54 protein-coding genes and 3 pseudogenes (2 of these 57 cut by a window edge) are annotated in these 56842 nt (G+C 57.6%); 26 read left to right on the top strand and 31 right to left on the bottom strand.

The window, feature by feature from the left end:
* Positions 1-720, top strand: the 3' portion of a protein-coding gene (locus DFS21_RS22750) for a GNAT family N-acetyltransferase (RefSeq protein WP_111533193.1). It extends 174 nt beyond the left edge of the window; only the last 720 of its 894 coding nucleotides appear in the window; its start codon lies beyond the left edge, outside the window; its stop codon occupies positions 718-720.
* A 53-nt stretch (positions 721-773) separates the two neighbouring features.
* Here DFS21_RS22750 and DFS21_RS22745 read toward each other — a convergent pair whose 3' ends face one another.
* From DFS21_RS22745 to DFS21_RS22730, 4 genes are all read right to left on the bottom strand, one after another.
* Positions 774-1784 (bottom strand): NAD(P)-dependent alcohol dehydrogenase, encoded by a 1011-nt coding sequence (locus DFS21_RS22745; RefSeq protein WP_111533192.1) that lies wholly within the window; start codon positions 1782-1784, stop codon positions 774-776.
* A gap of 122 nt (positions 1785-1906) precedes the next feature.
* On the bottom strand, positions 1907-2497 hold the full coding sequence (locus DFS21_RS22740; RefSeq protein ID WP_110703144.1) for an HAD family hydrolase: 591 nt from the start codon (positions 2495-2497) through the stop codon (positions 1907-1909).
* Positions 2494-3363, bottom strand: coding sequence for an acyl-CoA thioesterase II (gene tesB, locus DFS21_RS22735; protein ID WP_111533191.1), 870 nt, complete (start codon positions 3361-3363; stop codon positions 2494-2496). Before tesB ends, DFS21_RS22740 begins: the two co-directional genes overlap by 4 nt.
* A 91-nt stretch (positions 3364-3454) precedes the next feature.
* The gene (locus DFS21_RS22730; RefSeq protein ID WP_111533190.1) at positions 3455-4024 is read right to left on the bottom strand and encodes a GNAT family N-acetyltransferase; all 570 of its coding nucleotides are present in this window, start codon (positions 4022-4024) and stop codon (positions 3455-3457) included.
* 138 nt (positions 4025-4162) lie between these two features.
* Here DFS21_RS22730 and DFS21_RS22725 point away from each other — a divergent pair, with 138 nt between their 5' ends.
* The gene (locus DFS21_RS22725; RefSeq protein ID WP_111533189.1) at positions 4163-5080 is read left to right on the top strand and encodes a histone deacetylase; all 918 of its coding nucleotides are present in this window, start codon (positions 4163-4165) and stop codon (positions 5078-5080) included.
* A gap of 148 nt (positions 5081-5228) precedes the next feature.
* Positions 5229-6470, top strand: coding sequence for a TIGR03862 family flavoprotein (locus DFS21_RS22720; RefSeq protein ID WP_111533188.1), 1242 nt, complete (start codon positions 5229-5231; stop codon positions 6468-6470).
* 34 nt (positions 6471-6504) lie between these two features.
* Here DFS21_RS22720 and DFS21_RS22715 read toward each other — a convergent pair whose 3' ends face one another.
* Together DFS21_RS22715 and yedA are read right to left on the bottom strand one after the other, a co-directional pair.
* Positions 6505-7836: a DEAD/DEAH box helicase gene (locus DFS21_RS22715; RefSeq protein WP_102684159.1), complete on the bottom strand. Its 1332-nt coding sequence runs from the start codon at positions 7834-7836 to the stop codon at positions 6505-6507.
* 55 nt (positions 7837-7891) lie between these two features.
* Positions 7892-8812 (bottom strand): drug/metabolite exporter YedA, encoded by a 921-nt coding sequence (gene yedA, locus DFS21_RS22710; protein ID WP_102684160.1) that lies wholly within the window; start codon positions 8810-8812, stop codon positions 7892-7894.
* Positions 8813-8964: 152 nt separating this feature from the next.
* Here yedA and DFS21_RS22705 point away from each other — a divergent pair, with 152 nt between their 5' ends.
* Positions 8965-9423, top strand: coding sequence for an Lrp/AsnC family transcriptional regulator (locus DFS21_RS22705; protein WP_023631363.1), 459 nt, complete (start codon positions 8965-8967; stop codon positions 9421-9423).
* An 8-nt stretch (positions 9424-9431) separates the two neighbouring features.
* Here DFS21_RS22705 and DFS21_RS22700 read toward each other — a convergent pair whose 3' ends face one another.
* Positions 9432-9911 carry an NYN domain-containing protein gene (locus DFS21_RS22700; RefSeq protein WP_023631362.1) on the bottom strand — a complete coding sequence of 160 codons (480 nt, stop codon included), beginning with the start codon at positions 9909-9911 and terminating at the stop codon, positions 9432-9434.
* Between the two features lie 108 nt (positions 9912-10019).
* Positions 10020-10754, bottom strand: a complete 735-nt coding sequence (locus DFS21_RS22695; RefSeq protein ID WP_110703162.1) for a DUF2076 domain-containing protein — start codon at positions 10752-10754, stop codon at positions 10020-10022.
* Positions 10755-10911: 157 nt separating this feature from the next.
* Here DFS21_RS22695 and DFS21_RS22690 point away from each other — a divergent pair, with 157 nt between their 5' ends.
* Positions 10912-11574 carry a YciC family protein gene (locus DFS21_RS22690; protein WP_110703165.1) on the top strand — a complete coding sequence of 221 codons (663 nt, stop codon included), beginning with the start codon at positions 10912-10914 and terminating at the stop codon, positions 11572-11574.
* Between the two features lie 8 nt (positions 11575-11582).
* Here DFS21_RS22690 and hrpB (DFS21_RS22685) read toward each other — a convergent pair.
* Positions 11583-13730, bottom strand: a pseudogene (gene hrpB, locus DFS21_RS22685) (ATP-dependent helicase HrpB); the annotation flags it as partial.
* A gap of 89 nt (positions 13731-13819) precedes the next feature.
* On the opposite strand from hrpB (DFS21_RS22685), the gene DFS21_RS22680 reads away from it, so the two are divergent.
* From DFS21_RS22680 to DFS21_RS22660, 5 genes are all read left to right on the top strand, one after another.
* Entirely contained in the window at positions 13820-16093 is a 2274-nt protein-coding gene (locus tag DFS21_RS22680; protein WP_111533187.1) for a hypothetical protein, read from the top strand.
* Complete coding sequence (locus DFS21_RS22675) at positions 16080-18176, top strand: site-specific recombinase (protein ID WP_111533186.1); 2097 nt, start codon at positions 16080-16082, stop codon at positions 18174-18176. Before DFS21_RS22680 ends, DFS21_RS22675 begins: the two co-directional genes overlap by 14 nt.
* Positions 18163-18774, top strand: a complete 612-nt coding sequence (locus tag DFS21_RS22670; protein WP_111533185.1) for a hypothetical protein — start codon at positions 18163-18165, stop codon at positions 18772-18774. The genes DFS21_RS22675 and DFS21_RS22670 overlap by 14 nt, the downstream gene beginning before the upstream one ends.
* Positions 18767-20173, top strand: coding sequence for a tyrosine-type recombinase/integrase (locus DFS21_RS22665; RefSeq protein ID WP_111533184.1), 1407 nt, complete (start codon positions 18767-18769; stop codon positions 20171-20173). Before DFS21_RS22670 ends, DFS21_RS22665 begins: the two co-directional genes overlap by 8 nt.
* A 458-nt stretch (positions 20174-20631) precedes the next feature.
* The gene (locus DFS21_RS22660) at positions 20632-21999 is read left to right on the top strand and encodes a hypothetical protein (RefSeq protein WP_178082051.1); all 1368 of its coding nucleotides are present in this window, start codon (positions 20632-20634) and stop codon (positions 21997-21999) included.
* Positions 22000-22375: 376 nt separating this feature from the next.
* Here the strand turns inward: DFS21_RS22660 and DFS21_RS26680 are convergent, their stop codons facing one another.
* From DFS21_RS26680 to DFS21_RS22635, 3 genes are all read right to left on the bottom strand, one after another.
* Positions 22376-23224 (bottom strand): hypothetical protein, encoded by an 849-nt coding sequence (locus DFS21_RS26680; protein ID WP_158539576.1) that lies wholly within the window; start codon positions 23222-23224, stop codon positions 22376-22378.
* A 616-nt stretch (positions 23225-23840) separates the two neighbouring features.
* Positions 23841-24050 (bottom strand): hypothetical protein, encoded by a 210-nt coding sequence (locus DFS21_RS22640; protein ID WP_111533180.1) that lies wholly within the window; start codon positions 24048-24050, stop codon positions 23841-23843.
* Positions 24047-24349 carry a hypothetical protein gene (locus DFS21_RS22635; protein ID WP_256591521.1) on the bottom strand — a complete coding sequence of 101 codons (303 nt, stop codon included), beginning with the start codon at positions 24347-24349 and terminating at the stop codon, positions 24047-24049. The genes DFS21_RS22640 and DFS21_RS22635 overlap by 4 nt, the downstream gene beginning before the upstream one ends.
* Before the next feature lie 508 nt (positions 24350-24857).
* Between DFS21_RS22635 and DFS21_RS22625 the strand changes: the two genes are divergently transcribed.
* Entirely contained in the window at positions 24858-25307 is a 450-nt protein-coding gene (locus DFS21_RS22625; protein ID WP_111533199.1) for a 3'-5' exoribonuclease, read from the top strand.
* On the opposite strand, the gene DFS21_RS22620 is transcribed toward DFS21_RS22625, so the two are convergent.
* Complete coding sequence (locus DFS21_RS22620; RefSeq protein WP_111533177.1) at positions 25297-25599, bottom strand: nucleotidyltransferase family protein; 303 nt, start codon at positions 25597-25599, stop codon at positions 25297-25299. The genes DFS21_RS22625 and DFS21_RS22620 overlap by 11 nt on opposite strands.
* Before the next feature lie 274 nt (positions 25600-25873).
* Between DFS21_RS22620 and DFS21_RS22615 the strand changes: the two genes are divergently transcribed.
* On the top strand, positions 25874-26179 hold the full coding sequence (locus DFS21_RS22615) for a GNAT family N-acetyltransferase (RefSeq protein ID WP_146603170.1): 306 nt from the start codon (positions 25874-25876) through the stop codon (positions 26177-26179).
* Positions 26180-26205: 26 nt separating this feature from the next.
* Here the strand turns inward: DFS21_RS22615 and DFS21_RS22610 are convergent, their stop codons facing one another.
* The 3 genes and pseudogenes from DFS21_RS22610 to DFS21_RS22600 all read right to left on the bottom strand — a co-directional run.
* Entirely contained in the window at positions 26206-26415 is a 210-nt protein-coding gene (locus tag DFS21_RS22610; protein ID WP_111533175.1) for a hypothetical protein, read from the bottom strand.
* 283 nt (positions 26416-26698) lie between these two features.
* Positions 26699-28651 (bottom strand): hypothetical protein, encoded by a 1953-nt coding sequence (locus DFS21_RS22605; RefSeq protein ID WP_256591516.1) that lies wholly within the window; start codon positions 28649-28651, stop codon positions 26699-26701.
* A 395-nt stretch (positions 28652-29046) separates the two neighbouring features.
* A pseudogene (locus tag DFS21_RS22600) lies at positions 29047-29457 on the bottom strand (DUF4113 domain-containing protein); the annotation flags it as partial.
* Between the two features lie 1100 nt (positions 29458-30557).
* On the opposite strand from DFS21_RS22600, the gene DFS21_RS22595 reads away from it, so the two are divergent.
* Positions 30558-31370: a DUF5677 domain-containing protein gene (locus DFS21_RS22595; protein WP_111533174.1), complete on the top strand. Its 813-nt coding sequence runs from the start codon at positions 30558-30560 to the stop codon at positions 31368-31370.
* Positions 31371-31378: 8 nt separating this feature from the next.
* On the opposite strand, the gene DFS21_RS22590 is transcribed toward DFS21_RS22595, so the two are convergent.
* A complete protein-coding gene (locus DFS21_RS22590) occupies positions 31379-32137 on the bottom strand; it encodes a hypothetical protein (RefSeq protein WP_111533173.1) in 759 nt (252 codons plus the stop codon).
* A gap of 381 nt (positions 32138-32518) precedes the next feature.
* On the opposite strand from DFS21_RS22590, the gene DFS21_RS22585 reads away from it, so the two are divergent.
* On the top strand, positions 32519-34315 hold the full coding sequence (locus tag DFS21_RS22585) for a retron Ec67 family RNA-directed DNA polymerase/endonuclease (protein ID WP_111533172.1): 1797 nt from the start codon (positions 32519-32521) through the stop codon (positions 34313-34315).
* Between the two features lie 294 nt (positions 34316-34609).
* On the opposite strand, the gene DFS21_RS22580 is transcribed toward DFS21_RS22585, so the two are convergent.
* From DFS21_RS22580 to DFS21_RS22560, 5 genes are all read right to left on the bottom strand, one after another.
* A complete protein-coding gene (locus DFS21_RS22580; RefSeq protein ID WP_021782232.1) occupies positions 34610-34975 on the bottom strand; it encodes a histone-like nucleoid-structuring protein, MvaT/MvaU family in 366 nt (121 codons plus the stop codon).
* A 345-nt stretch (positions 34976-35320) separates the two neighbouring features.
* Positions 35321-35887 carry a hypothetical protein gene (locus tag DFS21_RS22575; protein WP_256591514.1) on the bottom strand — a complete coding sequence of 189 codons (567 nt, stop codon included), beginning with the start codon at positions 35885-35887 and terminating at the stop codon, positions 35321-35323.
* Positions 35888-35968: 81 nt separating this feature from the next.
* A complete protein-coding gene (locus DFS21_RS22570) occupies positions 35969-36352 on the bottom strand; it encodes a hypothetical protein (protein WP_111533170.1) in 384 nt (127 codons plus the stop codon).
* 2 nt (positions 36353-36354) lie between these two features.
* Entirely contained in the window at positions 36355-36822 is a 468-nt protein-coding gene (locus DFS21_RS22565) for a hypothetical protein (RefSeq protein WP_111533169.1), read from the bottom strand.
* Between the two features lie 42 nt (positions 36823-36864).
* On the bottom strand, positions 36865-37263 hold the full coding sequence (locus DFS21_RS22560; protein ID WP_111533168.1) for a hypothetical protein: 399 nt from the start codon (positions 37261-37263) through the stop codon (positions 36865-36867).
* Between the two features lie 143 nt (positions 37264-37406).
* Between DFS21_RS22560 and DFS21_RS22555 the strand changes: the two genes are divergently transcribed.
* A complete protein-coding gene (locus tag DFS21_RS22555; RefSeq protein ID WP_023089457.1) occupies positions 37407-37868 on the top strand; it encodes a helix-turn-helix domain-containing protein in 462 nt (153 codons plus the stop codon).
* Between the two features lie 60 nt (positions 37869-37928).
* Here DFS21_RS22555 and DFS21_RS22550 read toward each other — a convergent pair whose 3' ends face one another.
* Entirely contained in the window at positions 37929-38153 is a 225-nt protein-coding gene (locus tag DFS21_RS22550) for a hypothetical protein (RefSeq protein ID WP_111533167.1), read from the bottom strand.
* Between the two features lie 432 nt (positions 38154-38585).
* On the opposite strand from DFS21_RS22550, the gene DFS21_RS22545 reads away from it, so the two are divergent.
* From DFS21_RS22545 to DFS21_RS22530, 4 genes are all read left to right on the top strand, one after another.
* Complete coding sequence (locus DFS21_RS22545; protein WP_256591511.1) at positions 38586-39320, top strand: ABC-three component system protein; 735 nt, start codon at positions 38586-38588, stop codon at positions 39318-39320.
* On the top strand, positions 39307-39528 hold the full coding sequence (locus DFS21_RS27410; protein WP_111533165.1) for an ABC-three component system middle component 7: 222 nt from the start codon (positions 39307-39309) through the stop codon (positions 39526-39528). The genes DFS21_RS22545 and DFS21_RS27410 overlap by 14 nt, the downstream gene beginning before the upstream one ends.
* Positions 39521-41149: a DUF2326 domain-containing protein gene (locus tag DFS21_RS22535; RefSeq protein ID WP_111533164.1), complete on the top strand. Its 1629-nt coding sequence runs from the start codon at positions 39521-39523 to the stop codon at positions 41147-41149. The genes DFS21_RS27410 and DFS21_RS22535 overlap by 8 nt, the downstream gene beginning before the upstream one ends.
* A gap of 88 nt (positions 41150-41237) precedes the next feature.
* Positions 41238-41930 (top strand): helix-turn-helix domain-containing protein, encoded by a 693-nt coding sequence (locus DFS21_RS22530; protein ID WP_111533163.1) that lies wholly within the window; start codon positions 41238-41240, stop codon positions 41928-41930.
* Between the two features lie 51 nt (positions 41931-41981).
* Here DFS21_RS22530 and hrpB (DFS21_RS22525) read toward each other — a convergent pair whose 3' ends face one another.
* Positions 41982-44504, bottom strand: a complete 2523-nt coding sequence (gene hrpB, locus DFS21_RS22525; protein WP_111533162.1) for an ATP-dependent helicase HrpB — start codon at positions 44502-44504, stop codon at positions 41982-41984.
* A gap of 219 nt (positions 44505-44723) precedes the next feature.
* A pseudogene (locus tag DFS21_RS22520) lies at positions 44724-45137 on the bottom strand (DEAD/DEAH box helicase); the annotation flags it as partial.
* Positions 45138-45256: 119 nt separating this feature from the next.
* Here DFS21_RS22520 and DFS21_RS22515 point away from each other — a divergent pair.
* On the top strand, positions 45257-45676 hold the full coding sequence (locus tag DFS21_RS22515) for a polyribonucleotide nucleotidyltransferase (RefSeq protein WP_102684164.1): 420 nt from the start codon (positions 45257-45259) through the stop codon (positions 45674-45676).
* 25 nt (positions 45677-45701) lie between these two features.
* Positions 45702-46571, top strand: coding sequence for a cation diffusion facilitator family transporter (locus DFS21_RS22510; RefSeq protein ID WP_102684165.1), 870 nt, complete (start codon positions 45702-45704; stop codon positions 46569-46571).
* Positions 46572-46592: 21 nt separating this feature from the next.
* On the opposite strand, the gene DFS21_RS22505 is transcribed toward DFS21_RS22510, so the two are convergent.
* Both DFS21_RS22505 and DFS21_RS22500 read right to left on the bottom strand, forming a co-directional pair.
* Positions 46593-47426: a DUF6515 family protein gene (locus tag DFS21_RS22505; RefSeq protein WP_110703171.1), complete on the bottom strand. Its 834-nt coding sequence runs from the start codon at positions 47424-47426 to the stop codon at positions 46593-46595.
* Positions 47427-47511: 85 nt separating this feature from the next.
* The gene (locus tag DFS21_RS22500) at positions 47512-48096 is read right to left on the bottom strand and encodes a TetR/AcrR family transcriptional regulator (protein ID WP_111533160.1); all 585 of its coding nucleotides are present in this window, start codon (positions 48094-48096) and stop codon (positions 47512-47514) included.
* A 133-nt stretch (positions 48097-48229) separates the two neighbouring features.
* Between DFS21_RS22500 and DFS21_RS22495 the strand changes: the two genes are divergently transcribed.
* From DFS21_RS22495 to DFS21_RS22485, 3 genes are all read left to right on the top strand, one after another.
* Positions 48230-49435 (top strand): MFS transporter, encoded by a 1206-nt coding sequence (locus DFS21_RS22495; protein WP_110703177.1) that lies wholly within the window; start codon positions 48230-48232, stop codon positions 49433-49435.
* Positions 49436-49747: 312 nt separating this feature from the next.
* The gene (locus tag DFS21_RS22490; protein ID WP_011535815.1) at positions 49748-50224 is read left to right on the top strand and encodes an Lrp/AsnC family transcriptional regulator; all 477 of its coding nucleotides are present in this window, start codon (positions 49748-49750) and stop codon (positions 50222-50224) included.
* Between the two features lie 53 nt (positions 50225-50277).
* The gene (locus DFS21_RS22485) at positions 50278-50481 is read left to right on the top strand and encodes a DUF2788 domain-containing protein (protein ID WP_023631482.1); all 204 of its coding nucleotides are present in this window, start codon (positions 50278-50280) and stop codon (positions 50479-50481) included.
* Positions 50482-50502: 21 nt separating this feature from the next.
* On the opposite strand, the gene DFS21_RS22480 is transcribed toward DFS21_RS22485, so the two are convergent.
* From DFS21_RS22480 to ycaC, 4 genes are all read right to left on the bottom strand, one after another.
* A complete protein-coding gene (locus DFS21_RS22480) occupies positions 50503-51132 on the bottom strand; it encodes a pseudouridine synthase (protein WP_111533159.1) in 630 nt (209 codons plus the stop codon).
* 6 nt (positions 51133-51138) lie between these two features.
* Positions 51139-52602 carry an AMP nucleosidase gene (amn, locus tag DFS21_RS22475; protein WP_023632409.1) on the bottom strand — a complete coding sequence of 488 codons (1464 nt, stop codon included), beginning with the start codon at positions 52600-52602 and terminating at the stop codon, positions 51139-51141.
* A 77-nt stretch (positions 52603-52679) separates the two neighbouring features.
* A complete protein-coding gene (locus DFS21_RS22470) occupies positions 52680-54332 on the bottom strand; it encodes an acyl-CoA dehydrogenase family protein (RefSeq protein WP_111533158.1) in 1653 nt (550 codons plus the stop codon).
* A 267-nt stretch (positions 54333-54599) separates the two neighbouring features.
* Complete coding sequence (gene ycaC, locus DFS21_RS22465) at positions 54600-55229, bottom strand: isochorismate family cysteine hydrolase YcaC (RefSeq protein ID WP_111533157.1); 630 nt, start codon at positions 55227-55229, stop codon at positions 54600-54602.
* A gap of 290 nt (positions 55230-55519) precedes the next feature.
* Between ycaC and DFS21_RS22460 the strand changes: the two genes are divergently transcribed.
* Both DFS21_RS22460 and DFS21_RS27070 read left to right on the top strand, forming a co-directional pair.
* Positions 55520-56470: a PAAR domain-containing protein gene (locus tag DFS21_RS22460; protein ID WP_256591506.1), complete on the top strand. Its 951-nt coding sequence runs from the start codon at positions 55520-55522 to the stop codon at positions 56468-56470.
* A protein-coding gene (locus DFS21_RS27070; protein WP_256591504.1) for a hypothetical protein crosses the window boundary here: on the top strand, positions 56400-56842 show its 5' portion. It continues 85 nt past the right edge of the window; the window shows 443 of its 528 coding nt (coding positions 1-443); its start codon is at positions 56400-56402; the stop codon falls past the right edge of the window. Before DFS21_RS22460 ends, DFS21_RS27070 begins: the two co-directional genes overlap by 71 nt.

Below are 56842 nucleotides of genomic sequence, written 5' to 3'. Positions count from 1 at the left end.
GACGGAAAGATGCTGGCCAACGCCTCGGCCAACCTGCTCGACTTCACCCTCGGTGGCCAACATCTGCACTGCGTTCAGATCGGCACGGTGATAACTGCGCCCGAAGCACGAGGCCGTGGCTACAGCCGGTATCTGATGGAAGTGCTGGTGGAGCGCTGGGCAGGCCAATGCGACCTGCTGTACCTGTTCGCCAACAGCACCGTACTCGATCTCTATCCCAGGTTCGGTTTTCGCCGAGTGGTCGAACACGAGTACTACCAGCCCTGGTCGGCGCAGCCACGAGCCACTACCTTCCACCCGGTGAATCTGGATGATGGCGAACAACGTCAACGCTTCATCGATGCGCTGGAAAAGAGTTGTCCACAGGCGCGACTGAACCTGGTGCCGAATGTGCCGCTGACGATGTTCTATTGCGATGGACCATACCGGGAGGCGGTGTTCCATTCCGCAGAGCACGAGGCCTATGTGGTGATCGAACATGATGGCGAGCGGATGGTGCTGGTGGACGTGTTCTGCGAACGCGAACTGGTGCTGGCCGATGTGCTGGCTGAACTGGTCACGGCAACGACCCGGGAGGTGGTGCTGGGGTTTGCGCCGCTACATGGCGATGGCTTCGCGACCCGAGTTGTGGATAGCGATGATGCGCTGTTCGTCTGGGGCGCGACATCCACCAGTGTCGATGGGCAGACGCTGATGTTTCCATTGCTGTCCCATACCTGACTGGGTCCCCCGCCAAACAGCGCACCGTCTCCTCACAGGGCTTGCACAGACCTTCACCAGGTCAGGCAGATCTTGCCGAAATGCCGGTTGCTCTCCTGGTACCGGAACGCCTCGACCATCTGCTCCAGTTCGAAATGCTTGTCCACCACCGGCCGCAGGCCGTTGGCGTCGATGGCGCGGACCATCGCCTGCTGCTGGGCGCGGCTGCCCACCAGCACGCCCTGCAGGCGGATCTGCCGCACCAGCGCCTGCACCAACGGCAACTGCCCGGCCACGCCGGTGAGGATGCCAATCAACGACACGTGGCCACCGATGCGCGCAGCGATCATCGACTGCTCCAGGGTGGCCGGGCCGCCGACTTCGATCACATGGTCCACGCCACGGCCGCCGGTGAGTTCACGGACCTTTTCGCCCCATGCTGGCGTGGCCTTGTAGTTGATCAGGTGATCCGCGCCCAGTGCCTTGAGGCGTTCGAGCTTGGCGTCGCTGGACGAGGTGGCGATCACCGTGGCGCCGGCCAGCTTGGCGAACTGCAGGGCAAAGATCGACACGCCACCGGTGCCCTGCACCAGCACGCTGTCACCGGGCTTGAGGTGGTCGTCGCTCATCAACGCGCGCCAGGCGGTGAGGCCGGCAGTGGTCAGCGTCGCCGACTCGGCATGACTGTAGCCTTTGGGCGCAAGGGTGAAGGAGGTGGCCCGGGCGGTCACCTGTTCGCGGGCGTAGCCGTCGATGCCATCCCCCGGCACGCTGGCGAAGCCCTCGACCTGGGCTTGGCCGTCGAGCCAGTCGGGGAAGAACGTACTGACCACGGCATCGCCAACCTGGAACTCACTGACCCCGGCCCCAACTGCGATCACGTCACCGGCGCCGTCGGCCATCGGGATGCGCCGCTCGCTCGGCCCCCACATGCCACTGACCACGGCGAAGTCGTGGTAGTTGAGGGAGCTGGCGTGCAGGCGCACGGTGATCTCACCGGCCTTGGGCGCGGCGGTTTCGCAGGTGCCGACCTGGACCTTGTCGTAGCCGCCGCCGGACAGGACGTAGAGGGCCTTGGTGCTCATGGGATGGTTCTCCATCGTGGGAAAAGGTGCAGTGCAGCTTAGACAGGTCTGGATGATCGCGGGGCAAGCCCGCTCCCACGATGGTAGGCACGTGGGAGCGGGCTTGCCCCGCGACAGGGCCGTCAGCGGAGCAACGCCCTCAACGCCCGGCAATCGGCCGCGTGCCAGTCAGCCAGCTGCGGCCAGGGATTGTCCGGCAAGTTGACCAGCACGGTGCGGGTGCCCGCGGCCCGGCCGCAGTCGAGGTCGAAGCGGTAGTCACCGACCATCACCATTGCACCGGGGCTCACACCCCAGGCCCGGGCGATCTGCAACAACCCGTCCGGGCTGGGCTTGGGGGCCGCCTCGTCGCGACCGAGGATATGTTCGACCGGGAAGCAGTCAGCCAGGCCGATGGCCTCGAGGGTCACGTGGGCAAGCTCGCGGGCATTGCGCGTGAGAATGGCCAGCCGGCAATCGCGTCGGGCCAGTTCGCGCACCAGCTCCACGGCGCCGTCGGCGGCCTTGGAGGCGATTGCCAGGTCGCGCTCATGCTCCAGCAGCCAGGCATGCTTGGCTGCCGCCTCCGCTGCCGGCAAGGCTGCCAGGTGGGTGAGTATGTCGTGCTCGGACGGGATTTCGAGCGCTTCGCGGATGGCCGCGAAGTCATGCACGGCAACCGTCAAGGTGCCGTCCATGTCGAACACCCAGTGGCGAATGTCGCCCAGGCTCATGCCCAGTCCTTGCGATGGCGGATCAGGCCTTCCTGGGTCGACGAGGCCACCAGTTGCCCGGCGCGGTTGAAGATGCTGCCCCGGCAGAAGCCACGGGCATTGCCGGCCCAGGGGCTGTCGGTGGCGTATAGCAGCCAGTCGTCGGCGCGCAGGTCACGGTGGAACCATAGCGAGTGGTCGAGGCTGGCGATCTGCATGTCCTTCTGCCACACCGACTTGCCATGGGGCAGCAAGGATGTGGTGAGCAGGCCGAAGTCCGAGGCGTACGCCAGCAGGTACTTGTGCAGCGCCGGAATATCCGGGAGGTTGCCATCGGCACGGAACCAGGCGTACTTGACCGGGTCGCCGGGCTTGGGATTGAACGGGTCGCGCTCGGTGACCGGACGGATCTCGATGGGCTTGGCGCACAGCACCTTCTCGCGGATGCGCTCGGGAAGCTTGTCAGCCATGGCGCTGGCCAGCTCGACCTCGCTGGGCAGGTTCTCCGGGCCGACCACATCGGGCATCGATGCCTGGTGCGCGAAGCCTTCTTCGTCGTACTGGAACGAGGCGCTGCAGGTGAAGATCGGCTGGCCCTTCTGGATCGCCGTGACCCGCCGGGTGCTGAAACTGCCGCCGTCACGGACACGATCCACTGAGTAGACCACCGGCATGCTGGCATCACCCGGGCGCAGGAAGTAGCCATGCAGCGAATGCACATGGCGCGCATCCTCGACCGTCTGGCTGGCCGCCGACAACGACTGACCGAGCACCTGGCCACCGTACAGCTGGCGGAAGCCCAGGTCCTGGCTGCGTCCGCGGAACAGGTTCTCCTCGATGGACTCGAGGCTCAGCAAGTCGACCAGATCGTCGAGTACGTGGCTCATGGGGTTCTCCTGGCAAGACAATACGGCGCGTTTATGCCGGCGAATGATACAGGGTTTTGCCGTTGGTCCCGTCGTACGAATGGCGAGCTATTCAGCCGCGCAGGTTCTGTTGCCAGCGGGCGCGGTCGATGCGGTACAGCACATGAGGCCGCAGCGGATCGCCCGGTGGCAGGCGCGGGTGCTCGAAGCTGCCCTCGAGGTCCTGGACCATGCCGATGGCCTGCATCACCTTCTGCGACGGCAAATTGCCCTCGGTGGTGAACGACACCACCTCGTCCAGATGCAGTTGGGCGAAGGCACAGCGCAGGCAGGCCCAGGCCGCCTCGCTGGCGAAGCCCAGCCCCCAATGCCGGTGGGCCAGGCGCCAGCCGATTTCCACCGCCGGGCCGAAGGGCGCGTCGAAATTGACGTTGAGCAGGCCGGTCATGCCGATGAAGGCGCCGCTGTCCTTGCGCTCCAGGGCCCAGAGGCCGAAACCGTATTCATTGAAATGACCGCGCACGCGGCCGATCAGCGCGGCCGCCTCGACCCGGGTCATCGGTGCGGGGAAGTAACGCATCACCTGTGGGTCGGCGCACAAGGCGGCGAACTCGCGCAGGTCGTCGTCCTGCCATTGGCGCAGCACCAGGCGCGGGCTTTCCAGTTCGAGGATGGGGGTCATCGGCGCGGCTCCGAAATCACGGTCTGGCAGTGTACAGCGTAGGACTTGTTGCCAGCGTCCAGAAGCCCCTTTTCAATGGGCGAGCATGATCACCGCAAAACAGGCAAGATCGACACTTGCCCTCAACCTGAAACTGACATGCCTCTTCTGCCGCTGATCTACCACGACGACTACAGCCCCGAGTTCCCGCCGGACCATCGCTTCCCGATGGACAAGTTCCGCCTGCTGCGCGATCACCTGGTAGACAGCGGCCTGACTACCGACGCCGCCCTGCTGCGCCCTGAAATCTGCCCTACCGACATCCTCGCCCTGGCCCATGACCGTGCCTATATCGAGCGCTACATGAACGGCGAACTGTCCCGCGAGGACCAGCGCCGCCTGGGCCTGCCCTGGAGCGAAGCCTTGGCCAGGCGCACCGTGCGCGCCGTGGGCGGTTCGCTGTTGGCCGCCGAGCAAGCGCTGCAACATGGCATCGCCTGCCACTTGGCCGGCGGCACCCATCACGCCCACTACGACCACCCGGCCGGCTTCTGCATCTTCAACGACCTGGCGGTGATCAGCCGCTACCTGCTGGAGGCCGGACGCGTACACCGGGTGCTGATATTCGACTGCGATGTGCACCAGGGCGACGGCACCGCGCGCATTCTCCACGACACGCCGGAGGCGATCACCGTGTCGCTGCACTGCGAGCAGAACTTCCCCGCGCGCAAGGCCCAGAGCGACTGGGACATCCCCCTGCCCCGCGGCATGCATGACAGCGCCTACCTCAAAGTGGTCGAGGATGCGCTGAACTACCTGCTGCCGTTGTACCAGCCAGACCTTGTGCTGTACGACGCTGGCGTCGATGTGCACAAGGACGACGCCCTGGGCTACCTGCAACTGACCGACGCAGGCCTCGCTGCCCGCGACGAGCATGTGCTGCGCCAGTGCCTGGGCCGCGACATCCCGGTGGTAGGGGTGATCGGTGGCGGCTACAGCAAGGACCGCCAAGCCCTGGCACGGCGCCATGGCATCCTCCACCACAGCGCGGCGCGGGTGCTCGGTTGTTCACAATGACTGTGGAACCGCCTGTGGATAACCTGCGAGAAAGGTGCTCCGGCCCTTTAACCGCCTGAGCTGCAAAGATATGATCATTTTTTGATCAGTGTCGTGGCAGGTCCGCTGAGGTAGAATACGCGGCCTTTTCCACAGCCCGTCGCCCGCCATGAACGATCCTCGCCCTGCCTCTCGCCCCCTTGTCGCCGTGATCGGTGGCGGCCCCGCCGGCCTGATGGCCGCCGAGACCCTGGCACGACGCGGGATGGCGGTGGAAGTCTTCGACGCGATGCCGTCGGTGGGGCGCAAGTTCCTGTTGGCCGGTGTCGGCGGCATGAACATCACCCATTCCGAGCCCTACCCGGCCTTCGTCGGCCGCTACGGTAAACGCCACGGCGAGATCGACACGCTGCTGCGCGACTTCGACGCCGATGCCCTGCGTCAGTGGATTCACGGCCTGGGCATCGAAACCTTCGTCGGCACCTCGGGCCGCGTATTTCCCCGCGACATGAAGGCCGCGCCGCTGCTGCGGGCCTGGCTCAAGCGCCTGCGCGAGGCCGGGGTGGTTATCCACACCCGCCACCGTTGGCTGGGCTGGACCGACGCTGGTGCCTTGCGGATCAGTTATCCACAGGGCGAACGACAAGTGCAGGCAGACGCCGTGGTACTGGCGCTGGGTGGCGGTAGTTGGGCGCGCCTGGGTTCGGACGGCGCCTGGGTGCCGCTGCTGACTGAACGAGGTGTGGATATCTCCACACTGCAGGCAAGCAACTGCGGCTTCGAAGTCGCAGGCTGGAGCACGCTGCTCAAAGACAAGTTCGCCGGTGACCCGCTGAAGAACATTGCCTTGAGCGTCCCTGGCGCCACGCCGCGAAAGGGCGAGTTCATCCTCACCGCCCAGGGAGTGGAAGGCAGCCTGGTGTATGCCTGGTCGGCGGCGCTGCGCGAGGCGATCAACCGCGATGGGCGGGCGACCCTGCTGCTGGACCTGCTGCCGGACCGGCCTGTGGACAAGATTGCCCAGGCCCTGGCCAGGCCGCGTGGATCGCGCTCGATGGCCAAGCATCTGCACGGTCAGCTGGGCATCGACGGGGTGAAAGCGGCGTTGCTGCGCGAACTGACCGACCAGGCGACCTTTGCCGACCCCGCGTGCCTGGCAGCGGCGATCAAGGCGCTGCCGATCGTGCTGGTGCGGACCCGGCCGCTGGACGAGGCGATCAGCAGTGCCGGCGGGGTGCGGTTCGAAGGGTTGGACGACGGACTGATGGTGCGCAACCTGCCCGGGGTGTTCTGCGCGGGGGAGATGCTGGATTGGGAAGCCCCGACGGGTGGGTACCTGCTAACGGCGTGCTTCGCTAGTGGGTTGCGGGCGGGAAATGCGGCAGCTGATTGGCTGACGCGCCTGACCTGAAGAATGCCGGGGCTGCTAGGCAGCCCCGAGGATCTCAAGGCTTGGGCTTGCGCGGCTTGCCACCGAACGCCGGTACCTTGCGCACCGCCTTGACCGCCGGCGCAGCAGCCCCCGCTCCCTCGCTGTCCATCCAGCGCCCCAGGCCTCGCTTGGCGCTGTTCTCCTTCGGCTTCTTGGGCTTCTTCGGTTTCTTCAGCACCTGGCCACTGGCATCGGTCACCGGCACCCGGTGATCGGGGATGAAATCCGGCTCCTCGTGCCGTGGCAACACCTGGCGGATCAGGGTCTCGATCGCGGCCAGCAATTGCACCTCGTCGGCACACACCAGCGAAATCGCCTCGCCCTTGTTCCCTGCGCGGCCGGTACGGCCGATGCGGTGCACGTAGTCTTCGGCGACGATTGGCAGGTCGAGGTTGACCACCAGCGGCAAGTCGTCGATGTCCAGGCCGCGAGCGGCCACATCGGTGGCCACCAATACCTGGATCTCACGGGCCTTGAAGCTGTCCAGGGCGCGCTGGCGAGTGGCCTGCGGACGGTCGCCATGGATGCCGTCGGCGTTCACGCCCTCGGCCAACAGACGCTCGACCAGTTGATCGACACCGTTGCGAGTCTTGGCGAATACCAGCACCTGCTTCCAGCGCTGCTTGCGCATCAGGTGGATGAACAGGTCGGCCTTGCGCTTTTTATCCACAGGCACCAGCCACTGCTTGACCGTGCTCGCGGCGGCGTTGCGCGGGCTCACTTCGATGCTCAGCGGATCGTTCAGCGCCAGGCCCGCGAGCAGACGGATCTGCTCGGAGAAGGTGGCGGAGAACAGCAGCGTCTGGCGCTTGCGCGGCAACGCCGCGTACACCGACTGCAGTTCTTCGGCAAAACCCAGGTCGAGCATGCGGTCGGCTTCGTCGAGCACCAGGGTCTGCACCTGGTTGAACTTCACCGCGTTTTGGCGGAAGAGGTCGAGCAAGCGGCCTGGGGTCGCCACCAACAGGTCGACACCACGACGCAGGCGCATCATCTGCGGGTTGATGCTGACCCCGCCATACACCGCGTAGGTGCTCAGCGGCAGGTTCTCGGCGTACTCGCGCACGTTGTTGTGCACCTGCTCGGCCAGCTCGCGGGTCGGCACCAGCACCAACGCACGGATCGAGTTGCTGGCGACCTTCTCCCCTTCCAGGGCCAGGCGCTGCAGCACCGGCAGGGCGAAGCCGGCGGTCTTGCCGGTGCCGGTCTGGGCGGCGGCCATCAGGTCGCGACCGGCGAGCACGGCGGGGATGGCCTTGGCCTGGACCGGGGTGGGCGTGGTGTAGTCCAGCGTCTGCAAGGTGCGCAGCAGCGGTTCGATCAGGCCGAGTTGGGCGAAATTCATGGCAATACCGTCAGGGGGTTCAGCGAAGGCGGCAAGTTTACCGCAACGCCCTGCCCTACTTGCACATTTCGCCTTTCAGCGGCACCGGCTGCTGCGGCGCCTTGCGCCATTGCGGCAGGCCAATCAGCACCACCGCGCCAATGATCACCGCCATGGCCACGCACTCCTCGGCGCCGATCTGCTCGCCGGCGAAAACGATCCCCAACAGCACCGCCACCGCCGGGTTGACGTAGGCGTAGCTGGTGGCCGCTGCCGGGCGCACGTGCTTGAGCAGGTACATGTAGGAACTGAACGCCAGGATCGAGCCGAAGAACACCAGATAGGCCAGCGCCCCCCAACCAGCGGCCGTGGGCATCTGGGTCAGCCGCTCGCCGCTCACGGCGCTGCCGATCAGCAAGGCGGCGCCGCCCACGAGCATTTCCGCGGCACTGGCCATGGCGCCCTGGGGTAGCGGCAGGCTCTTGCTCCACACCGAGCCGAAGGCCCAGGCCGCCGCGGCGAAAAGGATCAGCGCCGCGCCCATGGGGCTGGCCTGCAGGTTCGAGCCCAGGTTGAGCATGCCGATGCCGACGAGTCCAAGGGCGATCCCCGCCCATTCCAGGCGCGAGTTGCGATGGCCGAAGAACAGCCCGAACACCAGGGTGAACAGCGGCACCGTGGCTACCGCCAGCGCCGCCACGCCCGAGGCGACCCCGGCATGCTCGGCCAGGGTCACACCACCGTTGCCGCAACTGAGCAGGAGAAAGCCGATGGCGCCGGCCGCGCGCCACTGCGGCCAGGTCGGCGCTGGCGCGCCGCGCCAGCGCAGGAAGCCATACAGCAGGCTGCCGGCAATCACGAAACGCACGCCGGCCATCAGCATCGGCGGCCAGGACTCCACGCCGATACGAATGAACAGGTAGGTCGAGCCCCACACCAGGTACAAGGCAAGGAAGGCTCCGATGAGCAACAGCGGGAAGCGGCGGGCGGTGGACATGGCAGGGCTCGAAATCCGTTTACGGGTGGATTAGTTTAGAAAGGCCCTCGCGCAAACTTAAGTTACAAAACACGTTTAAAACACCGAAACACTTTGCAATGCACGGTTATGCCGACGCTTCACCGTCGATTGCAAGGTCACCTGGAATCGCCATGGACAAGTACGATCGCATGCTTCTCGCCGCGCTGCTGGAAAACGGCCGGGCCACCTACGCGCAGCTGGCGCGCCAGGTCAATCTCTCCGCCCCGGCGGTGGCCGAGCGGGTGGCCAAGCTGGAGGCCAGCGGTGTTATCAGCGGCTACACGGCCAAGGTCGACCTGGAAAAGATCGGCCTGCCAATCCAGTGCGTGATGGAACTGCGCCTGGCCAGCCATGGCAACCAGCAGGCCTACGAGGCCTTGGAGAAGATCCCTGAACTTACCGAGTGCCACCGGGTGACCGGTGACCCGTGCGTGATCATGCAAGCGGCCGTCACGTCCATGGGCGAGTTGGAGGCGCTGATCAACCGCGTGTCGCAGCTGGGCTTCACCAAGACCTCGATCATCCTGTCCAGCGCGGTGGCGCGAAGGGTGCCGCTGGGGCATCTGGGGGGTAATGGCAAAAAAACCTGAGCGTGAGTTCAGTGACGCAGCAGCAGCCTGCCCTCGATCGGCACGTAGCGGCTTGCGGCGCGGATTACCGACAACGCCGTCAACCCCGGCACGCCGTACACGACGGTTTCCACGCCATGGCGTTGCATTGCCCGCTCCAGCAACAGGTCGAAATCACCGTCGCCGGAGGCCAGCACTACCTGGTCAACCCGTGCCGCCGCCTCGATCACATCGAGGGTGATGCCCACGTCCCAGTCACCCTTGGCCGAACCGTCGGCACGTTGGATGAACGGCTTTAGGCGCACCTCGAAACCGAGGTTGCGCAGGATCTGCTGGAACTGTTGCTGCTTGCTGTCGCCGCGGTCGATGGCATAGGCCACCGCTTCGACGATCTGGCCCTCGCGGCTAACGTCGGCCCACAGCGCGGCGTAGTTGAAATGGCAGCCATGGCCTTGGCGAACCGTGTAGTAGAGGTTCTGTACATCGGCGAACAGCGCGATTTTCTTCACCGGGAGCCTCTCTCTGGCAGTGGCAGGCAATCGCGGGGCAATCCCGCTCCCACGCTTCGACAGGAGCGAGCTTGCCCCGCGATCAGACGCTGCAGTATGCCAGAGCCCTCAGACGTAGTCGTCGTCCGAGAAGAAGCCGCCATCATCGCCGCCGCTGTAGTCGGTATCGGCGAACCCGCCCTGGTCATTGCCCCAGCCACCGTTGTCGGCTACCTGGCGCTGACTGTCCTGATCGTTCCAGCCGCCAGCGTCGCTGGCCGGCGCTGGCTCTTCCTTGATCACCTCGACGATTTCTTCAGGCTGCGAGTTATGGTTGAACAGGCTGCTGATACCTTGAGCCAGCAGCACACCACCAGCCACCCCCGCAGCAGTCTGCATTGCCCCGCCGAGGAAGCTGCTGGCACCGCTGCGCGCCGGAGCAGGCGCCGCACCGAAACCCTGTTGTGGTGGTGGCGGGGTATAAGCCTGCGGCGCCGGCTCACGCCAGCCCCCTGTGGAAGTCGAAGCCGGAGCAACCGGCCGCTGTGGCTCCGGGTTGCGCGCTCCCGCACCGAAGATGCTGGAAAGAAAACCGCCGCCGCTGCCACTGGGGCGGCTTGCCTCCAGTTGCGCCCGCGCTTGCTTGAGCTCGGCCTCGAGCTGCTTGTTCTGCTCGTCCAGGCGCTTGATCGCCGCTTCCTGCACCAGGATCGCCTGAGCCATGTAGTAAGGCGCCGCCGGCTGCTGGCGCAGGTGCTCCTCGATGCGTGCCTGGGCCTGGGCATCGCGCGGCTGGGCCGGGTCTTCGGCTTGCTTTAGACGGCCGAACAGGCCATCGATCAGGGTTTGTTCTTCAGTGTTCATCGGGGCAACCTCGTGCGCTGAACAGGGCATCGGACAGCGTCAAAGATGGGGGGCCGGGCGCGGCGATTCAATTGCGCTGGCCATGAAACTTTTTTCAGCAAGCGGGCGGTCTGGGCTAAAGTTACGCCCTGCTTTTTCCGCCATGCGATGTTGACCGATGAATCCGTTGAGCGTTCTGCGCGACTCCCTGTACTTCTTCCGCCGTCACCTGACGGGCATCCTCCAGCTGTGCCTGCCGTTGGTGGTACTCGAGGCCCTCGGCACCCAGCTGCTCTACAACCAGCTGGGCGAACAGGCCTCGCCGGCCTACGGCATGCTGGTCAGCCTGCTGTTCTATCCGCTGTACAGCGCCGCGCTGATCCTCTACCTCGACACCCGCAGCAATGGCCAGGCCATCGCCAAGCGCGACCTGTTCGCCCGCGCCCTGCAGCTGTGGCCGATGTTGGCCCTGCTGATCGTGATCAGCTCGCTGCTGATCATGGCGGGCCTGGCGCTGTTCATCTTCCCCGGCGTGTGGATCATGGTGAACCTGGTGTTCGCCGAGTACCTGCTGGTGCTGCGCGGCCTGCCGGTGATCGAGGCGATGCGCACCAGCGCGCGCATGACCACCGGGCACTTCCTGCGCATCATGGTGTGCATGCTCTCGGTGCTGGCGCCGCTGTGGCTGATCGACGGCCTGCTGCTGCAGCTGTTCCCCGAGCCGCAGGCCGGCGTGCAACTGGCGCTGGACAGCCTCAGCGGCTTCCTGCAGCTGTTCAGCACCGTGGTGCTGTACAGGTTGTTCATGCTACTGGAGAGTGAGGCGGGCGCAGCCACCTGATCGCGCGCTCAGGCTTTCCTCGGTTTGGCCCGCGCCGTAGCCTCGGCCACCAGCGGGTCGTCCGGCCAGTAGTGCTTGGGATAGCGCCCTTTCAGGTCCTTCTTCACCTCGGCGTAGGTGGTGCGCCAGAAGTTAGCCAGGTCCTGGGTCACTTGCACAGGTCGACGTGCTGGCGACAACAGGTGCAGCTTGACCTGCTGCCGCCCATTGGCGATGCGTGGAGTGTCGGCCAGGCCAAACAGCTCCTGCAGGCGCACGGCTAGGATCGGTGGTTGCTCGCTGTAGTCCAGGCGGATGCTTGAGCCCGAAGGCACGGCCAGGTGCGACGGTGCGAGTTCGTCCAGGCGCTGGGGCAGCGGCCAGGGCAGCAGGTTGCGCAGGATCGAGGCCAGATCCAGGTTGGAAAAATGGCTCAGCCGCGACACCTTGCCGAGGTAGGGTTGCAACCAGTCTTCCAGGCTGGCCAGCAAGGCATCGTCACCCAGGTCAGGCCATTCGCTCTGGTTGTCCTTTTCCAGGTCGAGCTGGCGCAGCAGCGCGACGCGAGCCTGCCACTGCCGCAGTTCCGGGGTCCAGGTCAGCAGGTTCAAGCCTTTGCGCCGTACCAGGCCGAGCAACGCCTTGGCCCGCGCCTCGTCGTCCAGCCCAGGCAACGGTTCACGGCTGAGCACCAGCTCGCCGACCTTGCGCTGGCGCTCGGCGCGCAACACCTGCTCGCGTTCGTCCCAGTCGAGCAGGTCGAGCTGCTCCACCTGCTCGGCCAACACTCCGTCGAACAGCGACGGGTCGAACTCGGCAGCCAGGTAGATGCGCTCCTCGCGTTGCCCCTGACGGCTGCCCAGGTCGGCGATCACCAGCCACGGGCTTTTCATCAGCACATCGGCTTCGGCGAACAATGCCGCGCGGCCATTGGCCAGGCGATACTCGGCGCCGCCGTCGCGACGTTGTTGCGCCACCCGGTCAGGGTAGGCCAGCGCCAGCACCGCGCCCAACCAGCGAGGATGATCGGGGTCGGCGACCGGGCTGCGCGGTTTGCCACGTAGCTGACCACGATACTGACGAGCCAGTTGCCGGGCGCGCTGCACGCCGCCCTGCCCGCCCCGGGAGGCGCGGCTTTCACCGCTGAGCAAAGCCAGCCGGCTATGCAGGTCGGCACCGCCGCCGCGCATGATGTCGCGCTCGCCCAACAACGCGGCGACATCGCACGCCAGGTCGGCCAACCCAAGATCCTGGCCGCGCAGCAGCAGGTGGGCGATACGCGGATGCGCAGGCAGCTCGGCCATGGCCTGACCATGGGCGCTCAGGTTGTCGCGACAACCCGGCTTGAAGGCGCCGAGCCGGGCCAGCAGGTCCTGAGCTTGCGCGAAGGCGGCCGCTGGCGGTTGGTCAAGCCAGCTAAGCTGCTCCGGCGGCACACCCCAGCGCGCCAACTGCAGGGCCAGCCCGGCCAGGTCGGCCTGGAGGATTTCGGCGCTGCCGTGGGCCGCCAGTTGGTCATGTTGCGCCTCGGACCACAGCCGATAGCACACGCCAGGCTCGAGGCGCCCGGCACGCCCGGCGCGCTGGGTAGCGCTGGCGCGGGAGATGCGCTGGGTGTCCAGGCGGGTCATGCCGCTGCCGGGGTCGAAGCGCGGCACCCGCGCCAGCCCAGCGTCGATCACCACGCGCACACCGTCGATGGTCAGGCTGGTCTCCGCGATATTGGTGGCCAGCACCACCTTGCGCTGGCCCTTGGGCGCCGACTCGATGGCGGCGCGCTGGGCACTCAGCTCAAGCTCGCCGTGCAGCGGGCAGAGCAGGATCTCCGGACGCTCGCCCACAGCCTCCTGCAGAGCCTGGTGCACGCGGCGGATCTCGGCCTGCCCGGGGAGGAACACCAACAGACTGCCCGATTCGTCGGCCAGGGCCTGGAGCACGCAGTCGACCACGCGCGGCTCGACGAATTCGCCAGGCTGGAACGGCCGGCCCCAGCGGATATCCACCGGGTGCATGCGCCCCTGGCTGCTGATGATCGGTGCATCGTCGAGCAGGCGCGACAGGCGCTCGCCCTCCAAGGTTGCCGACATCAGCAGGACCTTCAGCGGTGACTGGTCACGCAGCAACGCCCGGCCGTTGAGGCTCAGGGCCAGGGCCAGGTCGGCATCCAGGCTGCGCTCTGAAAGTTTGCCGATTTGACAGATTGTCAAGAAACCTAAAAGTCTCTACGATCCAGGCAACATGACAGGCTCGAAGAGAATCAAAAACCGTGACAATCATCAAAAGCAAGGCCTACCTCCACCACTACCCGCTGCAAGCCATCGATGATGAGCTGGCATGCAAGCTCTTGATGACGCCCACGACTATCAGTGAGCAAAAGGGGAATGCCCTGAAGCTTTTCGATTGCCATTGCCACTGCCTAGGTGAGCACCTGACCCTGACAAACCTGGATGCAGGGAAACTCACTTGGCTAGCCGAAAGCTTCCTTGGAAGCCTGAGCTCTGGCGATCTTTTCACACTTGAAGCTGACGTCATCCGGCAGCGCTCTGTCGCCGTTATCGAAATGCTCTCTGGCTTGGTCGATGCGCTTCCAGACCTGCAATTGCCAGTCTGGTCGCGCATTCGCTTGCCTCACTTCATGCAGGTATGGCGAGAGAGCAAGCACAAGCTAGACCCAGAGACCGTTTCCTTCTGGGCTGGGTGGGCGGTCAAGGGCAAGAAGGGCAAGCCGGTTTATCTCAAGCTGGCCGCGTTGTATCACTCTCATGGCGCAGAATTCACCCGAGCCTTCCATGAAGCAGCCAGGCGCGACTCCCTAAAACGCGCCAAGGTCTCGAGTCCGATGCTCAATAAGCTCGCCGAGTTCATCTCTGAGCAAGGGTTTCGGTTCCCCCCTGCTGCTTTCCAGTCTCCAGAAATCATGGAGGAATTCTTCGAGCAGCTTTTCTGGCACTACCAAACCTCTGAATACGAGCGCAATGAAAACCCGGATCTGAATGGCCGCACTTTCAGAACCATGCGAAACCTAATTATCCGCTGCTTCCTTAAACCCGGCGTTTGGTCAGCCGACGAAGATTCAATTCCTCTACCGCCTGGGAAGGCTCGCCCTGGGTCAGATCTCAACCTTACGACGAATAAACACGGTATCGAGATCAAAGATAAATTACTGACGGAAGTACCTGTGCACGTCACTGACATCCAAGCCATTGATCTGCTTTACGGGGAAATTACAAGTGACCTGTCATGCATCAAAAAATGGGCGATATCAGAGGTTCTGCAAATCAGAAAAGCCCAACGAACTCGGATCAGGGAAGCCAAGAACGGCACCTTCCTGAACCATTTCTACAAAAAACCCAGACTCAGCCTAAACTTTGACAAAGTTGGCGTCGCTAATATTTTCCGCACCTTTGAAGAAGAAGGCATGTGCACGACAGAACATGCACGCAGCCGTTACCGCATCAAGCTTCCGGCGCTTGCACAAAAGCTCGGCCTACCAACGACTTATAGTATGTTGCCGTTCCAGTGCTTACTTACTCTTTACCACCCGGAAATCACCACTACTTTCATGGATGACCTAGTGATTTGGGATGGCAAGAAAAGGGTTTCTTTCTCAAAGACCAATAAGGGCTATGAGCTTATTGGTTTCAAGGATCGACGTGGGAGCAAAAACTCTGAGCAAAAAATCTTGCTACACCCCAAGGCCGCCGCGCTCGTTCGCATGGTGGAAGAGATCACGGAACCACTACGACAGTATCTCAAAAAGCAAGGTGATCCAATCTGGCAGAAGCTCTTCCTGACCTGCGGAAATAGCTTTAACTATCCGAAAACAGCAGACAGCAATTGCCTGAATCGAACTGTAGTAAAAAAATACGCGTCCACACGAAAAAAATTCGTTGACAGCCTATCTCCCCACACCGCTAAAAGAGGCGACGACTTGGTGGATTTCATCAAGAAGCTCTCTACCAGCAGGGTGCGTGCCCAGGCAGCTGTTGCTGATTATATTGAGAACCACAGTTTGCCGAGGCTTGCCAGGAAGCTTGGCCACGCTTATATGAGTCGAGATTTGCTGGACTCCTACCTACCGACCGCAATCTACGACTTCTTCGCAACACGGTATGTACGTATCTTCCAGAAGGGCATCATCTGTGAAGCTATGAAGGACAGCGAATACCTGCTGCGAGCCTCCAAGTTTGACGACTTTGAGCAACTGCACGAATTCTTGAGCCGGTACACGCTCAAGGAGGTTCCAGAGAACCTCAAAACCAGGGAAGAAAACCTCTTGGCCGACGGCGAGATCGTGGAGGTGGGCGTTTCTGTATCTGCTGAAAGCATGACCGCGCTGATGTCCATCAGGCAGGCCGTGAAAACCAGCAAGACGCCACACTCTATTCGAGGACTGGCAAGGTACTGGGCGGCAGTTTGCGACATGGTCGAGAAGTACATCCATAAGGCTCGCGACAAAGCCCTGCAAGCTCACCTTGAAACTGCCATTAAGAACTGCAGCCCAAGCGCCTACGAGAAGATGATCCATGCAGTATCCTGAACACCTCGCACATTTCGCTGTCCTGTTCAAGAAACGTGACTTAGCCCACTTCATGACGGCTCCCTGGCTTGTTTCCAGCTATAAGCATCCTGTGTGGAAGTACAATTTTGGGTTCAAGACAGACCAAGACTTGGACTGGCGTGTTCACCTGTATGACGGATCGTTATTAACCGATCCGCAGCACCTCAAGCTGCTCAACTCTTTGCAATGCTGGTTGATCGCTTCAACTGAGAATGCAGCTGGGCCCGGCTTCACCAATAGCTCGGCCTCCCAGGCGGCCTCTTTCCGGCGTACCCTGACGGTCATCGACCATATCCTTCAAAACGCTGAAGGTTTGGAATTGGTCGAACGTGGCCTGAGCGCACTGACCTATGATGTGATGTGCGACATTCTCGAGCAGATCGGCACCAACAGCACCGTTGCTTTGAGCACCTATGATTGGAACAACCGCCTAGCGGACTACTGCATGTCCCTTCTGCAGGCAACCGATTCTGTGGAAATTGAGGAATGTTTAGAGAAGCACCCCACTCTTGCTGACATATCTCCTATTCAACTTGAAGAGAATAGGCTTCCGATCTCTTTGGATCTAATTCCACAAATACGAGCCGCGCTTTATATCAATCGAATGTACCACACCAATCCAAATGGTGGCCTGAACGTTAACTCAGTTCGCGTCAGCGCTCTACTATACAAGGACACTTTGGCTGGAAAAAAACGGCTCAAACCGCTCCACAGCATTCTAGGTTTTATTTGGCGAAAAGATCGCTTCATTCGTGAGTTTGAAAGCGTTCCGGTCACAAATGGCACACCCGACCGAATGACCAAACGCGACTTAGTATTGTACCGCACTGCATTTACGTTCTTACAAAAAATCTCGGCCCTCGACTTCAAGCTTCCTAGCAAAGAGGATCTCCGAGAGATTGCTGTCTTCAAGGTTAGTGGAGCCGCAATGGGACGGTTCAAAAACGTCCCCACCCCAATTATCTTCAAGTCGATCAAAGATGGAATCGAATTTCACTTCAAACACGGCCCACAGCTTCTCAAAAGCTACATAAACATCGCCAAGTATTCTGTCAAACACAAAGTGAACATCACAGGCATTCCAGACGAGACTATCGTCTCGCTCTTGGAACCCTCCATAGCTGAGCTTGGAGTGCAATACCTGGGTGTTTCAACTCGCTCTAACGGAAGGGATCCGGGCACTGAACTCAAAGAATCCAAGGAAGTGTACTTTGGCAAGTTAAGGGACAATGCAGGCCTGCTGGAGCTCATCGGGGTGTACTACGGAGCGATCCAGTTATTGGTCGGAGCAACCATGGCGAAGCGTGGCAGTGAGTTACGCGACCTCGACCCTACCAACTGCCTCAGCGAGGACAAAAGCTGGCTGATCGCCCGCATCGCTAAGTCCAGCCGAGGCCAGAAGGGCCGAAGGGCTCGGAATGCTCGCCCCATCGATCCCCTTGCAGCGGAAATGGTTCAGACGCTGATCGACTTTCAGAAGGAGCTGATCGAGGTTGGTTTCATCGATCACCACCTTCCGCTGTTCTCGTCGCCAGGCATCATCGGCACAAGCTCTCTGACGCCCTGCGACGTGTACCTCTACTACAAGAACATTGACCTGTTCTGCGACTACTTTGAGGTCGAGCGTGATAGCCAGGGGCGTCGTTACTACATCCGTCAGCATCAACTGCGGCGGTTTTTCGCACTGGTCTTCCTTCACTGTGGCTACGGGGCCAGCGCGGGCATCCTCCAGTGGATGTTCGGACACACTGACCCCGCGCACATCTGGAACTACATCACCGAGGAGCTACCTGGCAAAGAGCTTCGGAACACTTTGTCGCAAGCCCTCAGCGAGCGTATCGCCAGTGGCGGCGCCACGCACTATACTGATGTGATTGACCTGATTGAGTCGAAATTTGGCACCCGAAGCGTGGCAGTAATGGACGCAGAAAAACTTGCAGACTACTTCGATTTCTTGATGGAAACCGATCAGATGACCATTGAGCCAGTATTTCTTGAAAGTGATACTGGCTTACGGGTAGACATACTTGTTGTTTTGAGGAAAAAAGATGAACTGGGATGAAGGCAAGGCCATTCAAACCGCCTCAATTGAAAACACGCGAAAGTTATTACTAGCAATAATAGCAACGCCGTCCAAGTACCTCGAAAACACCGAAATCAGGGATGCACTCATCAGCCAAGCATCCCTGGCAAGACTCGACCTGAGAACTAGCATCGAGGACGAGCCAATTTACATAACTCCGATAAGCCTAAACACCTTTAAGCAGCGAAGCGAAGAGCGCATGCCAGGTGGCTTCTCCGCAATTGACAGTCTTCGAAAAAATGCCGCACTGGCTATCAGAAAAGAAGAGCAAAGACCACCTCCCGCAAAGAATAATAGAACTCGAGAGGCTATACTAGAGCAGCTTGCGGAGGCAAATCTGAGTCTAGATGTGCACAAACGCGCTAACTTGATACTCCTCCAGACCCTATCAGATGTTCGCAGCAAACTAGATGGCGTCGTAAGCGCCCAAGATGAAGTCACACGCAAGATTCGTGCTGCAGAGATATTGAAACGTATCACGGCAATAACCAGTTTGAACCCTGCGATGTATCAAATTCCGCCCATACAGAAAGCATCAGTCGTGTCCATTGCGGCCAAGGGCAAGAAAGATGACTGACGAATTCCTAGTAGAAACGCTTGATCATGTTGATCTGTTCCAAAGGTACGCAGGGGGCAAAACGCGCAAGCATTCCTTCTATAAATTTCCCTACATGAAATGGCCAAACAACGAGCCATGCAATATCGCCAACCTTTACTTACTTAAACTCTCCAAGAAACACGAACAAATCTCTGCCGATGGTCGCATGCAGGACAGCAAAGGCGGAACAATAGGCCAGTACGCGAGCTATATTAGCCAGCTAATAAAGCGTTGCTGGCAATACAGGATTGACCCCTACCACATAACCGATAAATTTTTTGAAGACTTCATTATTGAGCTTATTCAAGAGTCGGATCCTAGAAGACTAGACAAACCCAAGCGTAAAGACAGAACCACCCTCAATATTGGCAGAGAGTGCCTAAACTTTTTAACCTGGATCGGCGAGTTCCATGGCGACCCTAACTTCGTTTCTGAAAAGGGCACCATCAAGCTGACCACCGAGGAAGTCATTCGCACTTTTAACAAGCACCATAAAGTAACGAAAACAACATCGCACCACTCCTTCCCCTTGCCTTTCCGCGAACATACTCGAAGTCCAATTTCCGAGCACAACGTTGATAGAATGGAGCAGGCAGTACGCGATTCTGAAAAATCCGAATTTCTTAAAGCTCGTCACCTTGCATTGCTTGCCCTCCTACAACACACGGGCGCTCGTCGTACAGAAGTTGCATCTTTGACGACATCGGCCTTGCGAGATGCAATGCTTATGAAGTATCCGATGCTCAAATTTGTAACGCTGAAACGTGGCGAGAGCTTTGTTCGTGAGTTCCCAGTTAATGCTGTTGCACTAAAAGATGTCAAAGATTATTTGGCTTTGCGGCAAAAGCTAATAAAATCTCATCCAGAAAACAAAAATGACTATTTGTTTATATCAGACAGAACGGCTAAGCCGATAACCCCAGAGACCATAACCAAGATTGTAGCAAACATTAGAGATGCTGCCGGCATTGAAGAACAGGCATGCGCTCACATGTTCCGCCATGCATTCATCACCAACTTGTTCACGCTATTGGTTGAGCGGCACAAATTTGAAAGCAAGGATGAATTCGAGGCAGCACTGATTAGCGATAAAGAGTTTTTGCGCAAGGTCAAGGAATGGACAGGCCATAAGAGCGTTGAGTCCCTCAGAACCTACCTGACCAAGGTATTCGAAGGAGATAAGAGCATTGGTAATGCTGCGGAAAGCGTTCATCAAACTAATACGCTAAAGATCTATCAGAAAAAGTACGATGCCCTGTACAAAAAATTTAAGCTCAAAGAAATCACTCAAGATGAGTTTATGCGCCAGAGTGATGAGTTGATGGAGTTGCGTGATCTCGAGCTGTCCAGGTACGACCCCAAGTCCAAGTCTTCATGACGGTAGGGACTAGGTCGACCGTCCACGGCGGATAGCGATCTACCTAGCCCCCCGTTTGGGGGAGTAACGACATGCGGTTTTGCTTGCCCCCTCCGGGGGACGGCTCTCGTGAACCAAACCCCGGCTGCGCCCGGTTTTGGCCCTGCGGGCTTCCATCCTCAAGCCTCTGGCCCTTCGTGGGCCGGCGCGCTCCGCTTGCGGTCGTACTTGATACCCGAGCCCCCTCCAAGACACTCCCCACGAAACAAACCTGACGATGCCCTTCCCGCAGGCTCTTGCGGAGTCAATTGGCCTGTCCTATGATCCGGCCAGGCGGTGATGGTCGCCTGGTGCCTGTTTCGCAAAGCAATAGCCCATCGTAGTTACCCCCCATTTTACATCGGCATGTCCCTAACTAGACGCTGCCCGGTGAACAGGCAATCGGTAACCAAAGCGTCGATAGTTTTGGTGGCATTGTCATGTCTGATTTTTCCCCTCTCAGCATTTTCAAATCTCAAGCCAAGCAGCATGCCCGTCAACACGGCATGAAGCTTTCTGCTGCCCAAGAAACGCTTTCCCGCAAGGCCGGGTTTGAGAAGTACCACGAGCTTGCCGTCGTCGCCCAACGAACCCCCACAGATCCTCGCTTGATGCTCGCCGCCTTTGGCGTGCTTGACTTCAAGGACTCGGTCAATCAAGACGGTGTGCTCTCCGATCTAGCTCAAGTGCTGGTGCAGATGCTTTCCGGCACTACATCTCAGGCCAACGCAAGTGAGTTCAGCCTCGGCGAAAGCGAGGTTGAGTCCGCCGCCTACAACGAGACTACTGGACTGCTCACACTGGGCATGTCGATGACCTATGAGGGGCAGCAGGATCCAGATCGCGCCTACCACGGCAGTGCATTCTTCCTAAAAGCGGATGTCGAGCTGATTCGACGCGATGGCAAATGGTCGCTCGGTGAAGACGGCGTTTCAATCACCAGTAACGATTGGGATCGTGCCGCCAACAGGCACATCCTAGTAACGAATGAGGCCAAAAACGTGTATCAAAAAGACCACTCCCCCCACGAAAAGCCAATCGAAAAGCTCAGCGAAGACGGGAAGCGAGTAAAAAACCCGAACGAGATTACGGTAAACCAACACGTCATCCCCCAAGCGCATTTGAAGCAATGGCTGGGTGGTGAAGACCTGCTTACGATCATCAATAAATCGAGTGGCGAGCCCCTGAAGCGCTCACCTAAGAACTCATTTGTTGTTGCCCGTCTTTGGGATCAGCCTACTGAACAGGGCATGATCAAAATGAACGAGGACAATTATCAGCAGCAGCTGAAGTTATTCGCAGAGACCGGAAGCATCGTTCGCTCCCCCTGGATCACAGAATACTTCGTCATGCTGGCCGCACGGGCCTACTTTGCTGCCAAAGAAAGGCCGCTCTACGACTCCATCATGGTGCCTCCGTCCTGGACGCCGTCTCAGGCTGAGCTTGAAGATGATGAGGTTGAGCAGGTGCATGATACTGTCCGAATCTTCAGAGGAGCTGGAAATCCACATGCCACAGCCCGCACAGTTGTAAGCATGGCACTCACCCAATTCTTCATCAGGGCGCGCGAGCTGCTGAAGGACGCTGTGTGGGTGCCCTTTAAGACGACGGGAGAGAAATTCATTCTCCCCGACTCGAACGTAGCCTTGTACGAGAAGCGCTTCTTGGCACTGCCCGTGAGCCCGGAACTCGTGCTGCTTGATGAGAAGCTGCTCGCCAAGCTCCAAGAGGCCGGCCAACTCACACCAGAGTATCTCAACAAGCGCTTCTTGGAGTCTTCGGTGCGCTACTACGTTTCCCCTAAGTGAGCCACGCCTGACGCACCTCACTCTTTGGCGACAGCCAGTACAGAAGTGTTCTGGCTGCTCGCCCATTCCCTGCCTCCTCCTGGCCTTTCGCACTCTTCCTGCAATACCTCTACGCGATATCCATTTCCTGAGCATGATGTGAGCAACCATTCGAGATATAGACGTCGCTGAACGGGCACATGAAGAGCGAGAGGTCGAGATGCAAGTGATCAGCTTAACGCAGGCGAGAAGGCGCCTCAGGCGGCTCATGAGGTTCCTGCAGGAAGGCCACTCACTCGTGATCGCTTGGAATGGAAAACTGGTCTGCATGCTTGAGGCGCCTGACAAACCAGAACGGGCCAAGCCAACATCAGATCAACCTCATCAACTGTGCCCTTTAGCCACCTCGACATTTCTTAGCACGCTCTTTTTCGGCCTTAGCGACAATCTCTGCTGCGCCTGCTGCCTCTTTCTTCAGCATCGGAAGCTGCTCGATAGACTCCAAATAGCCGGGGAACCTCACTCTTGTTGGATGATCCTCTGGAGCTCCCGTGAATTTTTTCCTGGCAAGCTGGTAGCGTTTCTGCATCCAAATGTACTTTTCAAGAACGCCTGGATGAGAGCTTTTTAAACCTTCCTCAATCATTCCAGACAAAATTTTCAAGTATCTAGGATATTTCATGGGATCGCCCCCTACAACGTCAGAAATCACCTCGCTGGAAAAATAGTCAAAGTACCAAACCTCACAACTTTTATCCCACTTCAGAAACTTCTTAACAGCTTTGACAGCATCGTGAGCAGGGTTAAGTAGAGCCTCATTGAACTCCACAGGGTCAAGGATGACCCGAGGCATTTTAGCGACTTGGGACTCTAAGTGGTAGGCTCGGCTCATGGCAGGCCCCAAAACTAACTGCTTAGTGTGGAGTAGACGTCCAAACGTCAAACCTCCTCGAATCAGATACCCGAGCTCAGCTGCCCTTACCACTACGTGACTGAGCTTATTCACAATCTCAAAAATTAGGTTGAAATTCTTGATACCATAGGAGATTACCAAGCAATCCGAAAACTGCGAGACCTCAAATTCTTTGGGATCACCTTCTTTGGCAATGACCGAAACCTCGGACATCACATAAACCAAATCTTGCAGCACCTCGCTATTACTTTCTGTTTCTTCGATCTTCTCTTTGAATCCCAGAAAATCCACGAACAAAGTAAGTCGATCTTCATAATTAACCTTCTTGGCCATTGCTCCCTCCCCCGAAAGTATAGGCAATATCCGCTTCAAGACCGGAGTCGCTTAAGCTAACTCACAGTGCGCGAATTACGGTATCAGCTTTGAAGGCATGTGATGAGCCCAAGATGCACGTGGAACGCGCAGTCGTATGGCAGCCTTCGCGACAAGGCCCTGTTCGCCTGTATGCAAGCAGCTGTCCGGCCTGTGGAATATCGCTCGGCGATTTACCTCAACCGCATCGGGGTGTACCAGAGGGCCAACGCTGAGTTCGGGCACACACCACTCCCGGATAGCTGCCAGGGTGCGATCAAGAAGTAAGCCCGGGCGACAAAGCTTTCGAAGGGTAATTTTCTTTTCCCATCCACCGAGGATTCGAGGCTCCCGATGTCCGCGCCTGAACTGAACAAGCTGCTGCGCACCTGGGCTCGGAGCGCTGGCTTTGAAGACGGGGTTGTGACTGCTCACGGTATTCGGACAGCCACAGTGGCCCACGAAGTGTGCCTGCTGACTCACATCGGTGAATTGACGGGCCACTTCCCAATCCGCTCTACGCTCGATTACACCGACCGATCCCGCTTGCCGCTGCAGCGCGACTAAGGCTCTACCGTCGTCCTGCGGGGATTGCTGATCAGTGCAAGGCCTCACCAAGCGTGCCGGCCTTGTGCAACTGGTAGTCGATGACGGTTTGATACAGGTGATCGGCCTCGAGACGGAGCCTTTCGATCTCCTCGGCAGGCCTCCCTTCATCCACCGCATGCTGATGGGCCCGGATGGCTTGGAGAGCCTGCTGCAGTAGCGGCTCGCCGGCTTCTGCCATACCCAGGATCGTTCTTTTCACTGCCACCTCGTACTGGATCTGTGGGCCCGATGGGCGTTCAAGTGCTCGAGCTCTTGGTGCCACACCGCCACAAACTTCTCGAAGTCGCGCAGATAGGGCCCCTCTGCCAGGCGGGTAGAGCCAATACTTGCCGCTTGAAAGCGCTGCAGCCACGGTTCAGGGATGCTGTCCTCAGCGATCAGCTGGACGCCTTTGTGGAGCTTCGTAGTGACAACATCGACGAGCTCCTGGGCCGAGAGCTGATCACCGCTCACGACGCCCTGCAGGCCCTGTTCAACCTCGTCGAGTTCAGCCAGCACCTTTTCAGCACGAGCGTCCCCAGGCTGTATATCGGCAAGTGCCCACAGCGCTCTGCGCCTCGCGATCTCCAGGCTCCGCAGCCGAGATCAATCGTCACAACATTTCTCCCTGCTGCAGGTGGACGTCTCAGGCCAAGTTCGACTTCTAACTGCGATCCCCGCAAGGTTCGGGTGAGCTCGCCTCTCGGCAGTTTTGCCAGGATTCCATCGGCGAGGTCATTGGCGTGCCGGGCGTACAACGTGACAACACCAGGTACAGGCTAGCGATCAGGGACAAGGGCCCCGACTCGCACCTGGGCAATTTTCAGTATATTCATGACATCTGCGGGTAGCGTGTCAGTCGACAGGTGCTCGACGGTCGGCCTTGTGGGAGGGCTCGCACCGCCCCACACATCTACAATCGTTTCCAACAGCTTTTCGGGGCAGAAATACGCCAAGGCGATTTCTCACAGGCAGCCTTCCTGGGACAATTTCAGGCGGGCCCTAGTCATTGCAGAGGTTCCAACAGATGAGGCTCTTTCTCGATTGTGAGTTCACTCAGCTCACCGCGCAGGCAAAGCTGATCTCCCTGGCTCTGGTTGGCCAGGATCGCCGGGAATTCTACGTGGAAGTAGTCGACGCGTGGCGAGAAGTGGACTGCAGTGATTTCGTGAAGGAGATCGTACTGCCGCAACTCTGGGGAGGTGAGTACGCCATGCCGATCCTCGAGGCAAGGTCGGCGCTCCTCCAGTTCTTGGCAACCTACGACGAAGAGCTCGATATTGCCACTGACGCACCTGCCTACGACTGGGAGCTGTTCTGCGAGCTCGCCTATGACGATGGGAAATGGCCCCAGAACGTCAGAATTTTCCCCACCGATGCCACGACCCTGACTGCGACGAACGATGGGGAGGAATTGCCTCACCACGCCCTGCTAGACGCTAGGATCATTGCAAGCATGTTCACGGCTAGAGCGTAACCATCTCACGCTCGATGGATGGCCTGAGGTGCTCAGGCATGTTGTTGTGGACGTGCAAGTCGACCGGCACACCCAACATGGCCTGGAGCTCATCCTCGAGCTCGGCGATGTCGAACAAGGAAATCTTGCCAGCCATTGCTGGAGGAATGGTGGCGAGCAGATCGAGGTCACTCCCTTCGTGGTCATCGCCTCGAGCGGCGGAGCCGAAGAGTTTGGGCTCAATGAAGCCATAGGCCTCGATTAGGCGCCGGATGCCCCCTTCCTCGCCTCGTATCGCGTCACTGGGCTTCATACCTTTCTCCTTGAAGCACGGCCTCGCTGGTTATGACCTTGGCAGGCGCTTGTCGATTATCGCTGCAGCTAGCACCTAAACGGCATCTACACTCGTTTTTCGAGCCAGCGACCGAGGTCAAAACGATGCCCACACTTCCTCCGACTGATGCCAGTGACGAAGAATGGCGCGCCTTTGCCGAAGAGCGCTGTGAGGAGCTGAAGCCTCATGTGGCAGAGTTCATCCTGGAAAGGTTCACTTACAAGCCCAGCGGGTGTGGCGAACCTTCGCGACCGTGTCGGCCCTGAGCCTGCAGTTCGACATCTACATCCGTATATTTGTGAAACCAAATAACTACTGGCCAAGGGAGTGCCTCGTCCTGGCTCGGATCGGCTTCACGAAGGAGCGTGTTGGGCATGGTCGAGCGCTGGTGCAGCGCCTGGTGGAGTTGGCTCCCCAATTCGGCTATCGGTACTTAGCCATCGAGTCTGCCAATGCCAACGCATCAGCGTTCGCCGAAAGGCTGGGATTCAGCCCACGGGACAATGGCCGTCACTGGATCGGTGCGGTCGACGACGTACAGAAAGCCTTGGATAGCTGATAGGCAGGACGTGGTCAGCCAGAGGCTCAATGGCCTTTCTCTGCCGGCCCGCCAAGGGCTCGAAGCTGATAATCAGTGACGGTTTGAAAACGATGCTCGGCCATCAACCGCAGACGCTCCAGCTCCATCCCCTCGACTCCATCAACCTCGGCCTGATGGTAGACCTTCAGCGCTTCCACAGCCTCGGTGTACAGGTGGTGGTCGGGCATGAGCACCTTGCTCAGATCTCTTTTCACGATCTTTCCCTTTCTCCATGGCTATCCCACACGCTGCCATGCCAGCATGGCGCAATCTAAGCAACATGACCCAGGGAAGGATAGTCCATGAAAAATTCAGGTTGATACGTCTGCTGGCGGATGGACGGCAAGTCAGAGATGAGACGGATGACTTGCATCTATTTTCACAAGGAGTTAACTAAAATGAAAGTTCCGCCCAAGTGTTTGAATTATTAATACCTTCGCCCCATCCTTGACCTGCGCATCAAGTTTGCGCCATCACTCCAAAACATCAGCGGCCATATCAGCTTATCATACTCTTATCACAATCAAGAACCTCAGGATCCTTGAGCCCAATATCAGACAAACGCTTTCTGTAAATAGCGTCGGCTCTCCACTTCACATATGCCGGGCCAGCCTTCAATGGCTTTATATCCCATGCAGTTCCTATCAGCCTAATAGCACCAGCCAAAATAGCCACAACGAGGTAAACCCAAGAGAACTGGGACTCTTTATTGAAAACGGCGTATATGCCATATGCTGCAATCACAGCTTGGCTTAGCCAAGTTACAACCGAAAGCCACTTCGCTTCCTTTTCTGCTTGCGCATTAGACGTCCAGAAAATTCTCTTCCTCATATCCTCAATGCTTGTCTCGAGCCCATCAGCTCTCGAGTTAGCCTTCAGGAGCTCGCCTTCGATTTTCTCTTTTTCGTCATTCGCTTCTTTTAAAATATCATCGGATACTCGTTTCAAAGTTTTAGTAATCGACTCCTCCGTCAGAGCAGCTTCCTCGCCTAGAGTTAGCCTCATCAGCTCGGACTGCACGCTGTAGCTGCTACGCAGTAATTGATGATCTCTAGCGCTTAGATTGCCGCTTTTTTCCAACCGGTCGGCCTCATTTAAAACCTGATCCCAAAAATTCTTTGTGGGACGAGCAGCTGCATATGCATAAGCTAACATTTCCTTTTTAGGAAGTGCAGGAGCGCCTTGCGGCGCCTTGAGCCATGCGATGTTAGCAAGACTAAAGTCCGTAATGACAGTTGAAACTTCGCGCGACATCTCGAAAGTTTTGCCGTACTCGTAAGCGGCCTTTGAAAAAGATGAGTTACTTGTAACCAATACTGCCTTTGCTTTTTCAACCGAACGGGGAGACGAACCCTTCCTCAGAACATAAATGCTTCTCACCGAGCGAATATCGTAGTCTTTGGCGCGCGGATTATGATAGTCAATTTCATCGCTAAGCACTGCCGAAAATGCTTCCTCTGAAATTTCAAACTTATGATTTTCTTTAGTATATGATGGAGTTGCAACAGGCGTAACACCATACTCCTCAAGAATTTCGCTTGCTCTTCCACCGATAAGGAGCAGGTCTGACTTGGTTTTACCTGACTTCCTGGCCTCAGCAACTATTGTGCCTCTACCACGAGGGGAATCGACAAAGTCAGCCGAGGATGAAATTGAAGTTGTTAGTTCGTCTAGGGTATGAGTAAAGTAGCACACCCTCCCCTTCAACCTCCTTACTAAATCAACAACTTCTTTTATTGCTTGCCTTTCTTGCTCCCCTTCAAGACCCAGCAGCTGGATCAAAAGAGGCGTATCAAAGTAAAATATAACCTCGCTATAGGAGTCCGAAACCGAACTTAGATCCGGGCAGAGTAAAGCATTGGCCAACATATGCCCTTGCATTAGCATCACAAACGCATCAAATATGGCTGGTTGATTCTGTATCTCACCAACAAACTGAGCCACGAGAGCAACTTGCCAGTTCTCATCCCTCTCGAGATCCGGCAAGGTGGTGCCACGCAGGTATGACCTTAAGCAAGGAATGGAGAACTGCGAAAGAAATACTACCAAGCACTCAGTTGCGACATCGTCAGTAATTTTTCTACCGCTGCTGTGCGCGGCATAGGCAACCAGTTCAGAAACAATGAATGCTATATGTCTAGATGCGTTGGCTCGCTCTGCAGAAAGGTCACTACTAACTGGCTTCTTGCCAAGCACAAACTTTCCATTTTCTTTGATTAAAAACTGCTCTTTAGCGAGGCGCTGCAAGATAATTTGAATAGTTCGATGAGGTATCTCCAACCCACAAGAGTCTCGAAGCTTATTCGATATGGATGCGTCTGACACTACTTCCGGGCAATCATTAGCTAAAATCTCGGTTACGTAAGGCTTAAGATATTCAAGGTAATCACCACCCGAGTCGATGTTCACCTTAAGCATTGCTAAGCTACATAATGTATCCGAGCTGCTCAATGTAACTTCCTTATTTGTGAGTTTTACGGCACCGGGTACTTTTAAGATTGTCATAACTACCTTGTACTTATTATATTTCCACGACTGTGTAAGCTGAACACACATTTCGATCTATTGAGATTGCATAGTGCAGCCTAAAGGCTAGCAACGGGCCACCATAACGTCCAATATTTTTGTTACTCCACCAGATTTAGGCGAGGTTAAGGCAGGTCTACCGATGCAGTGGTGGTTTGGCCACAAACCTGTATGGTTCGCGCTGTGTGACTTTCAGTAAGCATTTCAAGGCCTTAAAGCGTTACTGACAAGGTAAAGTGGCCGCTGTGAGGTAAGCTTAGGCGTTCTAACCCCGTGGATCTCTGCTCTCGCTACGGAACCTTGCGGTTCACGAACCTCTGTCACGTACAGTAGACCGTCCATAGCTCGTCCATCCGGGTCGTAAAGCTTTGGCTCATCATCTCCCTGCGCATGCCCCACGATGGGTCGACCGGTACGCTCGCCAGGCGCATGGTGCCGCGTCCCCACCGGGCATTCACCGTGTCCAGGACACTCATTAGTTTTTCACTCGCCACCGGCTGTGAGGCCGCGAACAGATCGCCCGTGATCTCCCCTCGCTGGCTCAGGTCGAGGAGCAACACCTCCGCTTTGCTATATCGGAAACCCTCACGGTAAACACGCTCCACAGCCTCCTGCGCGGCCTTGGTTAGCAGGCGAGTGTCATCGGTGGGGTACGGCAGCTCAACAAGCACCCCATTCGCGTATTTCGCCTCGGCAGGGTAAAACATGCCAGTACGGATGCTGACGCGAAGCTCTGCGGTACTGGAGTCGAGTGGGCCAAGGATGGTGAGCATGGAGGTATGCGCATACCTGTATATACATACAGATAACCGCTTCGAGGGACGTTGGTCAATCCATCGCGAGGTGGAGGAGATGGCCGGCAATGGGGCGTTCGGGCTTCATCCGCTATGGATGTGACCCCTACAGAGTGCGGCTGTCGTAAGTTGTACCCAGCTTCGCCATGGGCCTTGCGGGCTACCATCCACACCCTTTTGACCCATCCGGAGCCGGCGCGCTCCGCTTGCTCTAAAGACAGCTGAGACCGCATTCCCACACAACGGGCCGCTCCGTGATGGATGTCAAGCGTTGGAAGTTCACTTTGGATAAATCTTGTGCCAAACCGCTCGGAATGTTTTGGTTGAAAAAACAAAATTTTTTCGATTTTTAAGTCATTTCAGCAACTCGGAGACATAAATAAAGGACATACATGAGATTCTAAAAATGTCCAAATTTTTCAAATTCCTTCGCGAACTACTAAATGTCATTCTGCTCGTTGTAAATATTACCGTCCTGATGATTCCACAAACAGCCCCAACAACTCAGCCTGTCCCAATAGTTCTAATCAACAGTCATCACTGTTGATGACGATTTCGCCTCCCCCTCTGATTATCCAGAGGGGAGGCCATTGTCACAGACACATATTGAGCCTAATTCTTAGTCTCTTGGTCGAAGCGGGTAACATCTCGATAGGGAGTGCTTAGGTGAGTACGTATCCTAGGTAGTTTTGATAGTAGTCAGAAATTACCACGTGCTTAGGCATTACGTCGAAGCCTGGCCATCGTGCGGACTTTATGACCTCCAGTGCCTCGATTCCAGCCCATTCCTTACGTTTATAAATCATCGAGCTTTGAGTAGGCTTGCGGCAGTTCAGCAGCATATCTCGTATCTGTTTTGAGCTCAGGCATTCCAAAATGCACGACCGCAGCCTTCCAAACGGTGCCCTCATCAGGAATCGTTAAGCGGCTTTGATGCCCAGTCAAAGGCTTAGCCTTTTCAGTTAGATGCACTAGATATGCAACAGGCTCTCACGGTACTCTAAGGTCTTTCACATCAAAGCTACAGGATGTTTTCAATGGCAGATCAATCAATTTTTAGCAAAGGCTTCTTCGGGGAAGGTTTTATGTCCCCAGACATCAATGAAACAATCGCAATCATAACCTCAGAAAATAAAGAGTGGTTTACTCTTTTGAGGGATATAAATAGGCTTTTGCAAGCCATTGTAGTATCTGGCTTTCAAAAGCATCACGGCAGAACCATGGACTTAGAAGTTTTAGCCATGCTTACAGCTATGCGATCTTTAAGCAATTTTCAATCGACCTTCATAAATCTCGAGCGCGGTATGATTGTTGAAGCCAGGATTTTGATACGATGCCTTTTTGAAAATGCATTTTGCATGGGTGCATTAGCAGAAACCCCTGAGAAGTTTATTCCCTTGCTCTATAAAGACAACGTTGCCGCCAAGCGCGGCCAAGCCAAAGCCTTGAAGCAAGGTAGCTATTCTCTAGATCAAGATGTTGCTACAGCCATGGACGAGATCTTGGCTGGCGATAAAGGCCGCCACTTGAACTGGCAAGAAGTTTCAGAGATGTCTTCACTTAGGAATCAATACTTGTTTCACAAGCATCTTTCTGACGATGCGATGCATTATTCAGCTTCATCGCTCAAGCGCTACATTATTTCAAACAAGGAAACTAATAGCTGGAGCGGCTACAAATTTGGGCCAGGCAAGAAAGCGGAAGTCGCTCTGGCTGCTAACCTATCTGCTTCAGCAGCTTTGGGTATCCTTATTGGATTTCTTCAGGCTACCAAAGACTCTTCCCACGACAAAGAGGCGAATGAGCTTCTGGATAGATTCGGATCACTCAGTTCCTTGAAGCCAGAGTGATCGAATTTCTATTTTTCTTGTTCGTAGGATGTTACGAATACCTTGACACCTGATTCATTCCTCAAGACGGTGCCTCCATCCTTAAAGATTAGGGCATCGTCAATTCTTTCCAGCAGTTCTTCCTGCTTGTTTTGATTTGACTTATAAATTGTCCGCACCGATTTTCGGTATACGCCATCATATATGTCGCACATCAATATTAAGTGCTCGTGCAATGCGTCATTTAAATCAACCTCTGTATGCTCCAGAGTTGTGTTGTTATAGTAGTCGCACCGCATTCCTGACAAAGTGATACGAACCGGAACAAAGCTTTCAGTATGACCAGATTCTCTGTTTGAATAATCGACGCTGTGGGCTCCAAGTTTGTTTCTAGCCTCCCGCACCTTCAAGGCTGCAACCCTTCCTTCCAGATCTCGGATGTTAGGTACATTCGAGATTCTGTGGAGGTTAAGCAAAGCTTGCTGCTGTATGTATGTTGCATTCAACACACCATAAAGCCTAATATATTTTTCGCCGAAATCGTCAAATTTCGTTGGCCCATCAACGCCATATTTGCAGAAATGCTCAATGCCTAGCAGGCTGTCGTTTACTATATCCATGGATGAGCATATGAACCCCCAGTCTTCCGGTTTAGTAAGCTTTAGTGCTGACTGAATGAAACCTACAAATTCACCACGATCTGGCGTATGCCGCATTGCCTTTTCATTGATTAGCTCGCGATACTCATCATTGTAGTGATGCAGGGCTTTAAATAGCGGCTCAAGCATTTTTGTGCTCCATTTTATAAGAGGGTCAGACTACACTACGCTTTAGGGACGACCAACAGGATTGTCAAGCTACGGAGAGTGCAATCGCCTGAACCGAAGCTCCAGGAATTTAGTGCTAAGGCTAACGATGCCGTCGAGCAAGCCGGCTAACTCCTGAGGTACTGATCAGTTGGCATGTGCCAGGGCCTTGACAATGGCAGTATGACAGCACGATACTTTTCCTGTGAAGCTTACAGGCAGATTTTTTGCCGCGTTTCGTCGGCATTTGAAACCATCGTGTCGGAGATTGCTTCGACGTGACTCACAACTGGGCGCTTCGGAATACCCTGCCGGGACGCATATGAGTGCCTGTAAGCTTCCGTTCTCAAACAAGGATGTTGCATGTCGGAACTGCATCAGCTTCAGAAAGCCGCTTCTCTTCATGACTTGGCAGCCATCCTTAATTACACTCCAAGCGCCTTATCGTACCTAGTGTACAAGAGGCCTGCGAAATACACACAATTCACAATCCCTAAAAGCAATGGCGAACCACGCCAAATCTGCGCTCCTTGCGATGAGCTAAAAGCTCTTCAGAAACAAGTAAAAGTCCTCTTAGACAAATGCTTGGCCACCATTGAGGCTACAAGTCAGGCACGGGGGGCGATTTCACATGGTTTCAAAGCAGGACATTCCATTATCACCAATGCAGAGCCCCATAAAAAAAGAAGGTACGTGTTCAACGTCGACCTTGAGGGCTTCTTCGACTCTATTCACATGGGTAGGATTCGTGGATTCTTAATCAGCAACAAGGATTTCAAGCTCAACCCTAAAGTAGCCACTGTCCTAGCTCAGATAATGTGTCATGATGACAAGCTGCCTCAAGGTAGCCCTACCTCACCGGTCGCTTCCAATCTGATCGGCCATTTGCTGGACTTAAGGCTTGTCCAGTTAGCAAAGAGAAATGGTTGTTCGTACTCACGGTACGCCGATGACTTAACTTTCTCAACCAACAAGAAAGAATTCCCTGAGGAAATCGCCTCTTCTGACGAAAGCGGAAACTCTTGGTCGGCAGGCCCATCGCTAATTAAAATAATTCAAAAAAGCGGGTTCAAGCTTAATCATAATAAAACCCGCATGCAGTACCGAACCAATAGACAGTCCGTGACGGGCCTAGTCGTTAACCAAATAACTAATACTCCTGCGGAGGTTCGACGAACCGCTCGAGCCATGGCGCATCACCTTTTCAATAAAGGTTACTACCTGATCAAAGACGAAGCGGCAGAAGTGGAAAAAGCAAAAGACCCAATGATTAGGGACTTTACCCAGCTAGAATCGCTTGACGGGTTGTTCAGCTTCATATACATGGTTGATCAGTTTAACCGCAAGAAAATCGCAGACAACAATAACGTAAAAATCGAGTCCTTCAAGAAAACCAGCCTTGAAAAAATTCATGCGGACTTCTTATTTTACAAGAATTTCTACGCTTCGCCGCTGCCTACAATTCTGTGCGAAGGCAAAACAGATAATGTTTACCTTACATGTGCCATGAAGTCGCTAATGGAAAAGTTTCCACGACTCTGCAAGGCCAATAAGGATGGAAAGCCAGCGCTAAGAGTCCGGTTCATCAACTATTCAGATCTGACGCATAGTGCACTAGATCTGAATGGAGGCTCAGCTGATCTCGCTGCATTCATTCGTTCATATGCAAAAAATTGCGGAAAATATAAAGCACACCCACCTTTAAGCCCAACCATTATAGTCGTGGATAACGACAGCGGCTCTGATCCGATATTCAAAGTGATCAAAGAAGTCACCGGCAATCGATATACTATTCCCAATGGCAAGGGAACCATCCTAGACAAATCTCAAACCACTTACTATATCGCCCAAAACCTGTCTGTAGTTTTGACCCCATTAAAAAAAGATGGTCAGCCGACCATGATGGAAGATTTTTTCCCAGCCACAGTGCTACAGACCCCCTGGGAAAACAAAACTTTCGAAATCTTGAGCAAAGCTCCGAATAAGAACACATACAGCAAAAACACGTTTGCACAGAAAATCGTGAAGGCCGACCGCGCAAACGTTGAATTCAAAGGGTTTACGCCAATTCTAAAGTCGATAAACCAGATCATTAGAGATCATCGTATAGACAAGTCTTTGATCGAGAAGAACTTACCGCCTAAACCAGCTAAACGTTAGTAATCGGGAGAGTTTGAACGGCAGCACTCATGCCAGGCCCACATCGGGAAGCGTTACCAGCCCATCCCCGCTAGCCCAGCCCTGATGCAGTATTTGTTAGTGAGCCTGATTCTCCAACGCCAAGAGCCAGCGAAAAACACAGCCATACAAGGCGGCTCATTAAGCTGTTACTCGGGGTCTCCGGCTCTTCACAACGGGATTTAGGTTGTCGTTAAAGAGATCTTTTCCTCGGAGAGGTTTTGTCGCCGGACACTTAGGCTGCGAATCGCAGCCATTCCGCCAAAGGTGCGGAGATTACTGACGCCACGACTCCACGGTCTCGGCGCCATGCTCGGCTTTCCAGGTTTTGAGGATGGCGTGGTTGCCGCCCTTGGTCTGGATCACTTCGCCGTTGTGCGGGTTCTTGTAAGTCTTCACTTCACGTGGCTTACGAGTCGCTTTCTCCTGAGAAACTGGAGCCGCAGCACGACCGCGAGCTTGAGGATCAAGAATGCTGATCACCTCACGCAGGCTGAAACCGTACTCACCAAGCAGGGCACGGAGTTTGTTTTCAAATTCCATTTCGGCCTGGATGGCGCCATCGCTTTTCATCGCTTCCAATTCTGCGAGCTGCTGAGCAAGCTGGAGTTCAAGGCGGCGGAATTCGGCAAGACGAGACATGGGGAGGTGTTCCTTGGGGAGCTAGGATCGGGCCAGATTACAGAAATTGCCGAAGAATGTCTTAACTATCTCAGGTCAAGCTTGCCCAAAAAATCTTTGACGAGGTAGAGCGACTCGACCTCTAAGACAATTGCTGTAACGCATTTCCTGGAGTGTAACAACGCCAATGTTACATTCCAAAAACTACGTTACAAGCCCTATAAACAAGGGGTTTGACACCAAACGGCAAGCGGAGCGCGCAGGCCACGGATGGCTGAAGGCGTGAGGATGGAAGCCCGTAGGGCCGTGACCGGCATGCCGGTCACGGTTTACGACAGCCGTCCGCGAATGCGGCACGTCCTGAAGTCAGCGGTGCAGCTTGCTGAAACGCTCTACTAATAGGGCGGGTGCAATCGACTTCCACGTATCGAGAACTGAGGTCTTGTGAAATAGGTAAATACCGCACCCCACAAAGAATCCCCCTGTCAGCAGTCCTATGACTGAGGCGCCCGAGTTGATAAAAGTCCACTGCAGCGACATCGAGCGGCTGCCCATCAAAAAATCCGCTCCGAAGACCAGGGCAATCCAACTCAAAACAAACGCCACAGCAGCCCATATCGCAGCAATCACCCAGAAGTGCAGCTGCACTTTATAGCGCATGCTCGGCACGCGCAGGAGCCTTCCGCTGGCAGTCTTGGCTGCAAGAACAATTGCAGTATTTTTGAGTTTATTTTTTGAGTTCTGCACGAGAGCATAGAACTCAACATGAGACCCTTGCTCCAGGTCTTCATAGATCTGAATTGGGATCTTGCAGCTGGGGATTAACACCCCATCGATCTTCATGATGACTTGCACGAAACCCGTGAGATGCTCGAAAACTCGAATGTCCTCTAGGCAGCCAGCAAATTTCAGATATTCAAACTTTATAAACACTTGCAGCTCCTTGCTCAATTCCTGACTGACAGGCAGGGGGAGGCCTTGAGCACAAGTCAACGTGCTCAGGCTCGATCTAACTCAGTGCAGCTGTGTATTGGGAAAACGGTCTCCAACCAGGCGACAAAAATCCCTCAGGCTTCGGCGTCCGCCATCGCGGCGAAAGGTAGCCACGACGTACTTGGAGTTCATGGTCGTGATCACCCAGAACTTGCCTTCCTTCTTAATACCCAAGATGTCGGATGTCTGGATCAGGTGCCCATCGGCGAATCGACCATGAGGCCCCTGCCGGACGTGCCCAAAGACGACACCAACGGCGCTGAGTCTATGAATGTGGACACTCACCAGAAATGCCGTGATCTCGTCCTCGTACCCCTGGCCTACAGCTCGAGCGATACGCAACAGGTCGAAGTCCGAGTAGCGCTTCACGTGATAGTTCACCTTCGCCGTGTTGACCTCTGACATCCCTAAGCCCTCCGAGGCTCTCCAGCGTTGGCCTGAGCCATACCACGCCTATACAGCTCTTTAACCCCGTTCAGCGAGTCGACACCGAGACCAGGCTCATGCGTATCGACATACACACCACCACCCTCTACTTCCAGAACGCAGACGGCCACACCAGCGTGGTTGTGTCCCATCGAGAGCGACGTGAGCTTCTCCATCTTCCAACTGCCATCCTTGTTCATCCAGGATGGGGTGACGGCCTGGACTTCCTGCACAACCAGGCTCTCGTCCTGCGCTACCAGCAGCTCAACGAGGCGCATCTCATCGTTGAGCATCTCTTCGTAGGCAACGAACCGATCCTCGTGCCGGCGCTTGAGGCTGACGTGATACCAGTGCGTGGCCAGAGACCGGGTGACTGCATGAAAGTGAGCCAGACCGTCTCCAAACATGCCTACCGGGCCAGCCTGGTCTTGCGTGCTAATGCGGAACATCGTGGATCTCATCTGGGCAAGCCCACATATGGGGCCTGCGGGTCAACATAAGCTAAATATTGTCTTCAGCGAGGCGATCTGCTCACGACCAGGGCCAACCAGGACGTACACGGTGTTGCGCGTTTCGAACATGCACACGCCGTCGTAGGTCTTGCACAGCGTCGAGCGCACCCATCCCCCTGGTGGGAATCGGCCCTGCTCGTCATAGATGACGCAGTGGGCGTACATGAAGATCGGCTCAAGGCCCAAAGATCGCACCCTGGCCAAAGACTCAGGTGGCTCATCCACGAGGAAGAGGATCCAGTCCTCAACCAAGCAATACGGCCTGCGAGGAAAGCGTTCGGCAAGCAGTGCCTCAATTTCGGGTTGGGACAGTGACGTCCCAGCGGAAGAGACGCGCCCTTCCTGGAGCAGCTCGTGCTCTACAGAGCTATCAGTCACCAATTACCTCGGTATTCAAACGACGAGGTGATGTGCGAACGGGAACGTAGCAGCAGATCGCCGTTCGACTCACTCAAACCAATATATATGTTTGAGCGAGTCTAGGCAAACGAGGCATACCGTCTCCTTTTGCGGAGGCAGAAATGCCGCTACGCCACTCTCTCGCTGCCGTGCTCCAGTCGCTCCGAACGCAGCAAGGCCTGTCTCAGCAGGAGATCTCGGGCCTTCTTCGTCAACAAACGATCAGCGAACTGGAAGCGGCTAGCTTCACGGCCACCATCGATACCGTGAGGGATCTGGCCATTTCGCTGGGCATCAGCCCAGCTACCCTGTTCGCCATGGTCATTGCAGCGGAAAACCAACAGACGACTCACCAGGTGCTGATCGATGCAATCGTGGAAGCAGAGGCACTGGGGAGAGCCAACGAGATTATGGAACGGCAGCCTCGCGAGATTGAGCATCCGCGAGTGACTGCTGCTAGAGAGAAGTGGAAGGCGGTGCAGGCGCTGAAAAAAGACGGCCTCACCCAGGCTGAGGTGGCGCGTGCTCTAGGGTATTCAAAGGGCACTGTATGGCGGCTCTGGGAGCGAGAGCCAGGTAGCTAACCCTCAACCCTCTTCAACACAGCGCGTGCACTGACGCACTTCGGCGTCGACTGCATAGGCCTAGGGTTTGCGGACAAAATGCTTGAACCTCTCCCGCGCCTCCAGCACTTGCTCACGTATCTCTTCAGGGTCGATGGACATGCGGCCCCCTGGCGTCACCTTGAGAGTCTTGAGGCTGTTCACCGCTTCGATAAACTCACGCTCACGTTGCTTTTCCCACTCGGGGCGGCAGTCGGCGCTGATTGTGTTCCAGATACGCGACAGAAACTTCAACATCATTCTCATGCTTACCGTTGCCAGTTTTGGCCCGATCATACGTCACCGGTAGAGCGATTATCACACGAGCGTCGACCCAACCATCCCAAACGCGTGATGAGGCTATACCGACGATGATGGCAAAATGGTATGTTTCTGCCCAAAGGTGAAGCTTAGGCACAGGGAATGTCGATTCTTGAACAGGCAGATTGGGTACTCGCCCCGTCGCTCGCAAATGACATAAGCATGGCTACGCAGCCATCCCTCTCACTGATATCCAAACCATCTTGGGGCCGGCATTCGCTGTCGCTCCAGCGAGATTGCTCGACCTCTCGTGCCATTCCCTTAAAAATTAGTTCCAGTAGGCAGCAATCGACTGCGACTAGAGCGAAGATGATCTAGGTTTGAAGGCTAAATATGGCAAACGACCGGGTAAAATATAGCTCAGAAGAGCATAGTATCTTGTACGGAGAGACGCGAGGAGCCTGCCCTCTTTGTACTCAACCAATTCTTTTCAAGAAGGCCGGATCCAAGACCTCGAGAGGATATGAACTCGCCCATATCTACCCTCTCAACCCAACAGCAGCTCAGACGCTGGCATTAACTGGATTCTCCACTCCAGCAGACATCAACGCCTTAGATAATGTCATATGCCTTTGCCCCACCTGTCACACGAAGTTCGATAAAGACTTCAAAATCATAGAATACAACCACATCCGAGCTATCAAGGATGGTTTCATTCGAGACGCAGCTGCAAGGAAAGCAATTGCCGAACACACATTAAAAGAAGAAGTAAAAGAGATACTTGAGGTCATCACCAGCTTACAATCAGATGACATTGATACGTTAGGCCTGGAACTTGAATTTGACGCCAAGAAATTGAGCGATAAATTGAAAACAGGCGCCAGCAACCTCCTTAAGCGAAATGTCCGTAACGACGTGGTTGACTACTTCGTATCCATTCGCGAAGAAATGCGAATTTTGGAAATGCGAGACCAAGCCACAGTAAAGATCTTACAAAACCAGGTAAATAGCTACTACTGGGAAATGCACAAGTTAAACCCAGAAAATAAAGACCTAGTTTTTAAATACATTTCCGAATGGATTAGCACTAGGTCTGGCAAGTCAATCGATGCCTCAAGAGTTTTAACGTCATTCTTCGTGCAAAATTGTGAGGTTTTCGATGTTAGTGCCTAGCAAATTCACAAAGCTTGAAGAATCTACAATTTTCAAAATGCTTGCGATACTCGCTAACAAAACATCAGGGGAAACCGTAACGCAAGCCTTAATAAGGACAAAAGACGATTTCCTAGATGCGTCAGAGTTCCTCGCCGCCATGGACATTTTATACTTTCTCGGATACCTAGACGTCCAAGATGGATCTGGAGTGATTGAATATGCTTAAACAGATAAAGTGCAACCTATTCAATCAGAGCACTATTAAATTCCATGCCGGACTAAACGTTGTCCTTGGGGATGACGAAGCCAAGAATTCAATTGGTAAATCTTCAGCCCTTCTTGTAATCGACTTCGCAATGGGCGGCAGCAGCCTATTGGACGACGACGCGGGGGCTATCAAGGTGCTCGGCCACCACTCATACCAAATCACTTTTGAATTTGATGGAATTCCATTCTACGTAACGAGATCTACAGAACAACCTGAAGTTATTGATGTATGCGACTCCAATCATGTAAAACAACATGAGATATCTGTTGAAGCGTACCGGGGAAAGCTTAAGGGCCTCTACGACCTTACTGAGCTAGAAAGCTCCTTCCGATCCATTGTTGGGCCATTTGCTCGGATATGGAAGAAAGGCGAAGCGGATCCAGATCACCCATTGGGGGGTAGCCCAAAAGAAAAGCTCAGCGCCGGGGTAGCTAGACTGGTCGATCTTTTCGAACGTACTAGCGATGTTTCTGTAGAGCGGGCCGTACTCCAGACCTTGCAAGACAAAAGAATCCTAATGAATAAGTCGATGGCTGCGGAAATAATTCCACGGATCACGCTGACCAAATACAAGTCAAACAGCCAGCTCATTAAAGCCAACGCTCAAGCCATCAGTGACATTAAGGATAATTTTGCGGGCGCTATCACCGCATACGAAGCCCTATTCGACGAAAAATTGAGAGCTATACAGCAAACCAAAAATGAAACGGTAAATAAGAAAAACCTTATTTCCGCCAGAAGAGAAAAACTTCAGAGAGACATCTCCGGCGTAACTCCTCGCCTCACTGCAAACATTGCCCTTGTGGCCGAATTTTTTCCAGAGGCCAATCTTGAACGCTTGGAGCAAGTAGAGCAGTTCCACGCAAAAATTGGCAAGCTCGTGAGCAAGGAGTTAAAAGCCGAACTTGAGCTTTTGGTTGCAAACGAATTTGAAATCACCACAGCCATCACCGACCTTGACCAAAAAATAAAACTTACACTCAAGGCCAAAGGTACTCCCACTGACCTATTTGCGAAAGTGTTCGAACTAAAAGAGATCACCGACAAGGCCAAGGAAGAAAACAAATTTTTCGAACAAAAAACCTCTATTGAAGATAGCGAAAAGGCCTGCAAAGAGCGCTTAGACACTATATATGACAAAATCTTCCTTGAGATTGAAACCGCAGTTAATCAGAAGTTAGAAAGATTCAACACTAAAGTCTACGGCCCTGAGCGCACCCCGTCACAGCTTCGCATTAAAAACTCAAACTCATACAGCTTTAATTCGCCGATGGACACTGGAACAGGCAAGTCGTATGCCGGCTTGGTTGGATTTGACCTCTCAATGCTTTTGCTCACGCGCCTACCATTCGTAATCCATGATTCGATGATCTACAAAAACATTGAAATTGCTGCCACCGAGCACATCATTCGGATTCTATCCTCTTTCAAGCAGAAGCAAATCTTCCTGGCTTTTGATGAGGCCAAGAAATTCAATAGCGCAACTCAGAACACCCTGAAAGCCCAGATGGTGTTGCAATTACACCGCGACAAGCTCCTCTATACCCAGGACTGGAGGGCGAAAGAGAAGCGAACATAAGGTGTCTGTCGGGTACGTGTCGTGTCCCGCCGCCTTAGGCGCCTTCATGCTTGAGCCACCACAACAGCCACAGGGCAGGACACACGAGATGGGCATTTTCGACGCAACCGACACGCGCCTCCTTAGCAAAGCCGAACTGGGCCAGGTAATCAGATATCTTCGAGAACTCCGCCAATGGTCTCAAGAAACATTGGCGGAGCTTGCCCACACTACACCGCGCACGATCCAGCGGGTGGAAGCCGGCTCGGGAGCGAGCGTCAACACCCTGCGCTCTCTCGCAGATGCGTTCGAGTACCAGGACATCGACATATTCAATAAGCCGATGCCGATCCCTACGGATGAACAGCTCCAAGCCGCTCGCGAACAGTTTGAAAAAGATTACGTCATGAGCAAAGCCCTGCAGCCCGATTCAGGGAGGTGCTTGGCCAAGCTTGCGACTGAGACGATTGGCGACTACATCGAACCTGCATTTGAGCTATCGCGAGATCAGGCGGTTGCCTTTGCCGAGCTCACCGACTACCTACGGGATTATCGTGATGTCGCTGATGACTGCTCAAGTACATCCCGCCTGTTGGTCTTCGATGAACTTCAAGAGATGCTCGACCGACTGGGTGAACAGGGCGTCACACTGCGTTATGCAACCACGCCTGTAGTGCAGAGGGTCACCTCAGATCCGCCGCAGGAAGCGCAGCCCATTGGAAAAGTGCTCTACCTGCTGGCGTTCAAGGAGGGTGAGGCGCCGGAAGAGTTGGCACTTCCCCGGAGGATGGGCATTGGGTAATGCGCCGTAGCCCCCAGACAGTTCGCTTACTGGGGGCTACAGCCTCATCATTCAGGTCTTCCTTGGCTTAGCTCTGGCAGTCGCCTCAGCCACCAATGGATCTTCGGGCCAATAGTGCTTGGGGTACCTGCCCTTTAAGTCCTTCTTCACCTCCGCATAGGTGCTTCGCCAGAAGTTCGCCAGATCCTGAGTGACCTGCACGGGCCTGCGGGCCGGCGACAGGAGGTGCAGAATCAACGGCTGCTTGCCTTGGGCAATGCGAGGGGTTTCTGCCAGCCCAAACAGCTCCTGCAGCCGTACAGCGAGGATGGGTGGATGTTGCGAGTAGTCGATGCGAATACTCGACCCGGACGGCACTTGAATCGCCTGAGGCGCTTGAACTTCCAGCTCTTGTGGAAGCGGCCATGGTAGTAGGTTTCTGACTATCGACGACAGATCCAGCTGGCTGAAGTGGCTGAGCCTCGTGACTTTGCCCAGGTACGGCGTGAGCCACTCTTCCAACGTGTCGAGGAGATTGGCATCGCTGAGATCAGGCCATTTGCTCTCTGCCTGGCCATTCTGAATATCCAGCTGACGCAGCAGATCGACCCGCGCCTGCCACTGCCGTAGCTCAGGGTTCCACGGCAGGAGCTCGATGCCCTTTCGCCTCACTAGGTTAACCAAGGCCAGCGAACGGGTTTGCTCATCAAGCTTCGGCAGGGCTTTCGTCGAAAAGATGAGCTGCCCAATCTTCAACTGCCGCTCAGCCTTCAGAACACCTTCCCTTTCGTCCCAGTCGACCTCATCGACAGAGCTCACAAGGTCAGCCAGCTCGTCATCGAACAAGGCTGGATCGAGGTCACTCGCCAGGTAGATCCGCTCTTCGCGCTGTCCTTGGCGGCTACCTAGGTCGGCCACTACCAGCCACTCGTGCTTGGTGAGAGCATCAGGCTCTGAGAACACCGCAGCACGACCGTTGGAGAGACGGTATTCGGATGCACTTGCACGCCTCTGCAGGCCGATTCGATCAGGGTAGGCGAGCGCCAATAGGCATCCTACCCACCGTGGGTGATCAGGCTCGCTGACTGTGCTGGAGGCCTTCCCCCGCAGGAGGGATCGGTACTGCCGCGCAGACTGCTTCACACGCTGGAGGGAACCACCACTGCGACGTGGATGTTGCTCGCCGGACAAGGCACTCAGCCTGGTTTGAAGGTCAGCACCAGATCCTCGTAAGATGTCCTTCTCACCGAGCAGCGCCGCGATGTTACACGCCAGGTCATCCAGGCCCATCGCATTGCCTTTGATGAGCATATGCGAGATCCGTGGATGCGCTGGAAGCTCGCTCATCGCTGAACCGTGTGGTGTGAGCTGTCCAGCATTATCGAGTGCGCCCAGCCGCTTCAGCAAGTCTCTGGCTTGACCGAAAGGAGCTGACGGAGGTTGGTCGAGCCAGGTCATCTCTTCTGGCTTCATCCCCCAACGAGCCAGCTGGAGGGCCAGGGGTGCCAGATCCGCTTGCAGGATCTCTGGGGTGCTGTAGCCGGCTATTTGCTCGTGCTGCGACTCCGACCACAGGCGGTAGCAGACACCTGGCCCCAGGCGCCCTGCCCGCCCCGCACGCTGGGTCGCACTGGCCTTCGAGATACGCTGCGTGTCGAGTCGGGTCATGCCACTGCGAGGATCGAACTTCGGCACTCGCTCGAGACCACTGTCCACCACGACCCTGACGCCTTCGATGGTCAAGCTGGTCTCGGCGATGTTCGTGGCCAGTACGATCTTCCGAGAGCCCTTGGATGCTGGGTCAATAGCAGCACGCTGGGCGTTCAGGTCGAGGTCGCCGTACAGCGGGCATACGATCACGTCTGGACGGCTACTCAGCTGCTCCTTGAGGTCTTCTGCCACCCGCCGAATCTCTGCCTGCCCAGGAAGGAAAACCAGAACGCTTCCTGACTGTTCATTGATGGCGGCCAGGCAGGTGTCTGTGACTCGCGCATCGATTCGCTCGCCAGGCTGATAAGGGCTACCCCAAACCGTCGAGACCGGATACATCCGCCCTTCACTGGTGACCACAGGCGCATCATTCAACACCTTTGAAAGGCGAGCACCCTCCAGTGTTGCGGACATCAGGAGCAGCTTCAGCGGGGGCTCATCACGCAGCAGTTCGCGGGCACTCAGGCACAGAGCCAGTGCAAGGTCAGAGTCAAGGTTTCGAAGGTGGTACTCATCGAAGATGACAACGCCCACACCGTCGAGCGCGGGATCATCTTGGAGCCGGCGAGCCAGGATACCTTCGGTGACCACCTCGATCTGGGTTCGCGGGCCTACTTTGCTCTCAAGGCGAATGCGGTAGCCCACAGTCTCACCTACCTTCTCACCCAGTTCACTCGCCAAACGCTCAGCAGCCGCCCGAGCAGCCAGTCGACGAGGTTCGAGCATCAGGATCTTTTGATCACTAAGCCAAGGTTCGTTCAGCAGCGCCAGGGGCACCCGAGTGGTCTTGCCCGCACCAGGTGGCGCTTCAAGGATCACTTCGTTGCGGTTGGCCAGGGCCTCTCGTAGGTCTGGCAATACGAGGTCAATAGGTAGAGAAATCATCGAGGCTCCCAAATCAGGGAGGCAGTATACGCTGAGCGTTGAGTGTTGATTTGAGCTTGAGGATGCCAGTCAGGATCAGTGAGCTACCTAAGCGCACCATGAAAAGACAGGAAGAACGAGAGCAGAAGCGAGGGCAAAGCAGAGGCGGGAGCAGGAGCAGGAGCAGGAGCAGGAGCAGGAGCATCAAAGCCTTGTGGGCTTTGATTGAAAAGCCTGACAAGCAAGAGCGGAAAAAGAGCTAATCAGCAAATCGTGGAACTCGTCGAAGATCACCAAGCCCACGCCTTCAAGCGCAGGATCGCTTTGCAGGCGGCGGGTGAGGATGCCTTCAGTGACCACTTCGATACGCGTGTTCGGGCCGACCTTGCTGTCCAGGCGGATGCGATAGCCCACGGTTTCACCGACCTTCTCGCCCAGTTCACTGGCCAGGCGTTCGGCGGCGGCGCGGGCGGCCAGGCGCCGCGGCTCGAGCATGAGGATGGTCTGCCCGGCCAGCCAGTGCTCGTCGAGCAGCGCCAGCGGTACGCGGGTGGTCTTGCCAGCGCCCGGGGGCGCCTCGAGCACCGCTTCGTCACGTTCGGCCAGGGCTTGGCGCAGGTCGGACAATACGGCATCGATCGGTAATGAAATCATGGTGGTCCTCGAACAATCGTCCGAGTATAACGGCGAACCGAGGCTGCCCTATCATGGTCTTAACCTCAGGCGCCGGCGATTGCCGCGCCCTTGATCGTCGTTACCTTCCGGAGATTCACATGCGCATCCCTTCCCGCGTCATCGGTGGCGCCCTCATCGCCACCCTGCTGACCCAGCTGACGGCCTGCGGCACCCTGTTCTACCCTGACCGTCGCGGCCAGATCGAAGGCAAGATCGACCCTGTGGTCGCGGCCATGGATGCCATTGGTATTCTCTTCTACGTGCTGCCCGGCCTGATCGCCTTCGGCATCGACTTCGCCACTGGCGCCATCTACTACCCCGGCGGCAAGAGCGCGCAGATCGACCCAGCCAAGCTCAAGCCGGCGGTCAATGCCGACGGCCAGGTCGACAGGACCAAGCTGCAGGCGATCCTGGAGAGCGAACTGGGCCAGCGCCTGCCATTGAACGACCCACGGCTGATCCAGCACCGTGGCAGTGTCGAGCAACTGGCCAGCTACGGCCTGGTGCCCGCCGCCTGATCTGACCACGGACGATCTTCTGCGCATGACCGCCACCGCCGAACACCAACGCTTGCTGCGCCTGGCCACCCGCGCCTCGCTGAGCGTCGCCTGCATCCTGGTGCTGAGCAAGGCCGTGGCCTGGTGGCTGAGCGGCTCGGTCAGCCTGCTGGCCGGGCTGACCGACTCGGCGCTGGATGCCGCCGCCTCCTTTCTCAACCTGCTGGCCGTTCACTACGCCTTGCGCCCCGCCGACGACGACCACCGTTTCGGCCATGGCAAGGCCGAAGCCCTGGCCGGCATGGCCCAAGCACTGTTCATCGGGGTCAGCGCGGTGCTGATCGGGGTGCAGGCGGTTGATCGGCTGACGTCGCCGGAGCCTTTGGGCGACACTGCCGCCGGCATCGTGGTGATGCTGCTGTCGCTGGTACTGACCCTCGCATTGCTGGCATTTCAGCGCAAAGTCATCCGCGCGACCGGTTCCACGGCCGTGCGCGCCGACTCGCTGCACTACCGATCCGACCTGCTGCTCAACGCCAGCATCCTCCTGGCGCTGCTGCTGGCCCGCTTCGGCTGGCCACAGCTCGATGCCCTGTTTGGCCTGGGTATCGCCCTGTACATCCTGTGGAGTGCGCTGCAGATCGCCCGCGAGAGCACGGCGATCCTGATGGACAAGGAACTGCCTGCCGATGTCGGCGAGCGCATGCTCGAAGTGGTGCTGGCGATTCCCGGGGTGAAGGGGGTGCATGACCTGCGCACGCGGGTGTCCGGCAGCCAGTGGTTCGTGCAGCTGCATCTCGAGTTGCCTGGCGAAATGCCGCTGCATGCCGCCCATGAACTGTGCGTGCAGGCCTCGCAGGTCATTCGCCAGCGCTATCCGCGGGCCGATGTGATGGTTCACGCCGACCCGGTGTAGCCCGCGCTCGCAATTGCCTTGTCAATTGACGCTGTAGCCGCGCCCACTCAGGCACGCCCCCAATGCCCGCCTATAGTTGTCCGCCACATTGGCCGGCGGCGCATAGGTCGCCGTCGCCGGATCGAACCCCGACTGACTCACCGCCCAGCGGTGGCACTGGTAGCGGTCCTGCTCCTGCTGTTCCTGCCCCTGGCCGTACATCGGGTAGGCGATCACATCATAGCCACTGCCCTGCTGCTGCGGTGCAGGCGCAACGCTGGGCGGGTTGACCACCACATACTCGCGGCTGTCGGCCTGGTACTGGTAGTACGTGTCGGCCACCAGGAAGAACAGCGCACCGCTCAACCACACCTCGCGGGCATAAGGCGGCAGATAGCCGACCCGCACACCGTAAGGCGGCGTGACAACCACGTAGCCGCCGCCATGGGGCCGGTACCAATAACCGCCGGAGTAGAAGTAGTCCTGTCCACGATAAGGCACCTTCCAGTAGCGGTCCGGGAAGCGATCGACAGTGTGCCCGGGGTGATACTGCGGCCCTGGCCCCCAGCCATTGCCATGACCATCAGGCCGTCCCGACCAATCGCCGCCCGGGCGCTGACCCGGACCGCCCGCCTCCCAGTGACGGTTGTCACCGTAACGACGGGGAATATCCTGGTAGTAGCCCTGACGTGGCGGTTGCGTCTGGCGCACTTCGTCACGTGAGTTGAGCGGCGATCCACGCCGTTCGCCACCGCCCTGCTCCTGCTGGCCGCCATGACCGTCATGCCCTTCTCCTGGCTCTTCGGCCAAGGCGCCCAGGCTGATGCCCAGGCCCAGCAAACCAACACCTGCCAACCGCCAGATGCGCGAACTCATGTTGTTCCTCTCGATGATAACGCCCGCCTTTACCGTTCGCAGTCTACTGCGCAGACCGCGACCGGCAGATGAAATAGCCGACAGCCTAGCGCGCCAGCAAGCCACGCAGCAGCAACTCCAGGGCGATCAGAGCCTGGCCTAGACGGATATCGCCGTCCTCCGCCTGGGCAATCCAGACCGCCGCCTCCGACAGGCTGCCATGCACCAGCGTCGCCAACGCCCAAGCATCCGCTTCGGCAACCACGCCCTGCTGGACCAACCCGCTGAGCATCCGCCGCAGTGATGCGATGCAATGCTGCTGCGCCTCGGGGGTCACCGCACCCAGGACGGCGCGCGCGTCACGCAGGACAATGCGCTGGATCTCCGGCTCGCGGGCCATGCGCAGGTAGGCCTCGCAACGCTGGCAGAAGCCTTGCCAGGGGTCATCGCAGGATGCGGAGATGGCCAGCAGACGTGCATCCATCTCAACATCAATCTGTGCCACCACAGCCGCCAGCAGGCCCTGCTTGTCGCCGAAATGGTGGTAGAGCGCGCCTCGGGTAAGCCCGGCGCGAGCGGTCAGGTCATCCATGGACGCCTGTGCGTAGCCTTGTTCGCTGAAGACCTGGCGGGCCATTGCGAGCAAGGCCGCGCGGGTTTCTTCCATCTCGGCGCGGGTGCGACGAACCATGGCCTCTCCTTTACGTACAGTTCGTATGAATATTTACATTCAGCTCGTATGAATATTTAATCATACGCACTGTACGTATTATCCACGCCCTGCCTTGCTGCCAGCAAGCGGGCCGCCTCACGGAGCAAGCGACATGCCCAACCCTTATGCACACTTGTTCGTCCCGACCGGCACCCTCGGGTTCACCTTGGCCGGCCTGCTGGCCCGCCTGCCGTTGCCCATGACCGGTATCGGCATCATCACGCTGGTGGCGCAATGGCGCGGCAGCTATGCCTTGGCCGGGGCGGTGTCGGCCTGCTTCGTGCTCACCTATGCCCTGTTGTCGCCACAGGTATCACGCCTGGTGGATCGCCTGGGCCAGCGCCGCGTGCTGCCGCCGGCCAGCCTGCTGAGCGTGCTCGGGCTGCTGCTGATGGCTGCCTGCGCCTGGTGGCGCAGCGCCGACTGGCTGCTGTTCGTCGCCGCCCTGCTGGCCGGCTGCATGCCGAGCATGTCGGCTATGGTCCGGGCGCGCTGGACCCAGCTGTACCGCGGCCAGCCGCAACTGCAGACTGCCTACTCGCTGGAAACCGTACTCGATGAAGTCAGCTTCATTGCCGGCCCACCGCTGGCCGTCGGGCTCAGCGTGGCGCTGTGGCCCCAGACCGGGTTGCTGGCCGCTGCCGCGTTACTGCTGCTGGGTACCCTGGCGTTGACCCTGCAGACCGGCAGCGAGCCATGGGTGGTCCGTGCCGAAACCTCGTCCAGACGTGACCTGCCGGCATGGCGATGCGCAGGGGTGCCTCAGCTGACGCTGCTGATGGTGGCAATGGGCATGATCGTCGGCACCGTGGACATCGTCAGCGTCGCCTTCGCCGGCGAGCAAGGGCAACCGGCTGCCGCCAGCCTGGTGTTGTCGGCCTATGCCGTGGGCTCCTGCGTTTCCGGGCTGCTGTTCGGCACCCTGCGCTGGCGGATGTCGCTGCCCCGCCAGTTGCTGGTCGGCGCACTGGCCACCACCCTCAGCACCCTGCCGCTGCTCCTGGTCGGCAATATCGCCCTGCTCGCAGCGGCAGTGTTACTGGCCGGGGTGTTCTTCGCCCCGACCATGATCGTGGCCATGGCCCTGGTCGAGCGCAGCGTGCCAGAGCGCCAGCTGACCGAGGGCCTGACCTGGCTGCTCGCCGGGCTGAATGTCGGCGTGGCCATCGGCGCGGCAGGTGCCGGCCAATGGGTGGACGCCTCGACAGCACGCAGCGGCTTCATGATTGCCGTGTTCGGCGGCTTGCTGGTGCTGCTGGCGGCGCTCGCCGTGGCGGGTCGTCGCCAGGCCAGGCCTGTGCAATCTTCTGCACAATAAAAAAGGGAGGCCTTGCGGCCTCCCTTCGGGAATTGTCGTCCGTGCTCGGCACTTGTGGCACCGGCTCACCTCGCGCCGTCTTCTGGACAGTGCGTAGCCCGGGGGCCTGGCGGATCCTGTTGGATGGCTGGCCGCGACCGCCCGCCTAGGGCGCGTCGCCGTGGACTGATGTCCGGGCAGTGATTCTGGTGATAAAGATAGGGCAGACGCTGGGGCAGAGGATTGCGAAGATTGCTCTGATAAATACCGCTTGCGCAATTTTTCACTCAGGATCGATAATTCGCCGCAATCCGAACAGAAAAGGTCCTTTCCATGAGCAAGCTCGACCGCTACGACCTGAGCATCCTCGCCGAATTGCAGCGCGATGCGCGCATCTCCAACCAGGAACTGGCCGAACGCATCGGCTTGTCGCCGTCCCCCTGCTCGCGCCGGGTCAAGCAGCTCGAGGACGACGGCTACATCTCGCGCCAGGTAGCCCTGCTGGATCGCAAGAAACTCGGCCTGAGCCTTACGGCCTATGTGCTGATCGGCATGGACCGGCACACCCCCGAACGGTTCGAAACCTTCGAGGCGGCGATCCGCAGCCTGCCCCAGGTCCTCGAATGCAGCCTGGTCACCGGAATGGACGCCGACTACCAGCTCAAGGTGGTGGTGCCGGACATGGACCATTACCAGAAACTGCTGCTGGGCAGCCTGACCCGGATCGAAGGGGTGACCAGTGTGCGCTCGAGCTTCGTGCTCAATCAGGTGCTGGCCAGCACCGAGCTGCCATTGACCCACCTGCGTTGAATCCCTGCACGCCCGGCGTATGATCGGGCTTTGCGCTTGCCTGGAGTAAACCGATGGATCCCGCCGTATTCGAAGAATGGATGATGATCATCCTCGTCACCGTACTGATCGCCTTCATGGGCTTCATCGTCTGGGACCTGGCGAAGAAGTCCAAGGCCGGCCGCTTCGGCACGCTGATCCTGTTCTTCGTGCTGGGCCTTGGCGTGCTGGCGTTCATCATCAAGAGCGTGGTGGTGGGGTTCCTGGAAGGGGTCTGACAACCCCACCCGGGGCGGCGACTACAGCTTCGCCGCCACTTCCCGCCAACATCCCTGCTGCAACCCTTCGATCGTCCAGTCACCGATACGCACCCGCACCAGACGCAAGGTCGGCAGCCCCACCGCCGCCGTCATCCGCCGCACCTGGCGGTTGCGCCCTTCACGGATCACCAACTCCAACCAGGCGGTCGGCACACTCTTGCGAAAACGTACCGGCGGATTGCGCGGCCACAACTCGGGCTCCTCAAGCAGCCGCGCCTGTGCCGGCAGCGTGGGTCCATCGTTGAGCTCGACGCCCTCGCGCAGACGCTGCAATTGCTCCTCGCTCGGCTCGCCTTCCACCTGCACCCAGTAGGTCTTGGCCAGCTTGTGTTTAGGATCGGCGATCCGCGCCTGAAGGCGCCCGTCGTTAGTCAGCAGCAGCAGGCCTTCGCTGTCGCGGTCCAGGCGCCCGGCCGGGTAGATGCCGGGGATGTCGATGAAATCCTTGAGCGTGGCGCGCCCCTCGCCGTCGCTGAACTGGGTGAGCACATCGAACGGTTTGTTGAACAGGATCAGGCGCGGCTCGGCCGGCGGCGCCTTGGGCTGGCGACGCGGGCCGGTGGTTCGCGCCGCAGGGCGGCGCGGGGTGCTACGGGGTGGCAGGGGCATGAATCCTCAGCGGAACGGCGGCTCATCGAAGCTGCGCAGTTTACGCGAGTGCAGCGAGTTGAGCTCGGTGCGCAGCAGGTCGAGGGCGGCGATACCGATCTTCAGGTGCTGGCTGACCGCGCGGTTGTAGAAGGCGTTGGCCGACCCCGGCAGCTTGATCTCGCTGTGCAGCGGCTTGTCGGAAACGCACAGCAAGGTGCCGTAGGGGACACGCAGGCGGTAACCCTGGGCCGCGATGGTGCCACTTTCCATGTCCACCGCCACGGCACGGGACAGGTTGATCAACGGGCGCTCCTGTGCCCAGCGCAGCTCCCAGTTGCGGTCGTCGTAGGTGAGCACGGTGCCGGTGCGCAGGCGCTTCTTGAGCTGCTCGCCACGTTCGCCGGTGACCTGCGCGGCCGCTTCCTGCAACGCCAGCTGCACCTCGGCCAGGGCCGGGATCGGGATGTTCGGCGGCACGACCCGGTCGAGGATGCCGTCGCGGCGCATGTAGGCATGCGCCAGCACGTAGTCGCCGATAGTCTGCGACTGGCGCAGGCCGCCGCAGTGGCCGATCATCAGCCAGCAGTGCGGACGCAGCACCGCCAGGTGGTCGGTGATGTTCTTGGCGTTGGACGGGCCGACGCCGATGTTGACCAGGGTCACGCCATCGCCGTCGGCGGCGATCAGGTGGTAGGCCGGCATCTGGTAGCGGTGCCAGACCACGCTGGCGACCAGGGCCTGGGCCTCGCCGTTGTCCATGCCCTTCTCGATGACCACGTTGCCCGGCAGGACCATGCGCACGAAGCGTGGGTCCTCGCGCAGTTGCTCAAGGCCATGGGCGATGAACTGATCGACATAGCGGTGGTAGTTGGTCAGCAGGATCCATGGCTGCATGTGCCGCCAGTCGCTGCCGGTGTAGTGCACCAGGCGGCGCAGGGAGAAGTCCACGCGGGCGGCGTCGAACAGCGCCAGCGGCAGGGTTTCGGCGCTTTCCCAGTCGTACAGGCCATCGGCGGTGTTGTCGGTGGCCGCCGACAGGTCGGTGCTGGGGAACACCCGCGCCAGTTGCGCCGCGGTGATGCCGCTGCCCGCCAGCTCATCGCCCTGGTCAACCACGTAAGGGTAAGGAATGTTCTGTTCGCTGACACCGACTTCCACCGTCACGGTATAGTCGTGCATCAACGGGCGCAGCTGTTCGAGCAGATAACCACGGAACGCCGCAGGTTGGGTGACAGTGACGCTGTAAGTGCCATCCACCTGGACCTTGGCGTAGGCACGCGTGGTCGCGGCGACTTCACCCTGGCTGGAATAGATGAGGCGCAGGGCCGGGTAGCGAAACAGCGCGCGTTCTTCATCACCGGGCTCGGTGCGGTCTTTCAGGTAGCGCTTGAGGGCCTGGCTCAGGGCACCGGTGGCCTGTTCATGCAAGGCCGCCAGACGGTCGACGGCCTGTTCGGGGGTATCAACGACTACAAACGCTTGGCTCACGCTGGGCTTCCTGTCTTATGGAATGCATGACCACCATCTTGCCTGCGTTGCAGGGTAAAAACACCCCCGCGATGGCGTTACCCGGCCCACGCCGGCGTGGCCCTGGCCACCAACGCCGCAGCATCCACCCCGCGCGGCAACGCACCATACACCCGCCCGCCAGCGCCCAGCCGACTGCCGATGAACGCATCACTCACCGTGGCATTGCCCGCCTCCAGCAACAGCTTGGCCTGCAGCGCCACGGCGATGTCCTCGGTCAGCTGCCGGGCACGGTACTGAATATCGCCGGTATCGGCGAAGGCGCCCTTGAGGTTGCCGATGAACGCCGCCAGACGCGGGTCGCCATGCCCGTCCCCCAGCTCGGTAAACAGCGCCTCCAGCACACCCGGCTCCTTCGACAAGGCGCGCAGCACGTCCAGGCACTGCACATTGCCCGAGCCCTCCCAGGTCGAGTTGACCGGCGCCTCGCGGTACAGCCGCGGCAGGATGCTGTCCTCGACGTAGCCGGCGCCGCCCAGGCACTCGGCGGCCTCGTTGATCATCCCGGGGGCGCGCTTGCAGATCCAGTACTTGCCCACGGCCGTCACCAGGCGGGCGAAATGTGCCTGCTGCGGGTCGTCGAGCCGATCAAGCGCCTGGCCCATGCGCAGGCTCAGGGCCAATGCGGCCTCGCTTTCCAGGGCCAGGTCGGCAAGCACGTTCTGCATCAAGGGCTGCTCGGCCAGCACGCGCCCACCGACCTTGCGGTGGGCACAGTGATGCGCGGCCTGGGTCAGGGCCTGGCGCATCAATGCGCTGGAGCCGACCATGCAGTCGAAGCGGGTCATGGCCACCATTTCGATGATGGTCGGCACGCCGCGCCCCTCCTCGCCCACCATCCACGCCAGAGCGCCACGGAACTCTACTTCGCTGGAGGCGTTGGAACAGTTGCCCAGTTTGTTTTTCAGACGCTGGATATAGAACTGGTTGCGGTTGTCGTCAGGGCGGTGCCGAGGCAACAGGAAGCAGCTCAGGCCCTTGTCGGTCTGCGCCAGGGTAAGGAAGGCATCGCACATGGGTGCCGAGCAGAACCATTTGTGCCCCACCAGTTCATAGGGCTGGCCTGCACCGGGCGCGCCGACTGGGTAAGCGCGGGTGGTGTTGGCGCGCACGTCGGTACCGCCCTGTTTTTCAGTCATGGCCATGCCGAGGGTGACACCAGCCTTATGCCGGTCGCCGACGTTGCGCGGGTCGTACTCGCGGGCAAGGACCTTCGGCAGCCAGTAGCCGGCCAGCTCAGGCTGCAGCCGCAGGGCCGGCACGGCGGCGAAGGTCATGGTCAGCGGGCAGCCGGTACCGGCTTCGGCCTGGCTGTGCAGGTAGGTCATCGCGGCCCGGGCCACGTGGGCACCGTCTCGTGGCTCCGCCCACGGCAGCGAGGGCAAGCCGTGCTCGACGGCGGTACGCATCAACTGGTGATACGCGGGGTGGAACTCCACCAGGTCGATGCGATAGCCATAGCGGTCATGGCTGCTGAACTCGGGCTTGTGGGCATTGGCCAGGAAACCCGCCGTCATCAGCGGCCCACCGGCCAGGGCACCGTAGGCATCGATCCGCGACTCGGCCCAGCCGGCGCCGAAGCGCCGCGACCACTCCTGCAAGGGCTGGTCGAGGCGGTAGAGGTTGGCACCGTCGAGGGACGGCGGCTGGTTGGTGACTTCGTGGGTTTCAGCGTACTGGTGCAGGTTCATCGGGAGCTCCTGAATCCGGGCATGCCTGAAAGGCCCAGTGAAGCACTCCCAGCGGGTCAGTCAAAGTGACAATAATGACTAAACATGTGGCCCAGGACCGCCAAGGGTTCACCACAACAGGTCTCACAGACAGCACAACCATCAAGGCATGCACCTGTCTGCCCTGACACGACCTCAAGACGGGCACATCGCAGCCATTACACAGCCAAACGAAAAAGGCCGACCCCGCCATCGGGGTCGGCCTTTTGAACCAAAAATCTGCTGCTATTACTTACCTGCAGTCAACGCGTTATAGCTGGTCATCAGGTTGCGATAATCCGGAATATGGTTGGAGCACAGCGCTGCAAGGCCTTCGATGTCGTTGCGCCAGTCGCGGTGCAGCTCACAGGCCACGCCGAACCAGGTCATCAGCTGGGCACCGGCACGGCTCATGCGGTCATGGGCAGCATCACGGGTCATTTCGTTGAAGGTGCCGGAAGCATCGGTCACCACGAACACTTCAAACTCTTCTTCCAGGGCGGCCAGCGCCGGGAAGGCTACGCAAACTTCAGTCACCACGCCGGCAATGATCAGTTGCTTCTTGCCAGTGGCCTTCACCGCCTTGACGAAGTCTTCGTTGTCCCAGGCATTGATCTGGCCTGGGCGGGCGATGTACGGCGCATCCGGGAACAGTTCCTTCAGCTCAGGTACCAGCGGGCCGTTTGGGCCTTGCTCGAAGCTGGTGGTGAGGATGGTCGGCAGGTTGAAGAACTTGGCCAGGTCGGCCAGGGCCAGCACGTTGTTCTTGAAACGGTCCGGCTCGATGTCGCGGACCAGGGACAGCAGGCCAGCCTGGTGGTCGACCAGCAGGACAGCGGCGTCGTCTTTGTTCAGGCGGTTGTATTTGAAGTTGGTCATGGCGGTAGCTCCTAAGGGTTTTGATTTTCAGTAAGTTGGGTGTTTCGCGTTGATGGGAGAAGATTAAAACCACCACTTTTGGAGCGGTAGATAGTGGTTTTTGGCTTTAGCGTTCCGTTTTATGAACGATGCTTGAGCAGGCAATTCGATCGCCCACACCCACGCCGTATAGGTGAATGACATTCAAATCTTTATTGCTTGTAGGGCATTTCCCAAACCGCCCTCGCCCTGAAAATGCGCGCCTCAAGACTGCTAGGTTCCAGGCTTCCATGTTCAACATGAGGTGAGCCATGGGCTTGCGCATCAGCATCTTCGGCCGGGGTCAGGGCCTGGACGGAGACGAAACCACCACAGGTGCCATCTGCATCGCCAACCAGTCCATGGGCTTTTCGAGCGGCGTCGCCTGGCTATTTGAAGGGGACAAGACCACTGCTTGCCCGCGCTGTGGTGAGGCCGGAACCATCATCGAAGGAGAGCCTTGCTGGACGCAGAACGGCGTATCCACAGCGGTGGATGGCACGCTGGTCAAATGTGGCTGCCCCTTGGGCGACAATCGCGTGGTTGCACCGTTGGATCGACTCCCAGCCCCGCGCCTTGCACCTGCAGCGGCGGCTGCTAGAGAGGCGCCAGTACAGGCTTACGCAAACACGCCGAAAAGGACTGGCTACCAGCCTCAGACAGTCCAGCCATCGATGACACAGCAAAGCCAGGAACCTGGCTTCTACATCGTGCCGCGATGCATGACGTATCAGGAGGTGCTGACTGAACTTGGTGCACCGCAAGCCAACCTCCCCAGATCTATCCTGGAGCGCCTGAACCCGACCTATCAGCAGGGGTTCAAGGCGGGGGAGATCTTCGTCATCGGTGACGGCCTGAGCCGGCCGGTCTGCACCCGTGAAGAGCTGATCGCAATGAGCGCGGCGCAACAGGCTCGGGAAGCATTGGCAGATCTGACGGAGGAAGAAGCCGACTTCATGATGCGCCATCAAGCTGAGATCGCCGGGTTGCTCAGTGATGTGAGCCTGGCGATGGGTGTGAGCCAGGCGATGATGGCAAAATCACTGGATGAGCTGGGTTCAATACTGCGAAAGATCGAAGATTTGCATCAAACGCAATTTGCCAAGTATATGCATCTGCGCAGCCCTGAGTTTTTTGCTGAACGAAAAAAAATTGTTCAAGCAACTGGATACACATTTGAAAGCGACTTTCCTCAACAAGCGGATGAACTTGGGCAATTATGAAAAGCTACGGCGTGACTTGGGCATATCCTCGAAAAGCCTAATGCACCACTGGAGTAAGGCGGGAGCGCCAGGGCAAATACCCGGTTACTCGACACATTTGAATAAGCTTGCACGACTCTCCAAATTCCTTAAGGCTGGCGGCAATGTCGGAATTGCCGTTGGTGGCACTGGTTCAGCGCTTAAAATCTACGAAGCCTGCCAAGCGGGCAGCAGTGGCACTTGCAGAAAAACGCAGTTTACTGAAATAGGAAATTTTTCGGTCGGGTTCGCCGGGGGGATAGCTGGAGCGAAAGCGGGTGGCGCAATCGCTGTTACAGCCTGCTGGGTAACCGGACCAGGTACCCCTGTATGCTCATTGGTTGTAACAGGTAT

This window comes from Pseudomonas sp. 2848 (genome assembly GCF_003253945.1).
GTDB lineage: Bacteria > Pseudomonadota > Gammaproteobacteria > Pseudomonadales > Pseudomonadaceae > Aquipseudomonas.
The sequence above is the reverse complement of the archived record's forward strand: the minus strand, read 5'-3'. Positions and strand labels throughout refer to the sequence as shown.

What these genes read in the sequence shown, in the direction of transcription:
- DFS21_RS22665 (WP_111533184.1), top strand. Translation starts at nt 18,767, where the DNA reads ATGACTGACGAATTCCTAGTAGAAACGCTTGATCATGTTGATCTGTTC.
- DFS21_RS22460 (WP_256591506.1), top strand. Translation starts at nt 55,520, where the DNA reads ATGGGCTTGCGCATCAGCATCTTCGGCCGGGGTCAGGGCCTGGACGGA.
- DFS21_RS22550 (WP_111533167.1), bottom strand. Translation starts at nt 38,153, where the DNA reads ATGAGAATGATGTTGAAGTTTCTGTCGCGTATCTGGAACACAATCAGC.
- DFS21_RS22530 (WP_111533163.1), top strand. Translation starts at nt 41,238, where the DNA reads ATGGGCATTTTCGACGCAACCGACACGCGCCTCCTTAGCAAAGCCGAA.
- yedA (WP_102684160.1), bottom strand. Translation starts at nt 8,812, where the DNA reads ATGTCCACCGCCCGCCGCTTCCCGCTGTTGCTCATCGGAGCCTTCCTT.
- DFS21_RS22495 (WP_110703177.1), top strand. Translation starts at nt 48,230, where the DNA reads ATGCCCAACCCTTATGCACACTTGTTCGTCCCGACCGGCACCCTCGGG.
- DFS21_RS22480 (WP_111533159.1), bottom strand. Translation starts at nt 51,132, where the DNA reads ATGCCCCTGCCACCCCGTAGCACCCCGCGCCGCCCTGCGGCGCGAACC.
- DFS21_RS22725 (WP_111533189.1), top strand. Translation starts at nt 4,163, where the DNA reads ATGCCTCTTCTGCCGCTGATCTACCACGACGACTACAGCCCCGAGTTC.
- DFS21_RS22625 (WP_111533199.1), top strand. Translation starts at nt 24,858, where the DNA reads ATGAGGCTCTTTCTCGATTGTGAGTTCACTCAGCTCACCGCGCAGGCA.
- DFS21_RS22580 (WP_021782232.1), bottom strand. Translation starts at nt 34,975, where the DNA reads ATGTCTCGTCTTGCCGAATTCCGCCGCCTTGAACTCCAGCTTGCTCAG.
- tesB (WP_111533191.1), bottom strand. Translation starts at nt 3,363, where the DNA reads ATGAGCCACGTACTCGACGATCTGGTCGACTTGCTGAGCCTCGAGTCC.
- hrpB (WP_111533162.1), bottom strand. Translation starts at nt 44,504, where the DNA reads ATGATTTCTCTACCTATTGACCTCGTATTGCCAGACCTACGAGAGGCC.
- DFS21_RS22485 (WP_023631482.1), top strand. Translation starts at nt 50,278, where the DNA reads ATGGATCCCGCCGTATTCGAAGAATGGATGATGATCATCCTCGTCACC.
- DFS21_RS22705 (WP_023631363.1), top strand. Translation starts at nt 8,965, where the DNA reads ATGGACAAGTACGATCGCATGCTTCTCGCCGCGCTGCTGGAAAACGGC.
- DFS21_RS22690 (WP_110703165.1), top strand. Translation starts at nt 10,912, where the DNA reads ATGAATCCGTTGAGCGTTCTGCGCGACTCCCTGTACTTCTTCCGCCGT.
- DFS21_RS27410 (WP_111533165.1), top strand. Translation starts at nt 39,307, where the DNA reads ATGTTAGTGCCTAGCAAATTCACAAAGCTTGAAGAATCTACAATTTTC.
- DFS21_RS22720 (WP_111533188.1), top strand. Translation starts at nt 5,229, where the DNA reads ATGAACGATCCTCGCCCTGCCTCTCGCCCCCTTGTCGCCGTGATCGGT.
- DFS21_RS22535 (WP_111533164.1), top strand. Translation starts at nt 39,521, where the DNA reads ATGCTTAAACAGATAAAGTGCAACCTATTCAATCAGAGCACTATTAAA.
- ycaC (WP_111533157.1), bottom strand. Translation starts at nt 55,229, where the DNA reads ATGACCAACTTCAAATACAACCGCCTGAACAAAGACGACGCCGCTGTC.
- DFS21_RS22670 (WP_111533185.1), top strand. Translation starts at nt 18,163, where the DNA reads ATGAACTGGGATGAAGGCAAGGCCATTCAAACCGCCTCAATTGAAAAC.
- DFS21_RS22510 (WP_102684165.1), top strand. Translation starts at nt 45,702, where the DNA reads ATGACCGCCACCGCCGAACACCAACGCTTGCTGCGCCTGGCCACCCGC.
- DFS21_RS22565 (WP_111533169.1), bottom strand. Translation starts at nt 36,822, where the DNA reads ATGTTCCGCATTAGCACGCAAGACCAGGCTGGCCCGGTAGGCATGTTT.
- DFS21_RS22590 (WP_111533173.1), bottom strand. Translation starts at nt 32,137, where the DNA reads ATGCTTGAGCCGCTATTTAAAGCCCTGCATCACTACAATGATGAGTAT.
- DFS21_RS22730 (WP_111533190.1), bottom strand. Translation starts at nt 4,024, where the DNA reads ATGACCCCCATCCTCGAACTGGAAAGCCCGCGCCTGGTGCTGCGCCAA.
- DFS21_RS22740 (WP_110703144.1), bottom strand. Translation starts at nt 2,497, where the DNA reads ATGAGCCTGGGCGACATTCGCCACTGGGTGTTCGACATGGACGGCACC.
- DFS21_RS22745 (WP_111533192.1), bottom strand. Translation starts at nt 1,784, where the DNA reads ATGAGCACCAAGGCCCTCTACGTCCTGTCCGGCGGCGGCTACGACAAG.
- DFS21_RS22695 (WP_110703162.1), bottom strand. Translation starts at nt 10,754, where the DNA reads ATGAACACTGAAGAACAAACCCTGATCGATGGCCTGTTCGGCCGTCTA.
- DFS21_RS22555 (WP_023089457.1), top strand. Translation starts at nt 37,407, where the DNA reads ATGCCGCTACGCCACTCTCTCGCTGCCGTGCTCCAGTCGCTCCGAACG.
- DFS21_RS22490 (WP_011535815.1), top strand. Translation starts at nt 49,748, where the DNA reads ATGAGCAAGCTCGACCGCTACGACCTGAGCATCCTCGCCGAATTGCAG.
- DFS21_RS22500 (WP_111533160.1), bottom strand. Translation starts at nt 48,096, where the DNA reads ATGGTTCGTCGCACCCGCGCCGAGATGGAAGAAACCCGCGCGGCCTTG.
- DFS21_RS22660 (WP_178082051.1), top strand. Translation starts at nt 20,632, where the DNA reads ATGTCTGATTTTTCCCCTCTCAGCATTTTCAAATCTCAAGCCAAGCAG.
- DFS21_RS22470 (WP_111533158.1), bottom strand. Translation starts at nt 54,332, where the DNA reads ATGAACCTGCACCAGTACGCTGAAACCCACGAAGTCACCAACCAGCCG.
- DFS21_RS22595 (WP_111533174.1), top strand. Translation starts at nt 30,558, where the DNA reads ATGGCAGATCAATCAATTTTTAGCAAAGGCTTCTTCGGGGAAGGTTTT.
- DFS21_RS22620 (WP_111533177.1), bottom strand. Translation starts at nt 25,599, where the DNA reads ATGAAGCCCAGTGACGCGATACGAGGCGAGGAAGGGGGCATCCGGCGC.
- DFS21_RS22570 (WP_111533170.1), bottom strand. Translation starts at nt 36,352, where the DNA reads ATGTCAGAGGTCAACACGGCGAAGGTGAACTATCACGTGAAGCGCTAC.
- DFS21_RS22505 (WP_110703171.1), bottom strand. Translation starts at nt 47,426, where the DNA reads ATGAGTTCGCGCATCTGGCGGTTGGCAGGTGTTGGTTTGCTGGGCCTG.
- DFS21_RS22585 (WP_111533172.1), top strand. Translation starts at nt 32,519, where the DNA reads ATGTCGGAACTGCATCAGCTTCAGAAAGCCGCTTCTCTTCATGACTTG.
- DFS21_RS22675 (WP_111533186.1), top strand. Translation starts at nt 16,080, where the DNA reads ATGCAGTATCCTGAACACCTCGCACATTTCGCTGTCCTGTTCAAGAAA.
- DFS21_RS22715 (WP_102684159.1), bottom strand. Translation starts at nt 7,836, where the DNA reads ATGAATTTCGCCCAACTCGGCCTGATCGAACCGCTGCTGCGCACCTTG.
- DFS21_RS22515 (WP_102684164.1), top strand. Translation starts at nt 45,257, where the DNA reads ATGCGCATCCCTTCCCGCGTCATCGGTGGCGCCCTCATCGCCACCCTG.
- DFS21_RS26680 (WP_158539576.1), bottom strand. Translation starts at nt 23,224, where the DNA reads ATGGCCAAGAAGGTTAATTATGAAGATCGACTTACTTTGTTCGTGGAT.